The sequence below is a fragment of the Allobosea sp. Root381 genome (assembly GCF_001429395.1).
In the GTDB taxonomy this organism is placed as follows: domain Bacteria; phylum Pseudomonadota; class Alphaproteobacteria; order Rhizobiales; family Beijerinckiaceae; genus Allobosea.
Genome location: NZ_LMJT01000012.1, coordinates 336,811 through 392,336 on the forward strand (window position 1 = coordinate 336,811; position 55,526 = coordinate 392,336).

50 protein-coding genes and 1 tRNA gene (2 of these 51 only partly in view) are annotated in these 55,526 nt (G+C 67.1%); 24 read left to right on the plus strand and 27 right to left on the minus strand.

The window, feature by feature from the left end; all coding sequences use genetic code 11:
• Nucleotides 1-39 carry the 5' portion of an enoyl-CoA hydratase-related protein gene (locus ASE63_RS13045; protein ID WP_056801579.1) on the minus strand. The gene continues 705 nt to the left of window position 1, outside the view, so only the first 39 of its 744 coding nucleotides appear in the window; its start codon is at nt 37-39; the stop codon falls past the left edge of the window.
• A gap of 251 nt (nt 40-290) precedes the next feature.
• Between ASE63_RS13045 and ASE63_RS13050 the strand changes: the two genes are divergently transcribed.
• Complete coding sequence (locus ASE63_RS13050; RefSeq protein WP_056801789.1) at nt 291-2,372, plus strand: 3-hydroxyacyl-CoA dehydrogenase NAD-binding domain-containing protein; 2,082 nt, start codon at nt 291-293, stop codon at nt 2,370-2,372.
• A gap of 101 nt (nt 2,373-2,473) precedes the next feature.
• A complete protein-coding gene (locus ASE63_RS13055) occupies nt 2,474-3,433 on the plus strand; it encodes a DUF808 domain-containing protein (protein ID WP_056801581.1) in 960 nt (319 codons plus the stop codon).
• Nucleotides 3,434-3,607: 174 nt separating this feature from the next.
• Here the strand turns inward: ASE63_RS13055 and ASE63_RS13060 are convergent, their stop codons facing one another.
• Both ASE63_RS13060 and ASE63_RS13065 read right to left on the minus strand, forming a co-directional pair.
• Complete coding sequence (locus ASE63_RS13060) at nt 3,608-4,288, minus strand: nitroreductase (protein ID WP_056801588.1); 681 nt, start codon at nt 4,286-4,288, stop codon at nt 3,608-3,610.
• Nucleotides 4,289-4,376: 88 nt separating this feature from the next.
• A complete protein-coding gene (locus ASE63_RS13065; RefSeq protein WP_056801590.1) occupies nt 4,377-6,089 on the minus strand; it encodes a lysine--tRNA ligase in 1,713 nt (570 codons plus the stop codon).
• 291 nt (nt 6,090-6,380) lie between these two features.
• On the opposite strand from ASE63_RS13065, the gene ASE63_RS13070 reads away from it, so the two are divergent.
• Nucleotides 6,381-7,535, plus strand: coding sequence for an amidohydrolase (locus tag ASE63_RS13070; protein ID WP_156410326.1), 1,155 nt, complete (start codon nt 6,381-6,383; stop codon nt 7,533-7,535).
• A gap of 138 nt (nt 7,536-7,673) precedes the next feature.
• Here ASE63_RS13070 and ASE63_RS13075 read toward each other — a convergent pair whose 3' ends face one another.
• The 9 genes from ASE63_RS13075 to uxaC form a co-directional block, all read right to left on the minus strand.
• A complete protein-coding gene (locus tag ASE63_RS13075; protein ID WP_082609895.1) occupies nt 7,674-8,501 on the minus strand; it encodes a transporter substrate-binding domain-containing protein in 828 nt (275 codons plus the stop codon).
• Between the two features lie 190 nt (nt 8,502-8,691).
• Nucleotides 8,692-10,158 carry a mannitol dehydrogenase family protein gene (locus ASE63_RS13080; RefSeq protein WP_056801593.1) on the minus strand — a complete coding sequence of 489 codons (1,467 nt, stop codon included), beginning with the start codon at nt 10,156-10,158 and terminating at the stop codon, nt 8,692-8,694.
• Nucleotides 10,155-11,435 (minus strand): TRAP transporter large permease, encoded by a 1,281-nt coding sequence (locus ASE63_RS13085; protein WP_056801595.1) that lies wholly within the window; start codon nt 11,433-11,435, stop codon nt 10,155-10,157. The genes ASE63_RS13080 and ASE63_RS13085 overlap by 4 nt, the downstream gene beginning before the upstream one ends.
• A 3-nt stretch (nt 11,436-11,438) precedes the next feature.
• The gene (locus ASE63_RS13090; RefSeq protein ID WP_056801598.1) at nt 11,439-11,972 is read right to left on the minus strand and encodes a TRAP transporter small permease; all 534 of its coding nucleotides are present in this window, start codon (nt 11,970-11,972) and stop codon (nt 11,439-11,441) included.
• Between the two features lie 162 nt (nt 11,973-12,134).
• Nucleotides 12,135-13,070: a TRAP transporter substrate-binding protein gene (locus ASE63_RS13095; protein ID WP_244491397.1), complete on the minus strand. Its 936-nt coding sequence runs from the start codon at nt 13,068-13,070 to the stop codon at nt 12,135-12,137.
• 142 nt (nt 13,071-13,212) lie between these two features.
• On the minus strand, nt 13,213-13,554 hold the full coding sequence (locus tag ASE63_RS13100) for a cupin domain-containing protein (RefSeq protein WP_056801602.1): 342 nt from the start codon (nt 13,552-13,554) through the stop codon (nt 13,213-13,215).
• Entirely contained in the window at nt 13,551-14,315 is a 765-nt protein-coding gene (gene kduD / locus ASE63_RS13105; RefSeq protein ID WP_056801604.1) for a 2-dehydro-3-deoxy-D-gluconate 5-dehydrogenase KduD, read from the minus strand. Before kduD ends, ASE63_RS13100 begins: the two co-directional genes overlap by 4 nt.
• Entirely contained in the window at nt 14,315-15,157 is an 843-nt protein-coding gene (kduI, locus tag ASE63_RS13110; RefSeq protein WP_244491398.1) for a 5-dehydro-4-deoxy-D-glucuronate isomerase, read from the minus strand. The genes kduD and kduI overlap by 1 nt, the downstream gene beginning before the upstream one ends.
• A gap of 2 nt (nt 15,158-15,159) precedes the next feature.
• The gene (gene uxaC, locus ASE63_RS13115) at nt 15,160-16,563 is read right to left on the minus strand and encodes a glucuronate isomerase (RefSeq protein ID WP_056801606.1); all 1,404 of its coding nucleotides are present in this window, start codon (nt 16,561-16,563) and stop codon (nt 15,160-15,162) included.
• A gap of 181 nt (nt 16,564-16,744) precedes the next feature.
• Here uxaC and ASE63_RS13120 point away from each other — a divergent pair, with 181 nt between their 5' ends.
• Complete coding sequence (locus ASE63_RS13120) at nt 16,745-17,488, plus strand: GntR family transcriptional regulator (RefSeq protein ID WP_082609896.1); 744 nt, start codon at nt 16,745-16,747, stop codon at nt 17,486-17,488.
• A 156-nt stretch (nt 17,489-17,644) separates the two neighbouring features.
• Nucleotides 17,645-19,027, plus strand: a complete 1,383-nt coding sequence (locus ASE63_RS13125; RefSeq protein ID WP_056801797.1) for an amidase — start codon at nt 17,645-17,647, stop codon at nt 19,025-19,027.
• A gap of 7 nt (nt 19,028-19,034) precedes the next feature.
• Here ASE63_RS13125 and ASE63_RS13130 read toward each other — a convergent pair whose 3' ends face one another.
• The gene (locus ASE63_RS13130) at nt 19,035-19,961 is read right to left on the minus strand and encodes a tyrosine recombinase XerC (RefSeq protein WP_056801608.1); all 927 of its coding nucleotides are present in this window, start codon (nt 19,959-19,961) and stop codon (nt 19,035-19,037) included.
• Nucleotides 19,962-20,101: 140 nt separating this feature from the next.
• The gene (locus ASE63_RS13135) at nt 20,102-20,449 is read right to left on the minus strand and encodes a hypothetical protein (protein WP_056801610.1); all 348 of its coding nucleotides are present in this window, start codon (nt 20,447-20,449) and stop codon (nt 20,102-20,104) included.
• Between the two features lie 108 nt (nt 20,450-20,557).
• Between ASE63_RS13135 and ASE63_RS13140 the strand changes: the two genes are divergently transcribed.
• The 6 genes from ASE63_RS13140 to ASE63_RS13165 all read left to right on the plus strand — a co-directional run bounded on the left by ASE63_RS13140 (nt 20,558) and on the right by ASE63_RS13165 (nt 28,143).
• Nucleotides 20,558-22,741, plus strand: a complete 2,184-nt coding sequence (locus tag ASE63_RS13140; RefSeq protein WP_244491392.1) for a primosomal protein N' — start codon at nt 20,558-20,560, stop codon at nt 22,739-22,741.
• A gap of 230 nt (nt 22,742-22,971) precedes the next feature.
• Nucleotides 22,972-23,541, plus strand: a complete 570-nt coding sequence (locus ASE63_RS13145; RefSeq protein WP_056801612.1) for a F0F1 ATP synthase subunit delta — start codon at nt 22,972-22,974, stop codon at nt 23,539-23,541.
• Entirely contained in the window at nt 23,541-25,070 is a 1,530-nt protein-coding gene (atpA, locus tag ASE63_RS13150; protein ID WP_056801614.1) for a F0F1 ATP synthase subunit alpha, read from the plus strand. Before ASE63_RS13145 ends, atpA begins: the two co-directional genes overlap by 1 nt.
• A 129-nt stretch (nt 25,071-25,199) precedes the next feature.
• Nucleotides 25,200-26,069 carry a F0F1 ATP synthase subunit gamma gene (locus ASE63_RS13155; RefSeq protein WP_056801616.1) on the plus strand — a complete coding sequence of 290 codons (870 nt, stop codon included), beginning with the start codon at nt 25,200-25,202 and terminating at the stop codon, nt 26,067-26,069.
• Nucleotides 26,070-26,141: 72 nt separating this feature from the next.
• On the plus strand, nt 26,142-27,614 hold the full coding sequence (atpD, locus tag ASE63_RS13160; protein WP_056801618.1) for a F0F1 ATP synthase subunit beta: 1,473 nt from the start codon (nt 26,142-26,144) through the stop codon (nt 27,612-27,614).
• 115 nt (nt 27,615-27,729) lie between these two features.
• Nucleotides 27,730-28,143 (plus strand): F0F1 ATP synthase subunit epsilon, encoded by a 414-nt coding sequence (locus tag ASE63_RS13165; RefSeq protein WP_056801619.1) that lies wholly within the window; start codon nt 27,730-27,732, stop codon nt 28,141-28,143.
• Between the two features lie 253 nt (nt 28,144-28,396).
• Here ASE63_RS13165 and ASE63_RS13170 read toward each other — a convergent pair whose 3' ends face one another.
• Entirely contained in the window at nt 28,397-28,888 is a 492-nt protein-coding gene (locus ASE63_RS13170) for an RNA pyrophosphohydrolase (RefSeq protein ID WP_056801621.1), read from the minus strand.
• Nucleotides 28,889-28,988: 100 nt separating this feature from the next.
• Nucleotides 28,989-29,294 carry a metalloregulator ArsR/SmtB family transcription factor gene (locus tag ASE63_RS13175; RefSeq protein WP_056801623.1) on the minus strand — a complete coding sequence of 102 codons (306 nt, stop codon included), beginning with the start codon at nt 29,292-29,294 and terminating at the stop codon, nt 28,989-28,991.
• A gap of 91 nt (nt 29,295-29,385) precedes the next feature.
• Between ASE63_RS13175 and ASE63_RS13180 the strand changes: the two genes are divergently transcribed.
• Nucleotides 29,386-30,486 (plus strand): NADH:flavin oxidoreductase/NADH oxidase, encoded by a 1,101-nt coding sequence (locus tag ASE63_RS13180; protein ID WP_056801625.1) that lies wholly within the window; start codon nt 29,386-29,388, stop codon nt 30,484-30,486.
• A gap of 130 nt (nt 30,487-30,616) precedes the next feature.
• Here ASE63_RS13180 and putA read toward each other — a convergent pair whose 3' ends face one another.
• Nucleotides 30,617-33,718: a bifunctional proline dehydrogenase/L-glutamate gamma-semialdehyde dehydrogenase PutA gene (gene putA, locus ASE63_RS13185; protein WP_056801628.1), complete on the minus strand. Its 3,102-nt coding sequence runs from the start codon at nt 33,716-33,718 to the stop codon at nt 30,617-30,619.
• A 132-nt stretch (nt 33,719-33,850) separates the two neighbouring features.
• Between putA and ASE63_RS13190 the strand changes: the two genes are divergently transcribed.
• The 4 genes from ASE63_RS13190 (at nt 33,851) to ASE63_RS13205 (ending at nt 37,295) form a co-directional block, all read left to right on the plus strand.
• Entirely contained in the window at nt 33,851-34,306 is a 456-nt protein-coding gene (locus ASE63_RS13190; protein ID WP_056801630.1) for an Lrp/AsnC ligand binding domain-containing protein, read from the plus strand.
• A gap of 188 nt (nt 34,307-34,494) precedes the next feature.
• Nucleotides 34,495-35,553 carry an ABC transporter substrate-binding protein gene (locus ASE63_RS13195; protein ID WP_056801631.1) on the plus strand — a complete coding sequence of 353 codons (1,059 nt, stop codon included), beginning with the start codon at nt 34,495-34,497 and terminating at the stop codon, nt 35,551-35,553.
• Between the two features lie 189 nt (nt 35,554-35,742).
• Entirely contained in the window at nt 35,743-36,531 is a 789-nt protein-coding gene (locus ASE63_RS13200) for an ABC transporter ATP-binding protein (RefSeq protein ID WP_056801634.1), read from the plus strand.
• Nucleotides 36,528-37,295, plus strand: a complete 768-nt coding sequence (locus ASE63_RS13205; RefSeq protein WP_056801636.1) for an ABC transporter permease — start codon at nt 36,528-36,530, stop codon at nt 37,293-37,295. The genes ASE63_RS13200 and ASE63_RS13205 overlap by 4 nt, the downstream gene beginning before the upstream one ends.
• 34 nt (nt 37,296-37,329) lie before the next feature.
• Here ASE63_RS13205 and ASE63_RS13210 read toward each other — a convergent pair whose 3' ends face one another.
• Nucleotides 37,330-37,947 carry a DnaJ domain-containing protein gene (locus ASE63_RS13210; protein ID WP_056801637.1) on the minus strand — a complete coding sequence of 206 codons (618 nt, stop codon included), beginning with the start codon at nt 37,945-37,947 and terminating at the stop codon, nt 37,330-37,332.
• 128 nt (nt 37,948-38,075) lie between these two features.
• Here ASE63_RS13210 and ASE63_RS13215 point away from each other — a divergent pair, with 128 nt between their 5' ends.
• On the plus strand, nt 38,076-38,348 hold the full coding sequence (locus tag ASE63_RS13215) for a BolA family protein (RefSeq protein ID WP_082609918.1): 273 nt from the start codon (nt 38,076-38,078) through the stop codon (nt 38,346-38,348).
• Between the two features lie 39 nt (nt 38,349-38,387).
• Here ASE63_RS13215 and ASE63_RS13220 read toward each other — a convergent pair whose 3' ends face one another.
• The 3 genes from ASE63_RS13220 to ASE63_RS13230 form a co-directional block, all read right to left on the minus strand.
• Entirely contained in the window at nt 38,388-39,581 is a 1,194-nt protein-coding gene (locus ASE63_RS13220; protein ID WP_056801640.1) for an MFS transporter, read from the minus strand.
• A gap of 38 nt (nt 39,582-39,619) precedes the next feature.
• The gene (locus tag ASE63_RS13225) at nt 39,620-40,789 is read right to left on the minus strand and encodes an acetyl-CoA acetyltransferase (RefSeq protein WP_056801642.1); all 1,170 of its coding nucleotides are present in this window, start codon (nt 40,787-40,789) and stop codon (nt 39,620-39,622) included.
• 199 nt (nt 40,790-40,988) lie between these two features.
• Nucleotides 40,989-41,891, minus strand: a complete 903-nt coding sequence (locus tag ASE63_RS13230) for a DMT family transporter (RefSeq protein ID WP_056801644.1) — start codon at nt 41,889-41,891, stop codon at nt 40,989-40,991.
• A 193-nt stretch (nt 41,892-42,084) separates the two neighbouring features.
• On the opposite strand from ASE63_RS13230, the gene ASE63_RS13235 reads away from it, so the two are divergent.
• Genes ASE63_RS13235 through ASE63_RS13245 form a run of 3 tightly spaced genes read left to right on the plus strand, consistent with a single transcriptional unit; the run spans nt 42,085 to nt 45,720 of the window.
• Nucleotides 42,085-43,656, plus strand: a complete 1,572-nt coding sequence (locus ASE63_RS13235; protein ID WP_056801645.1) for a serine hydrolase — start codon at nt 42,085-42,087, stop codon at nt 43,654-43,656.
• 10 nt (nt 43,657-43,666) lie between these two features.
• Nucleotides 43,667-44,569: a DMT family transporter gene (locus ASE63_RS13240; protein ID WP_156410328.1), complete on the plus strand. Its 903-nt coding sequence runs from the start codon at nt 43,667-43,669 to the stop codon at nt 44,567-44,569.
• Between the two features lie 17 nt (nt 44,570-44,586).
• Nucleotides 44,587-45,720 (plus strand): GTP-binding protein, encoded by a 1,134-nt coding sequence (locus ASE63_RS13245; RefSeq protein WP_056801801.1) that lies wholly within the window; start codon nt 44,587-44,589, stop codon nt 45,718-45,720.
• Nucleotides 45,721-45,726: 6 nt separating this feature from the next.
• On the opposite strand, the gene ASE63_RS13250 is transcribed toward ASE63_RS13245, so the two are convergent.
• From ASE63_RS13250 to ASE63_RS13275, 6 genes are all read right to left on the minus strand, one after another.
• A complete protein-coding gene (locus ASE63_RS13250; protein WP_056801803.1) occupies nt 45,727-47,343 on the minus strand; it encodes an AMP-binding protein in 1,617 nt (538 codons plus the stop codon).
• 83 nt (nt 47,344-47,426) lie between these two features.
• Nucleotides 47,427-49,436: a protein meaA gene (locus ASE63_RS13255; RefSeq protein WP_056801649.1), complete on the minus strand. Its 2,010-nt coding sequence runs from the start codon at nt 49,434-49,436 to the stop codon at nt 47,427-47,429.
• 107 nt (nt 49,437-49,543) lie between these two features.
• Nucleotides 49,544-50,419, minus strand: a complete 876-nt coding sequence (locus ASE63_RS13260) for an aldose 1-epimerase family protein (RefSeq protein ID WP_056801651.1) — start codon at nt 50,417-50,419, stop codon at nt 49,544-49,546.
• 6 nt (nt 50,420-50,425) lie between these two features.
• On the minus strand, nt 50,426-50,932 hold the full coding sequence (locus ASE63_RS13265; RefSeq protein ID WP_056801653.1) for a DUF1178 family protein: 507 nt from the start codon (nt 50,930-50,932) through the stop codon (nt 50,426-50,428).
• Nucleotides 50,933-51,039: 107 nt separating this feature from the next.
• The gene (gene grxC, locus ASE63_RS13270; RefSeq protein WP_056801655.1) at nt 51,040-51,297 is read right to left on the minus strand and encodes a glutaredoxin 3; all 258 of its coding nucleotides are present in this window, start codon (nt 51,295-51,297) and stop codon (nt 51,040-51,042) included.
• A 42-nt stretch (nt 51,298-51,339) separates the two neighbouring features.
• Complete coding sequence (locus ASE63_RS13275) at nt 51,340-52,125, minus strand: ComF family protein (protein ID WP_082609898.1); 786 nt, start codon at nt 52,123-52,125, stop codon at nt 51,340-51,342.
• Between the two features lie 501 nt (nt 52,126-52,626).
• On the opposite strand from ASE63_RS13275, the gene ASE63_RS13280 reads away from it, so the two are divergent.
• The 4 genes from ASE63_RS13280 to ASE63_RS13290 form a co-directional block, all read left to right on the plus strand.
• Nucleotides 52,627-52,701, plus strand: a tRNA-Glu gene (locus tag ASE63_RS13280).
• Between the two features lie 183 nt (nt 52,702-52,884).
• Entirely contained in the window at nt 52,885-53,745 is an 861-nt protein-coding gene (locus ASE63_RS26560) for a DUF4747 family protein (protein ID WP_162261768.1), read from the plus strand.
• Between the two features lie 187 nt (nt 53,746-53,932).
• Nucleotides 53,933-54,238 carry a hypothetical protein gene (locus ASE63_RS27245; RefSeq protein WP_156410329.1) on the plus strand — a complete coding sequence of 102 codons (306 nt, stop codon included), beginning with the start codon at nt 53,933-53,935 and terminating at the stop codon, nt 54,236-54,238.
• 198 nt (nt 54,239-54,436) lie between these two features.
• On the plus strand, nt 54,437-55,526 hold the 5' portion of the coding sequence (locus ASE63_RS13290; protein ID WP_056801660.1) for a TIR domain-containing protein. The gene runs 35 nt beyond the window's last position; only the first 1,090 of its 1,125 coding nucleotides appear in the window; its start codon is at nt 54,437-54,439; its stop codon lies beyond the right edge, outside the window.

The following is a 55,526-nucleotide window of genomic DNA, read 5'->3' on the forward strand; positions in this document are numbered from 1 at the left end:
GCCGGGCGCGACGGCCTCGGTCAGAATGGCAGCGGTCATCGGCGTTTCCCTGTCCCTGCGGCCTTTGGTCGTCCGTTCGTCGCAGCCTTGCCGCGGCGCCGATCGGGGCTCGAGCCTGTCCTCTCCGCAGGCTTGGCATGGTGCTTCCGCGGGGGTCAAGCGGCAGCGGCGGCGCCCTGCGGGGCCGTTCCCGTCGTGGGCTCCGGCTTGACAAAGACTGGTCCGGGGCCTTCCTCCTTGGCCCGAAATCGACCGGGCCGATGGCGCCGGCAAAGCAGGGATATGCGCCGATGGAGACCGTGCGGCTCGCCCGTCATGGCGAGGTTGCGATCGCGACGATCGACAATCCTCCGGTCAATGCGCTCGGCCAGGCCCTGCGCACCGATCTCGCCCGGACCATTGCGGAGGCGGGCGCCGATCCGGCTGTTTCGGCCATCGTCATCGCCGCGACCGGGCGGGCCTTCATCGCCGGCGCCGACATCGGCGAATTCGGCAAGCCGCCGGTGCCGCCTCTCCTGCCGGACTTGATCGACGCCATCGAGTCGTGCCCGAAGCCGGTCGTCGCGGCGATCCAGGGCGCGGCGCTGGGCGGCGGGCTTGAGGTGGCGCTCGCCTGCCATGGCCGAGTGGCCTCCGCTGCGGCGGTGCTCGGCTTGCCCGAGATCAAGCTCGGCCTGATCCCCGGCGCCGGCGGCACGCAGCGCCTGCCGCGCCTGATCGGTGCCGCGAAGGCCTTTCCGATGATCCTCTCCGGCGAGCCGGTCGCGGCTGGCAAGGCGCTGGAACTCGGCATCGTCGACGAGGTGACGGCTGGCGATGTCGTGGCCGCGGCGGTCGCTTATGCACGAGCCCTGGCGGCGAAGGGGGCGCCGGCGCGCCTCCGCGACAGGACGGACCGCCTGACGGCGGCCGATCGCGAAGCGTTCGAGGTGTTGGCGGCTGACGCCACAAAAAAATCCGGCGACATGCCGAATGCGATGGCGCTGATCGAGGCGGTGCGCGCGGCCCACTCCCTGCCCTTCACTGAGGGGCTTGCGAAGGAGCGCGCCTTGTTCACCGCGCTGGTCGCCGATCCGCGTTCGAAGGCGCTCCGGCACGTCTTCTTCGCCGAGCGCGAGATCGCCCGCATTCCCGGCATCGGCAGCGAGGTGAAGCCGCGACTGGTCTCGCGCGCGGCCGTGATCGGCGCCGGCACGATGGGCGGCGGCATCGCGATGAGCTTCGCCAATGCCGGCATCCCGGTGACGCTGATCGAGCAGCAGCAGGCGCAGGTCGACAACGGCATGAACCGCATCGCGGCGATCTACGAGATGTCGGTGACGCGAGGCTCGCTGACGCCGCAGAAGCGCGACGAACGCCTGGCGCTGATCACGCCTGCGGTCGGGCTCGCCGCTGCTGCCGAGGCCGACATCGTGATCGAGGCTGCCTTCGAGGAGATGAGCGTCAAGCAGCAGATCTTCTCCGAACTCGACGCCGTCGCGAAGCCCGGTGCCATCCTGGCCAGCAACACCTCCTATCTCGACATCCCGACCATCGCCGCCGCCACGACGCGGCCGCAGGATGTGCTGGGCATGCATTTCTTCAGCCCGGCCAACGTCATGAAGCTGCTCGAGGTGGTGCGGCCGGACGGTGTCGCCGACGATGCCGTGGTCACGGCGGTGGCGCTCGGGCGCAGGCTCGGGAAGGTGCCGGTCGTGGTCGGCAACGGCTTCGGCTTCGTCGGCAACCGCATGCTGGAGGCGCGCACGCGGGCAACCGAGCGGCTGCTGGTCGCGGGCGCTCTGCCGCATGAGGTCGATACGGCGCTGACCGGCTTCGGCTTCAAGATGGGCCCCTGCGCGATGGCCGATCTTGCCGGCAACGACATCGGCTGGCGCTCGCGCAAATCACGCGGCAAGACCGCGGCCGTGGCCGATGCAATCTGCGAGGCCGGCTGGTTCGGCCAGAAGACCGGGCGCGGCTATTTCCTTTATCCCGAGGGTGCCCGCACCGGGCAGCGCGACCCGGAGGTCGAGGCGCTGATCGGCCGGATCTCGCAGGAGCAGGGCGTGACGCGGCGCAGCTTTACGACCGAGGAGATCCTGTCGCGGCTGCTCGATCCAATGGTCAACGAGGGCGCTCGCATCCTGGAGGAGGGGATCGCGGCCCGTCCGGGCGACATCGATGTGATCTGGCTCAATGGCTACAACTGGCCGGCCTGGCGCGGCGGGCCGATGCATTGGGCTGATACGGTCGGGCTCGATGTCATCGCCCGGCGGCTCGAAGCGCAGGCGGCGGAGACGGGCGACAGGTCGCTCGAACCGGCGCCTTTGCTCAGGAAGCTCGCGGCGGAGGGCAAGGGGTTCGCCGATCTGAAGGCGAAGGCCGCCTGAAGCTAGCCCGGCGTAGCCGTCCTCACCGGCGCCATTGTCACGTCGCTGCGACCCGGCATAGCTTCGCTGCAGCGCCGCAACGCGGCTTCGGAGAATCGGCCGTGGCCTCTGGATTGTTCGCGCTGCTCGACGATGTCGCCGGCATCGCCAAGGTCGCGGCCGCCTCGGTGGACGATGTCGTGGCGCAGGCCACCAAGGCCGGCACCAAGGCCGCCGGCATCGTCATCGACGACGCCGCGGTGACACCGCGCTATGCCGTCGGCTTTGCGGCGTCGCGCGAATTGCCGATCATCTGGCGCATCGCCGTCGGCTCGCTCCGCAACAAGCTGCTCTTCCTGCTGCCGGGTGCGCTGATCCTGGCCCTCTTCGCGCCCTGGCTGATCACGCCGCTGCTGATGGCTGGCGGTGTCTATCTCTGTTTCGAGGGCGCCGAGAAGATTCTCGAACTCGTTATGCCCCATGCCACCGCGACACCGGCGGAGGCCGGGCAGGCCGCGCTCGACCCGAAGCTGCTCGAGGAGCAGAAGATCGCCGGGGCAATCAAGACCGATTTCATCCTCTCGGCCGAGATCATGGCAATTACGCTCTCGACCGTGGCGGACGCGTCCTTCTGGATGCAGGCCGTGGTTCTGGCGGTGGTCGGCATCGGCATCACCGCGGTCGTCTATGGCGCGGTCGCACTGATCGTGAAGGCGGACGATGCCGGCGTGGCACTGGCGCGGCAGCGCTTCGCGCCCGTGCGCTTGCTTGGGCGCGGGCTCGTCATCGGCATGCCGCACTTCCTGACGGCGCTCGGCGCCGTCGGCACGGCGGCGATGCTCTGGGTCGGCGGCGGCATCATCATCCATGGGCTGGAGGTGTTCGGGCTTACCGCGATCGGCCATGCCAGTCATGCGATTGCCGCTGCCGCTGGCAACGCGCTGCCGACGCTGGGCGGAGCGATCGAATGGCTGACCGGAGCGGTCCTTTCGGCCGTTTTCGGGCTGGTTGTCGGCGGCATCGCTATCGTCGCGATGCATTATCTGGTCGAGCCGGTGCTGAAGAGCATGCACCGCCGCTGACTTTTCCGGATATCGTCCGGACACGCCGCGTCATCCCGGACAAGCCGCGCAGCGGCGCAGATCCGGGATCCATCGGAGGGCTTCGGAACCCTGCCATGGATACCGGCGCTCCGCTTCGCTACGGCCGGGATGACGGCGCGTTTCCGAGGATCAAGGGAACTCGCCGAAGCCTGTTCAGTCGAGCCAGGTGGTGAAGTTCTCCACCGGCTCGCGCTCGGGCACGAGCCCGTTCTGGGGCGCGTCGGGGTCGGCGCGGCCGATAGCGATGCCGCAGACCACCACCTCGTCTTCGGGAATAGCGAGCTCGCGCCGCACCACTGGATGGTAGCGCGCGAAGATCGCCTGCGGGCAGGATTGCAGGCCGTTGCCCTGCGCGGCCACCAGCAGACTCTGCACGAACATGCCGAGATCGAGCCAGGAGCCGATCTCCAGATCGCGGTCGACGGTGAGCATGAGCGCGACGGGAGCGCCGAAGAAGCGCAGGTTTGCGGCGGTCTGCCGCTTCATCCCTGCGGTGTCGCCTTTCGTCACGCCGAGCAGGCCGTAGAGATCCCAGCCGACCTTGCGGCGCCGCGACAGATAGGGCTCGCGGAAGGTCTGCGGGTAGTATCGGTATTCCTCCTCCGTCGGCAGCTCGGGCGAATCCAGCGCTGCGATCAAGGCATGCTCCAGCCGCTCGCGCGTCTGTGGGCCGATCACCCGGAGTTTCCAGGGCTGCATGTTGGTGCCGCTCGGAGCCTGGGCGGCGACCTCGATCAGCCGGCGGATGAGCGCCGGATCGACCGGATCCGGCAGAAAGGCGCGGATGGCGCGGCGGGATGTGATCGCGTGCTCGACGGCATGGGCGTTGGTCATTCGGCCTTTGTCCTGTCAACGCCATTCCGGTCGCAGCGAACCGGAGCGGCGCCGCTGCGCGGCGTCTCCGAAATGACGAGGGACGATGTCACCCCGCCTTGTTACGCGTGTCGAGAAACGCGGCGTGCTCCTCGACCAAACCGCCGGCCAAAGCCTTGGCGATCAGCGCGCGGGTGTTGGCGATGCCGTAGATCGCCGCGAAGGAACCGAAGCGCGGACCCTGGTCCTCGCCGAACATCACCTGGTAGATCGCCTTCCACCACTCGCCGGAGACGCCGGGCCGCTCGGGCGTCGCGTTCTTGGCGGTGAGGTTCTGGTAGCGCGGGATCGCGCGGGCGACGTCCAGCGCGGTGTCCTGCACCGTCTCGGCGCTGGCGTCGGCCGGAAGGGCGGCCAGCGCTGCGTCAAGCGCGGTGAAGGCCTGCGCTTCCGTCTCGTCGGCGAGGCGGTAGTTCTTCGCCGGCTTCACGAAGTCGCGGAAATAGGCGATTGCGTAGCCGACGAGCGCATCGAGCCGCGGATGGGTTTGCGGCGAGATGCCCGGCGCATAGCGCTGGAGGAAGCCCCAGAGCACGGCCTTGTCCTCGGAATTTGCGACCGCAACGAGGTTCATCAGCAGGCCGAAGGTGATCTGCGCGCGGGCCGCGTTCTCGCCCTCGCCGGTGGCGATGATCTCCGGAGCCGGCGGCTCGCCATGATGCAGGTGCCAGACCGGGTTGCCGAGGCGGTTCTTCCAGTCCTGCCGCTCATAGCCGCCGAGGAACTGCAGATACTCGTCGACCGCGCGCGGGATGACGTCGAAATGCAGCTTCTTGGCCTCGCGCGGGCGCTGGAACATGTAGAGCGCCAGGCTCTCCTGCGGGCCGTATTCGAGCCATTCCTCGATGGTCAGGCCGTTGCCCTTGGACTTCGAGATCTTCTGGCCTTGCTCGTCGAGAAAGAGCTCGTAGTTGAAGCCCTCCGGCGGCGCGGCATCGAGCGCGCGCGCGATCTGCGAGGAGACCTTGACCGAGTCGATCAGGTCCTTGCCGGCCATCTCGTAGTCGATGCCGAGCGCGACCCAGCGCATCGCCCAGTCGGGCTTCCACTGCAGCTTGACGTTGCCGCCGGTCACGGGCGTGACGAAGCGCTCGCCCGTCGCCGGGTCGGCCCAGGCGATGGTGCCGGCCTCGACGTCGCGCGCCTCGATCGGCACCTGCATGACGACGCGCGTCTTCGGGTGGATCGGCAGGAAGGGCGAATAGGTCGCGGCGCGCTCCTCGCGCAGCGTCGGCAACATGATCTTCATGATGGCGTCGTAGCGCGCCAGCATCTTGAGCAAGGTCGCGTCGAACTCGCCCGCACGGTAGCTGTCGGTCGAGGACTTGAACTCGTAGTCGAAGCCGAATTGGTCGAGGAAAGCGCGCAGCCGTGCATTGTTGTGCCGGCCGAACGAGTCATGCGTGCCGAAGGGGTCGGGCACCTCGGTCAGCGGCTTGCCGAGTGCGGCCGCCAGCAGCTCCTTGTTCGGGACGTTGTCGGGCACCTTGCGCAGGCCGTCGAGATCGTCCGAGAAGGCGATCAGCCGGGTGGGGACGGTGCCATCTGTCAGCACCTGAAAGGCGTGGCGGACCATCGAGGTGCGCGCGACCTCGCCGAAGGTGCCGATATGCGGCAGGCCCGACGGGCCGTAGCCGGTCTCGAAGACGACCTCTTTCTTGCCCGATTTTTCGATCCGCGCGACGAGCTTGCGAGCTTCCTCGAACGGCCAGGCGGCCGAACGCTGGGCGGCGTCCACAAGGGCGGGGTCGAAAACGGGCATTTGGGGTGGTGTCCTCTCCGGCATTGGGCGATTGGATCTTCAACAGAAAGTTGATCGGGGCGTTTCGCAGATTGCGAAGGGCTGCGTCAATGCAGCTCATGTCCCGTCCGTCATGCTCGGGCTCGGCCCGAGCATCTCCGTCCAGAGATTCTCGGGTCTGCGCTTCGCTTCGCCCGAGAATGACGGAAGGCAATGCTGCTCATCCGGAATGACGGCGTGCGATCTTCGTTTGCCGGAGCCTCTGCCGGGTATAGGTTGCCTTGGACCATGCCTTTAACAGGAATATCTGCCTTGGATCGCGACCTGCACGAAACCCTGACCGCCTGGCGCCGCCATCTCCACGCCTATCCCGAGCTCGGCCGGCACGAAAAGGCGACGAGCGCATTCGTGCAGGAAAAGCTGACCGAGCTCGGTGTTCCTTTCACCGCCGATGTAGGCGGCCATGGCGTCGTGGCGACGCTGAAGCGCGGCGGCTCGGAACGTTCCGTGGGCTTGCGCGCCGACATGGACGCGCTGCCGATCGCCGAAGTCAACGACCTGCCCTACAAGTCGGGCACTCCCAATGTGATGCATGCCTGCGGCCATGACGGCCACACGACCGCCCTGCTGGGGGCGGCGGCGCTGCTTGCCCGCGACGAGGGCTGGAGCGGGACGGTCCAGTTCGTCTTCCAGCCGGCCGAGGAAGGCGCCGGCGGCGCGCAGGCGATGCTGGCCGACGGGGTGCTGGAGCGCTTCCCGATGGAGCGCATCTTCGCCCTGCACAACTGGCCGGGGCTGGAAGCGGGCGCTGTCGCGGTGCATCGCGGGCCGGTGATGTCCGAGCCCGGCCGCTTCAAGATCACGCTCACCGGCACGGCCGGCCATGCGGCCCTGCCGGAGACGACCCGCGATCCGATCGTCGCGATGGGGCATCTCATCCTCGCCTTGCAGACGATCGTCTCGCGCAATGTCGATCCGATGGAGTCGGCGGTGGTCTCGATCGGGCAGGTGCATGGCGGGCTCGCCTCGAACCAGATCCCGACCAATGTCTTCATCGAGGGCACCTTCCGCACCTTCGTTCCGGCGGTGCGGGACCGGCTGCTGGCCCGACTCGACGCCATCGCGCAGAACATCGCCGCGACCTTCGAGATGACGGCCGAGGTCGAGACGATGCATGGCGCCGCGACCGTCAACACCCCCGCGGAGGAGGAGATGGCTGCCGCCGCGGGCGAGGCGGCGGGCCTGAGCGTCCGGCGCGATCTGAAGGCGAGCACGACGGGCGAGGATTTCGCGTATTTCCTCGAGCACCTGCCGGGCTGCTACATCTGGATCGGCAACGGGCCGGTGGTGAACGGCGGGGAACTCCACAACGACCGCTACGACTTCAACGACGCGATCCTGCCGGCGGCGTCAGGCTGGCTCGCGGCGGTGGCGAAACAGGCGCTGAGGGCCAACGCGCCAGCGTAAAGGGCTGGAGGGGGGCTCGCCGTCATGCTCGCCCTTGTGGCGAGCATCCACGTCTTGAACCACAGGTCTCGACTGGCGAAAACGTGGATGGTCGGGACAAGCCCTACCATGACGGAAGCGGCGGGATGATCGCCGATCTCAGAACGGGCTCACCGGGAAGAAGCGCAGATAGAGCCTGGCATAGGTGCCATCGTCCCAGAGCGACTGCAATGCATAGTCGAGGGCGCGCCTGAGGGGCGCCTCGTCCTTGCGCAGCAGGAAGCCGACACCCTCGCCGAAATAGCGGCTTTCGAGGAAGGGGCCGCCGGTGAAGGCGAGTTCGCTGCCGGCCGAGCCCGCCAGCAGCAGGGACAAAGCGTTGCCGTCGGCGAAGACGAACTCGGCCTCGCCGCTGCGCAGCGCCGTGATAGCGCCCGCGAGCGTACCGGTCTCGCGGCGCTGGACGAAGGGCAGGAGCCGTTCAAGAAACGCGTTATGCGCCGTGCCGCCGACGACGGCGACCCGCTTGCCCTGCAGGCTGCGCGTGTCGAGCTCGGCCTCGGCGTTGCCGCGGGTGGTGGCGAGGCGGGCGCTGCTGCGGAAATAGAGATGGCTCGCGGCGAAGCGCTGGCGGATCTGCGGCGTCAGGTTGATCCCCGCCGCGATCACGTCGCCACGGCCCTCGGCGAGCGAATCCAGCAGCGTGTCGAAGCGGCGGGCCTGAACCGTGCAGGTCCAGCCCAGCTTCTCGCAGGCGGCGCGGGCGAGCTCGACCGAGAAGCCGGTGAGGCTGCCATCCGCACCGGCGAAATGCAGCGGCGGATACTCGTCATCGGTGAGGAAGCGGATCACCCGCGGCGGGCCGGGCTCCGGCCGGTCGAGCCTGATCCGCGGATCCCAGAAATTGGGAACGGTCACGGGGGATTGGGCCTGGGCCGTGGAGGCCAGGCTCAGCAGGGCGAGCGCGAGGATGACGGCGCGGATCATGCGCGCATCTGGCGCGAGAGGACCGCTACGATCAAGGGGAGTTCGCGCGGGAACCCCTCTCCCGGTGAGGGCCGGACGGTAAACCAGCCGGGCGGTGTCGGCGCCGCGGTCAGGGCAAGGCTTGTCGAACTCTGGCCGACACTTCACCCCTGCCCCTCTCCTTACAGGAGAGGGGTTCCCCGCGCTTGCTTCAGACGGAAGCCGCCGTCGCTTTCGCGCCCTTGTCGAACAGCGCCGCCAGATGCCGCTCGAGCGGAGCGGTGAAACGCTCCGCGCGCGGCAGGTCGGTGCCGAAGATCGCCTCGATGCCGAGCAGCCCCTGGCTCAGCGCCTGGGCGTTGCGGCCGGCGGACTTGGCCCGCGTCGCGAACTCCGCTGCGAGTGGGTCGCGGACATCGATCGCCGCGCCCTTTTCGTCCGTGCCGGAGACATAGCGCATCCAGGCGGCGACGCCGAGCGCGAGATGGTCGATCGGAGCGCCTGCCTTCAAGCGGTCGCGGATGGTGCCGAGGAGGCGCTGCGGCAGCTTCTGCGAGCCGTCCATGGCGATCTGCCAGGTGCGGTGGCGGATCGCCGGGTTGCGGAAGCGGGCGAGCAGCGCGGCCGCATAGTCATCCAGTACGACGCCCTGCGGAGCGGGGACGGTCGGGATGATTTCGGCCCAGAGACCCTGCAGGAAGCGCGCGAGCACCGGATCGCCGCTCGCCTCGGCGACCGTCTCGTGGCCGGCGAGATAGCCGAGATAGGCAAGCGAGGAATGCGCGCCGTTCAGCATGCGCAGCTTCATGAACTCGAAGGGCGCGACCTCCGTCACCATCTGCGCGCCGACACGCTCCCAGGCCGGGCGGCCCGCGGCAAAGACGTCCTGGATCGCCCATTGCCGGAAGGGCTCGCCGATCACGGCCGCCGCGTCCGCGAGACCGATCAGGCCTTCGACCTCGGCGATGTCGGCGTCGGTGGTGGCCGGAACGATGCGGTCGACCATGGTCGCGGGGAAGGCGCCCTCGGCCTCGATCCAGCGCGCGAGCGTATCGTCGGAAAGGGCTGCGAAATCGCGCACCAGCCCGCGCAGCACGCCGCCATTATGCGGAAGGTTGTCGCAGCTCAGAGCGGTGAAGGGCCCAAGGCCCGCGGCGCGGCGGGCCTTCAGCCCGGCGACGAGGATGCCGATCGACGAGCGCGGTGCCAGCGGATGCGCGAGGTCATGGACGATGTCGGGATGGTCCGCCCGCAGCCGGCCGGTGGCGGGGTCGTGGCAATAGCCCTTCTCCGTCACGGTCAGCGAGACGATGCGGGTCTCGGGCGCGGCGAGGCGGGCGATCAGCGCGGCCGGGTCCTCGGGCGCGACGAGGACCTCCCCGACGCAGCCGATGATGCGTAGCTCCGGCCCGGCCGGGGCGCGTTTCAGGAGCGTGTAGAGGCCGTCCTGCGGCTTTAGCCGGTCGCGCTGGTCGGGGCGCTGCAGGCTGGCGCCGGTGATGCCCCAGGCGCCGAACTCCAGCTCCAGCGCATCCTCGGTGTACTCGCAGAGATGGCCGCGGGCGAAGGCGCCGAGCCCGAGATGGACGATGCCGGGGACGAGCCGCGAGCGGTCATAGGCGGGGCGGCGGACCGTGCCGGGCAGGGCGGCAAGGGTAGCGTTCGACAGGCGCGTCAATGGAACAGCCTCGGAAGCCAGAGGGAGATGCCGGGGATATACGTCACCAGCAGCAGGACCGCCACGCTTGCTCCGTAGAACGGCCAGATGGTGCGCATCGACTCGCCGATCGAGATGCGCCCGATGGCGCAGGCGACGAACTGGACCGACCCGACCGGCGGCGTGTTGAGCCCGATGCCGGCGTTGAGGATCAGGATGACGCCGAAATGGATCGGGTCGACGCCGAAGGCCTTGACCACCGGCAGGAAGATCGGCGTGCAGATGATAATCATCGGCGCCATGTCCATGAAGGTGCCGAGGACCAGCAGGATGACGTTGATCATCAGCAGAATGACGATCGGATTGTCCGAGACGGCCTTCATCATCGCGATCGTGGCCTGGGGCACCTGCAGGAAGGCCATGAGCCAGCCGAAGGAGCCCGCCGCGCCGATCACCAGCAGCACCATCGCCGTGGTGCGGACCGCGCCGAGTGTGGCCTCGACGAAGCCGGTCCAGGTGAGCTGCCGGTAGACGAAGATCGTGACGAGGATGGCGTAGACGACGGCGACGCAGGAGGATTCGGTCGCGGTGAAGACGCCTGAGCGGACCCCGCCGAAGATGATGCCGATCAGCAGGATGCCGGGAACCGCCAGCACGACGTAGCGGCCGACTGCGGCAAGGCCGGGAAAGGCCTCGCGCGGATAACCGCGCTTCACGGCCACCGCCCAGGCGGCGAACATCAGCGCGCCGCAGAGCATCAGGCCGGGCAGGATGCCGGCGGTGAAGAGATCCGCGATCGAGATGTTTCCGCCCGCCGACAGCGAATAGATGATCATGTTGTGCGAAGGAGGGATCAGCAGCGCGATGATCGCGGCGTTCGCCGTGACGTTGACGGCATAGTCGGCATCGTAGCCGCGCTTCTTCATCTGCGGGATCATCAGGCCGCCGACGGCGGAGGCGTCAGCCACGGCAGAGCCCGAGATGCCGCCGAAGAGCGTGCAGGTCACGACATTGACCTGGCCGAGACCGCCGCGCAGATGGCCGACGAGGCTCGCCGCCATCTGGATCAGCCGCTCGGCGATGCCGCCGCGGATCATCAGGTCGCCAGCATAGATGAAGAACGGGATCGCCATCATGGCGAAATGGTTCATGCCGGAGTTCATCTGCTGGAAGACGACGACCGGCGGGAGGCCCATATAGGCGACCGTCGCGACCGAGGCGATGCCGAGGCAGAAGGCGACCGGCACGCCGATCAGCAGGAGCAGCGCGAAGACGCCGAAGAGGATCCAGAGTTCCATGGCTCAGATTTCCTGTTCGGAGCCGAAATGGCCGAAGCCGAGCGGGGCCTGCTTCTCGCCGGTGACGAAGAGCAGCATCTTCTCGAGCGCGAAGAGGGCGATCAGCCCGCCGCCGGCGGCGATCGGCACATAGTCCCAGCCGCGCGAGATGCCGATGATCGGAATGCGGTCGCTCCAAGTGCCGGCGGCGAGCTGCGCGCCATAGGCCAGCATCGCAATGCCGAAGGCGCAGACCAGCCCCTCGCCGAGCAGCGTTAGCAATGCGCGCAGGCGCGGCGGCGACATCACCAGCCCCACCTCGAAGCCGAGATGGTCGCTCTCGCGCACGCCGACGGCAGCGCCCAGCAGGATGAACCAGGACATCAGGAACAGCGACCCGGCCTCGACCCAGATCGGCGTATCGTTGAGGACGTAGCGGCCGAACACGCCCCAGGCGACCATGACCGTCATCAGCACGAGGCCGATGCCGGCGGTGAAAAGGGCGAAAAGACTGAGCTTGGCGCCGAGGCGCGTGAGGGACGCGGTGAAAGCGTGCATGGGCGATGCCTCGGGTTGGAAAAGTCGCAGGTCATCCCGGGCGAAGCGAAGCGCAGACCCGGGATCCATGCCGGAACCGTTCAGGCATGGATCCCGGGTCGGCGCGGCTTCGCCGCTTGTCCGGGATGACGCCGGGAGGCATTCGCCTCCCGGCAGGGAGCCTCACTTCACCGCCTGGATGGCGGCGACCATTTCCTTGAGCTTCGCGTCGGTGACGAACCTGTCGTAGACCGGCTTCATCGCGTCGATGAAGGGCTGCTTCTCGACCTTGTTGATCTGCGCGCCGCCGGCCTTGACCTTGGCCTCCGAGTCCTTCTCGCGCGCATCCCAGAGCTCGCGCATCTTGGCGACCGACTCCTTCGCCGCGGCGCGGACCAGCTCCTTGTCGGCGGCGTTGAACTTGTCGAAGGAGCGCTTCGACATGACCAGAACCTCGGGCGAGAGCGAGTGCTCGGTCTGCGAATAGAACTTCGAGACCTCGAAATGCCGCGTGGATTCATAGGACGGCCAGTTGTTCTCCGCGCCGTCGATCACGCCGGTCTGGAGTGCCGAATAGACCTCGCCGAAGGGCATCGGCGTGGCATTGGCGCCGAGCGCCGAGACCAGTGCGACGAACATGTCCGACTGCTGGACGCGGATCTTCATGCCCTTCATGTCGGCCGGCGCGTTGATCGCGCGCTTGGAGTTGTAGAAGGAGCGCGAGCCGGAATCATAGAAGGCGAGGCCGATCAGGTCGTGCTTCTCGAATTCCTTCAGCAGGTTGTCGCCGATTGGGCCGTCCATCACCTTCCGCATGTGGTCGACCGAGCGGAAGATGAAGGGCAGCGAGGGCACGTTCGTCGCCGGGATCAGGTTGTTGAACGGCGCCATGTTGATGCGGTTCATGTCGATGACGCCGAAGCGAGTCTGGTCGATCGTGTCCTTCTCCTGGCCGAGCTGGGCCGAATGGAAGACGTTGATCTTGATACGGCCGTTGCTGCGCTGCTCGAGCAGCTGCCCCATGTATTTGACGGCCTCGATGGTCGGGTAGCCGTCCGGATGGATGTCGGTCGAGCGCAGGGTGACGTTCTGCGCGTGGGCGTGGCCTGCCGCCGCCATAGCCAACAGGGTGGCGCCGGCGAAGGCGCCGAGAAGGCGTCGCGTGATCATGTCCAAATCTCCTCCCGTTGCGATACGCCGGATTCCCGGTCGTTCTTGCCCGTGATGGGCGCCCCGCCGGATCTCCGGTCAGGGCGGTTTCTCAGAGAAACTCCTCCCGCATCGGCGTGAAGGAATCGACGAGTTGCCCGGCCTCGACCGCGGTGACGCCGTGAATGAGGTTGGCGGGCACGAAGAAGGTGTCTCCGGCCTTCAGGCGCTCTGTCCGGCCGTCGATGGTGACGTCGAAGATGCCGCTCTCGACATAGCAGGCCTGGCGGTGCGGGTGCTGGTGCGGCTTGCCGACCGCGCCGGTTTCGAAGGCGACGCGCACGACCATGAGGTCGCGACCATAGGCCATGATCTTGCGCCTGATGCCGGGCTCGGTCGGTTCCCAGGCGATCGCGGCCTCATGCTGGAAGAAGGAGTCGAGACGTCCGGTCATCGCGCGAGCCAGCCTCCGTCCACGGGGATGACGGCGCCGTGCATGTAGGCGGCTGCGTCGCTGGCGAGGAAGACAGCCGCGCCGCCGACGTCGGACGGCCTGCCCCAGCGCCCGGCCGGGATGCGGCCGAGGATGGCGGCGTTCCGCTCGGCATCGGCGCGGAGGGCTTCCGTATTGTTGCTCTCGATATAGCCGGGCGCGATGGCGTTGACGTTGATGCCCTTGGCCGCCCATTCGCAGGCGAGGAGCTTGGTCAGCCCTGCCAGCCCACTCTTGCTGGCGGTGTAGGAGGCGACGCGGATGCCGCCCTGGAAGGAGAGCAGCGAGGCGATGTTGACGATACGGGCGCCGCGCGCCTCGGCGAGGGCGGCTTTCGCGAAGGCCTGGCACAGGAAGAACGTCGCCTTGAGGTTGACGTTCATCACCTCGTCCCAGTCGCTCTCGCTGAAGTCGAGCGCATTGGCGCGGCGGATGATGCCTGCGTTGTTGACGAGGATGTCGAGAGGCCCGGCCAGCTCCGAGGCGTCAGTGATCACACGCGATGCGATGCCCTCCTGCTGGAGATCGGCCTTGAGGGCGTAGGCGGTGCCTCCGGCCGCGGCGACGAGCGAAAGCGTCTCGCCCATGTCGGAGCGGCCGGCCGCCACCACCGTGGCGCCGGCTTTAGCCAGCGCCAGCGCGATGCCCTGGCCGATGCCGGTATTGGCGCCGGTCACCAGCGCCGTGCGGCCGGCGAGGTCGAAGGGGGAAGTCCCGCCCATCAGCGCAACGTCTCCACGGGGGCTGCGTCCATGTCGGTGAACTCGACATTGTCGCCGGCCATGGCCCAGACGAAGGCGTAGTTGGAGGTGCCGCAGCCGCAATGGATCGACCAGTTCGGCGAGATCACCGCCTGCTCGTTGGCGACGAGGATGTGGCGGGTCTGCGTCGGCTCGCCCATGAAGTGGAAGACGCGATGGGCGGGGTCGAGGTTGAAGTAGAGATAGGCCTCCATCCGCCGCGTATGGGTGTGGCAGGGCATCGAGTTCCAGACCGAGCCGGGCTCGAGTGCCGTCATGCCCATGACGAGCTGGTTGGTGCCGGTGCTGTTCGGCATGACATATTGCCGGATGGTGCGCTTGTTGGAGGTCTCGGCCGCGCCGAGATGCAGCGTGTTGGCGTCCTCCTTGCGGATCAACTGGTGCGGCGCCTCGCGATGGGCCGGCGCGCTCGTCAGGTAGAACTTGGCCGGGTTGGCCGCATCCGCGCTGGTAAAGGACACGTCCTTGGCGCCGAGGCCGACATAGAGCGCGTCCAAACTCGGCAGCTCGAAGACCTTGCCGTCGACGGTGACCCTGCCCGCGCCGCCGATATTGATGACGCCGAGCTCGCGGCGCGCCAGGAAGAAGGGCGTTCCGGTCGGCGGATAGGGGGCGAGCGTCAGGGGGGCGCCAGTCGGGGTCGCGCCGCCGACGATCATGCGGTCGTAATGGCTGTAGGTCAGGGTGATCTCGCCCGGCACGAAGACGCGCTCGATCAGGAAATCGTTGCGCAGCCCTTGCGTGTCATAGCCCTTCACGTCGCGCGGATGGGCGGCCTGGCGCTCGTCGATGGTCCCGGGCAAAGTCACAGCTTGTAGGCCTCCTTGGCCAGTCGGTAGGCGAGGTCATGGGCGACCTCGGCGGCCTCGTCCTCGTCGAGCCGGTGCTCGGCGACGAGCTTGGCGAGATAGGCGCAGTCGCAGCGGCGGGCGACGTCGTGGCGCGCGGGAATCGAGAGATAGGCTCGGGTGTCGTCGTTGAAGCCGACAGTGTTGTAGAAGCCGGCCGTCTCGGTGGTCAGCTCGCGGAAGCGCAGCATCGCCTCGGGCGCGTCGAGGAACCACCAGCCCGGTCCGAGCTTGAGCGCAGGATAGTGGCCGGCGAGCGGCGCGAGCTCGCGCGAATAGCTGGTCTCATCGAGGGTGAAGGCGATGACGGTCAGGTTCGGCTCGTTGCCGACGGCGTCGAGCAGCGGCTTCAGCGCGGTCACGTAGTCCGTCTGGCTCGGGATGTCGGCGCCCATGTCGCGCCCGAAGGTCTCGAACAGCCAGGGGTTGTGATTGCGCGAGGAGCCGGGATGGATCTGCACGACGAGCCCGTCTTCGAGGCTCATCTTCGCCATCTCGGTCAGCATCTGGCCGCGGAACAGGTCGGCATCGTTCGCCGAGAACTTGCCCTTCAGGATCTTGGCGAAGAGCTTCTCGCTTTCGGCCGTGGAGAGATTGGCCGTGCGGGCGGTGGCGTGGCCATGGTCCGAAGAAGTTGCACCGCGCTCGATGAAATAGGCGCGGCGCTGGCGATGCGCGGCGAGATAGCCCGTCCAGCTCGTGACGTCCTCGCCGGTCAGGGTGCCGAACTGATCGAGATTATCCGCAAAACCCTCGAACTCGGGGTCGACGACGCTGTCGGGGCGATAGGCGGTGACGACCTTGCCGCCCCAGCCCGAGTCCCTGATCATGTCGTGCCACTTCAGATCGTCGAGCGCGCCCTCCGTCGTCGAGATCGCCTCGATCCTGAAGCGCTCGAACAGGGCGCGCGGGCGCAACTCGGGCTCAGCGAGTTTGGCAGCAATCTTGTCGTAGATGCGGTCGGCGCTCTCGGGCGAGAGGCGCTCGTTGATGCCGAAGACCGAGGACAGCGCGTGCTCGAACCAGAGCCGGGTCGGCGTGCCGCGGAACAGGTACCAGTGCTTGGCGAAGAGGTCCCAGATCTTGCGCGGATCGGTCTCGACCTCGCCGCCATCCTTGCGGGCGATGCCGAGCTGCTCAAGCCGCACGCCCTGCGAATAGAGCATCCGGAAAATGTAGTGATCCGGCTTGACCAGCAGCGTCGCGGGATCGGGGAAGGGCAGATTCTCGGCGAACCAGCGCGGATCGGTGTGGCCATGCGGCGAGACGATCGGCAGGTCCCGGACCGTCGCATAGAGACGGCGGGCTATGCCGCGCGTCACCGGATCGGCGGGAAACAGGCGATCATCGTGAAGCAGCATCGAATGGGTACCCTTTGGTCAGTATCCGGCGGACAATAGGAGCGGCCGGGGTGCAGGGTCAATATACTAATATACTAGTATGTCAAAAACGCGCGTGCTATCCGCCTTTGGAAGCAAGCGTCATGATCCGGACGCGACCGCACATGCCGCGGGGAGACGCGGGCGAAAACAAGGCGAGGCGATGTCGGACACCACCATTCCGCAGGACGCGAATGCGGAGAGCCCGCGCCGGGAGCGCCGCCGCCAGCCGCTGGGCGGCATTCCGGCCGGCCGTTCGACGGCCGCCTCGATGGTGCAGGACGAGTTGCGGCGGGCGATTCTGGCGATGGAGATCGTGCCCGGCGCGGCGCTGGTGGAGAAGGAGCTGACCGCCCGGTTCGGCACCAGCCGCACGCCGGTGCGCGAGGCGCTGATCCGGCTCAAGGAAGAGGGCTTCGTCGAGATCTTCCCGCAGGCCGGAACCTTCGTCGCGCGGATTCCGGCGGAGGCAATCCCCGAGGCCGTTTTCATCCGGCAGGCGCTGGAATGCGCCACGGTCGAGCTGGTGGCACGGATCGGAACGCCGGAGGCCGTCGCGATCCTGGACGACACCATCGCCCGCCAGCGCGCCGCGCTGGAACGGGGCGACCAGGAAGACTTCCACCTCGCGGACGAGGCCTTCCACGAGGCGCTGGCCGGTCTCGCCGGCTATCCCGGCATCTGGAAGATCGCCCAGGCGGCCAAGAGCCAGATCGACCGATGCCGGCGCATGACGCTGCCGGTGCCCGGCCGCATGGCCATGGTGATCCGCGAGCATTCCTCGATCGTCGATGCGATCCGCCGGCATGATGGGCCTGCCGCCGAGGTCGCGATGCGCCAGCATCTCGGCACCCTGCTGCCGGACCTCGTGGTGCTGCAGGACAGGCACCCGGACTATTTCATCTGAGAGCGACGCTGGCTGTGCCGCGGCGACAGCCTGGCGCGGCGATTGCCTGCTGTCGTGCCGATGCGGCGGAAGCCGGGGTGCCCCGCCATGTGGCCGCTTGCCGATGGCGCGCGGCGTTGCTCAGATGCCGTGCCCACGCCGACGAGGACCATGCCGATGCCCGATCCCGCCGATCTCAGCGCCGTCGAGTTGTTGGAGGCCTATCGTTCGAAAGCGCTTTCGCCGGTCGAGGTCACGCAGGCGGTGATCGCCCGGATCGAGGCCCGGGAGCCGAAGATCAAGGCGCTCTACGCCTATCGGCCGGAAGCGGCGCTCGAAGCCGCAAAGGCCTCGGAGACGCGCTGGCTGAAAGGCGAGGCGCTGGCGCTCGACGGCGTGCCCGGCACGATCAAGGAGAACATCGCGACCAAGGGCACGCCGATGCCGGTCGGCACCGCGGCGCGCGACCTGGTGCCGATGCCCGACGATGCGCCGGTCTCGGCGCGGCTGAAGGAGGCCGGCTTCGTCCTCCTCGCGAAGACGACGATGCCCGATTACGGCATGGCCTCGTCGGGGCTTTCGAGCTTCCACGAACTGGCGCGCAACCCCTGGGACCTGTCGAAGAATCCCGGCGGCTCGTCGGCGGGGGCCGGCGCGGCGGGCGCCGCCGGTTACGGTCCGCTGCATATCGGCACGGATATCGGCGGCTCGATCCGCCTGCCGGCCGGATGGTGCGGGCTCGTCGGCCTGAAGCCCAGCTTCGGCCGCGTGCCGATCGATCCGAGCTATTACGGCCGCGTCGCCGGGCCGATGACCCGCACGGTCGCGGACGCGGCCCTGACGATGCGCGAGATTTCCAAACCCGATGCCCGCGACGGCATGAGCCTGCCGCCGCAGGAGATCGACTGGACGTCGCTCGACATCGACCTGACGGGGCTCAGGATCGGCCTGCAGTTCGATCCGGGCATCGGCATTCCCGTCGAGCCGCAGACGCGAGCCGCGGTGGAGACGGCGGCCCGGGCCTTCGCGGCGGCGGGCGCGGTGGTGGAGGAGGCGCCGGCCTTCCTGACGCGGGAAATGCTCGACGGGCTCGACGATTTCTGGAGCCAGCGGGCCTGGGCCGATATCGGCTCGTTGACGCCTGAGAAGCAGTCCGCGGTGCTGCCCTATATCTTTGCCTGGGCGAAGCGCGGCGAAGCCCTGTCGGGCGACCGCGTCTATCGCGGCATGAGCCAGATGCTGGCGATCAAGGACGCCGCGCTGAAGCAGAGCGCGCCCTTCGACTTCGTGCTCTCGCCGGTTGCGCCGGTGCCGAGCTACGCGGCGGAACTGGCTTCGCCGATCCATGATCCGGACAGACCGTTCGAGCACATCGTCTTCACGCTGCCTGCCAACATGTCCGAGCAGCCCTCGATTTCGGTGCATGCCGGCCTGACGGCCGCGGGGCTGCCGATCGGCCTGCAGATCACCGGCCGTCGCTTCGACGATCTCGGCGTGCTGCGGATGGCGCGGGCCTGGGAAATGTTGCGCGGCGCCGCGCCGGCCTGGCCGGTTCTGTAGCGCGTCATCAGCCGCGTGCCCGCGGATGGGCGGCGTCATAGGCCGCCATCAGCCTCGCCGAATCGATGCGGGTGTATATCTGCGTGGTCGAGAGCGAGGCGTGGCCGAGCAGTTCCTGGATTGCCCGCAGATCGCCGCCGCGGCCGAGTAGATGCGTGGCGAAAGAATGCCGCAGCGAATGCGGCGTCGTCGATGAGGGCAGGCCGAGCGCGCCGCGCAAGGACTCGACCGCGAGCTGGATGATGCGCGGCGAGAGCGGGCCGCCCTTGGCGCCGAGGAAAAGCGGGCCGTCCGGTGGCAGCCGCCAGGGGCAGAGCGAGAGGTATTCCGCGATCGCGGTGACGACGACGGGCAGGACAGGCACCATCCGCGTCTTGCTGCCCTTGCCGATGACGGTCAGCGTGTCGCCGGCGCTCGTCGGGGCCTGGGCGCGGGTGAGCGAGAGCGCTTCCGAGATGCGCAGGCCGCAGCCATAAAGGAGTGAGAGCACGGCGGCGTCGCGGGCGAGGATCCACTGCTCACGCTCTTCGCCGGCGCGGGTGTCGGCCTGGGTCACGGCCTTGGCGGCGCGGGCTTCGAGCGGGCGCGGCAGGGATTTGCCGATGCGCGGGCCGCGCGTCGCGGCGAAGGCGGCTGCGGTCAGCTTACCGCTGCGCTCGCCGAAGCGCGCGAGCGAGCGCAGCGCGGCGAGCTGGCGCATCAGCGTCCGGTTGCCGACGCCGTCGCGCCGGCGCCGGCCGAGGAAGGCGCGCAGGTCAGCCGGCTTCAGCGCGGCGATGTCGGCGAGGGAAGGTGCGCCGCCGAAATGTTCGGTCAGGAAGGTCGTGAACTGGCGGAGATCACGACCATAGGCTTCGAGCGTCTTGGGCGAGAGCCGCCGCTCATGGGCGAGATGGCCGAGCCAGTCGCGGGTCACGGTGTCGAGATCGGTCATTCTTCGCCGCTTCCGTCATGGTTGGGCCTGTCCCGACCATCCACGTCTTCGCTGGTCGAGACCTGTGTTCAAGACGTGGGTGCTCGCCACGAGGGCGAGCATGACGACGCGACCTTAACGCCTTCCGAATCGATGGTTCCTTACGTCTTCCGGCAGGCGAAGGGCATGAAGGTGCTGGCCATGCCCTCGTTCATGCCCATGATCACCATGACATTGGCGAGGTTGAGCTCTTCGGTGCTGCGCGGGCAGACCTCGCCCTTGATGCTGCAGCCAGAGGTTAGGAAGGCCTCGTGGGCGTCGAGGAAGGGCTGGCCGAGCCCCTTGCGCCCGAGCTTGGCCAGCGCTGTGGCATAGGCCTTGGTGTAGCGCTCGCATTTGACCGCGGGCCATTTCTCGGGCGCGACCGGCTGTGCGTGAACGGCCCCGGTTTCGCCTGTGACGATGCCGAGGGCGATAGCTGGTGCGAGCAGGCGGAGGGGCAGCTTCATGGTTTCGCTCGTCGGTGGCGAGGGTGTCGCGGCGGTAGTGATCAGGCGATCGCGGCAATGCCAAGGCGGCAGTTGTCGCCTCGGGCGCGACCCGCTACCCAACGGCTCATGAGCGATGCGGAGCAGATGGCGGGAGGCGGCACGGTCGAGGTGCTGATCCCGCTCGCGCTGGACCAGGCCTATAGCTACGCCGTGCCGCCCGGGCTCGCCCTCGTCCCGGGCGACGTGGTGCAGGTGCCGCTCGGGCCGCGCGAGACCGTCGGCGTCGTCTGGGAGACGGGCTCCGGCCGTGGCGGCAATCTCAAGCAGGTCACGGGCAAGCTCGACATGCCGCCGCTCGATTCGGCGTTGATGAAGCTGGTCGACTGGGTTTCCTGGTACACGCTGGCGCCGAAGGGCTCGGTGCTGGCGCTGGCTTTGCGCCGTCCGCCGGACGACAAGCCCGAGCGGCCGAAGCTGGGCGTCCGGCTCGTCGGCGCGCCGCCCGCCCGGATGACGCCGGCCCGGGCGCGCGCCATCGCCGCCGCCGAGGGCGGGCTGCTGACGGCGAAGAGCGCGCTCGCCGAGGCTGCCTCGGTCAGTTCGGCCGTGATCGATTCGCTCGTCGATGCCGGCACCTTCGCGGTCGAGCCGATGCCGCGTGAGGCGATCGCCGCCATACCCGATCCCGACCATGCCCGGCCGGCTCTCTCGGAAGGGCAGGCGGCGGCCGCCGAGGCGCTGGTCGCCACGGTCAGGGCCGCGTCCTATGGGGTGACATTGCTCGAGGGCGTCACCGGTTCGGGCAAGACGGAGGTCTATTTCGAGGCTGTCGCCGAGGCGATCCGGCTCGGTCGGCAGAGCCTGATCCTGATGCCGGAAATCGCGCTCACCGCACAGTTCATCGACCGTTTCGAGGCCCGCTTCGGGGTCAGGCCGGGGCTCTGGCATTCGGGGGTGGGCGGGCGCAGGCGGGAGCGCCTGCAGGCGGCGATCGCCAGCGGCGAGGCCAGGGTCGTGGCCGGGGCGCGTTCGGCACTCTTCCTGCCCTATCGCGATCTCGGCCTGATCGTCGTCGATGAGGAGCATGAGGCGGCCTACAAGCAGGAGGACGGCGTCGCCTATCATGCGCGCGACATGGCTGTTGTGCGCGGGCGGATCGAGAACGCTCCGGTCATCCTCACTTCGGCGACGCCCTCGCTGGAGACGCGCGTCAATGCCGAGCGTGGGCGCTATGTCCATCTCAAGCTGGCCGAGCGCTTCGGCGGCCGCAGCCTGCCGACGCTCGGCCTCGTCGATCTGCGCCAGGACAAGCCGCCGCGCGGGCGCTGGGTCTCCGAGACGCTGGCCAAGGCGATCGCCGCCAATCTGGAGGCGAAGGAGCAGTCGCTGCTGTTCCTGAACCGGCGCGGCTATGCGCCGCTGACGCTCTGCCGCGACTGCGGGCATCGCTTCCAGTGCCCGAACTGCTCGGCCTGGCTGGTCGACCATCGCTTCCGCCGCGCGCTCGTCTGCCATCATTGCGGCCATGTCGAGCGGCGGCCGCATGAATGCCCGCAATGCCATGCGCAGGAGAGCCTGACCGCTTGCGGCCCCGGCGTCGAGCGTCTGGCCGAAGAGGTCGCGACCCTGTTTCCGGAGGCGCGCGGCATCGTGCTGTCGAGCGACTTTCCCGGCGGCACCGAGCGGCTGAAGACCGAACTGATGGCGGTGGCGGCGGGCGAGTTCGACATCGTCATCGGCACGCAGCTCGTCGCCAAGGGGCACAATTTCCCCGGCATGACTCTGGTCGGGGTGATCGATGCCGATCTCGGCCTGACCTCCGGCGATCCGCGCGCGGCCGAGCGGACCTTCCAGGTGCTGCGGCAGGTGACGGGGCGGGCCGGGCGCGGCGAGAAGCCGGGCCGAGCCCTGCTGCAGACGCATGATCCGGCGCATCCGGTGCTCAAGGCGCTGATCTCGGGAGACCCGGAGCGGTTTTATGCCGCAGAGGCCGCCGCGCGCGAGGCCGCGGGCCTGCCGCCCTTCGGCCGGCTCGCGGGGCTGATCGTCTCCGCCAACAGCCAGGCGGAGGCCGAGAGCCATGCCAGGGCGCTGGCGCGCTGCGCCGAGGCGCCGGACGGGGTGAGCGTGCTGGGCCCTGCGGAAGCGCCGCTTGCCGTGCTGCGCGGGCGCCATCGCATGCGTCTGATCGTGAAAACCGCCCGCGAGGTCAATCTCCAGGACTATCTTCGGATCTGGCTGAAACGCACCGGCAAGCCCAAGGGCTCGGTGCGTGTCGCGGTCGATGTCGACCCGCAGAGCTTTCTTTGAACGAAGCTCCCCCTTTCTTCGAAGCATTGAAAGGATGGGCAAAACTGCGCGCTGGATCGGCATCAACGGATTGCGCCCCCCGGAAGCGCATGCTAGTGCACCGCCACATTTAGGTCGCGAAGCCGTCTTGCCGGCTTCCTGCCCGTGATACATCGCAGCGCCAGGACCTCGCACTCCGCCCTCGCAAGAGGGTCGCCGGGAGCAGGCCTATGAAACGAGAGACGTGAAGCGTGGCTGAGGGCGGATCGCAAGGATCACTGGTTTCGGGCGTGGCCGGTCGCTACGCCACGGCACTCTTCGAACTGGCCGGCGAGTCCGACGCCATCGACTCCGTCGCGGCCGATCTCGATACCTTTTCCGCGATGCTCGCCGAGAGCGAGGACCTTCGCCGCCTCGTCGGCAGCCCGGCCTTCTCGGCCGAGGAGCAGACGGCCGCGATCAAGGCCGTGCTCGCGAAGGCCGGCCTCTCCGGCATCGCCGCCAACTTCATCGGCCTCGTCGCCAGCAAGCGCCGCCTGTTCGCGCTGCCCGGCATGATCGCCGCCTACAAGGCACTCGTCGCCGAGGCCCGCGGCATCGTCAGTGCCGAGGTCACGCTCGCCGAGGCGCCCGCGCCTGTTCGCGTCGAGGAAATCCGTGCCGCGCTCGCCGCCGTCGCGGGCAAGGCCGTCGATGTCTCGATCAAGGTCGATCCGGCGCTGATCGGCGGGCTCATCGTCAAGATGGGCTCCCGCATGGTCGATGCCTCGCTGAAAACCAAGCTCAATTCAATTCGTCTTGCCATGAAAGAGGTCGGCTGATGGAAATCCGCCCCGCTGAAATCTCCGCGATCCTGAAGGCCCAGATCTCGAATTTCGGGTCTGAAGCCTCCGTCACCGAGGTCGGTCAGGTTCTCTCCGTCGGCGACGGTATCGCCCGAGTCTACGGCCTCGACAAGGTCCAGGCCGGTGAGATGGTCGAGTTCGAGTCCGGCGTGCGCGGCATGGCGCTCAACCTCGAGAGCGACAATGTCGGCGTCGTGATCTTCGGCTCCGACCGCGAGATCAAGGAAGGCCAGACCGTCAAGCGCACCGGCGCCATCGTCGACGTGCCGGTCGGCAAGGAGCTTCTCGGCCGCGTCGTCGACGCGCTCGGCAACCCGATCGACGGCAAGGGCCCGATCAAGACGGCCCAGCGCTCGCGCGTCGACGTCAAGGCTCCCGGCATCATTCCGCGCAAGTCGGTGCACGAGCCGATGGCGACCGGCCTCAAGGCGATCGACGCCCTGATCCCGATCGGTCGCGGCCAGCGTGAGCTGATCATCGGCGACCGCCAGACCGGCAAGACCGCCGTCGCGCTCGACACGATCCTCAACCAGAAGGCGCTGAACGAGGGCACGGACGAGAGCCAGAAGCTCTACTGCGTCTATGTCGCCATCGGCCAGAAGCGCTCCACCGTCGCCCAGTTCGTGAAGGTGCTGGAAGAGCGCGGCGCGCTCGAGTACTCGATCGTCGTCGCGGCCACCGCCTCCGACGCCGCTCCGATGCAGTTCCTGGCCCCCTTCGCCGGTTGCGCCATGGGCGAGTATTTCCGCGACAACGGCATGCATGCCGTCATCATCTATGACGACCTGTCCAAGCAGGCCGTCGCCTATCGCCAGATGTCGCTGCTCCTGCGCCGCCCGCCCGGCCGCGAGGCCTATCCCGGCGACGTTTTCTATCTGCACTCCCGCCTGCTCGAGCGCGCCGCCAAGATGGGCGACGAGGCCGGCAACGGCTCGCTGACCGCGCTGCCGGTCATCGAGACGCAGGCGAACGACGTCTCGGCCTACATCCCGACCAACGTGATCTCGATCACCGACGGCCAGATCTTCCTCGAGACCGACCTGTTCTACCAAGGTATCCGCCCGGCGGTGAACGTCGGTCTCTCGGTCTCGCGCGTCGGCTCGGCGGCGCAGACCAAGGCGACCAAGAAGGTCGCCGGCAAGATCAAGGGCGAACTCGCCCAGTATCGCGAGATGGCCGCCTTCGCCCAGTTCGGCTCCGACCTCGACGCGGTGACGCAGCGCCTGCTCAACCGTGGCGCGCGCCTGACCGAGCTTCTCAAGCAGGCGCAGTTCTCGCCGCTGAAGATGGAAGAGCAGACGGTCGTGATCTATGCCGGCGTGAACGGCTATCTCGACCCGCTGCCGGTCAACAGGGTCCGCGCCTTCGAGGACGGGCTGCTCGCCCTGGTTCGCGGCAAGCACGCCGACCTCCTGGCCGAGATCGGCAAGACCAAGGATCTTTCGGACGCGAACGCCGCAAAGCTGAAGGATATCGTCACCGCCTACGCCAAGTCGTTCTCGTAAGGCTCCCGTCATGGTCGGCCCGGTGCCGACCATCCAGGCCTTGCCTTTGGGCAAGGCTCGGTGGGATCGAAGTGGGTGAAGACGTGGATGCTCGGGACAAGCCGAGCATGACGGGGTGAGAAAAAACCTATGCCTTCATTGAAGGACCTCAGGAACCGCATCGCCTCCGTGAAGGCGACGCAGAAGATCACCAAGGCCATGCAGATGGTCGCGGCCGCGAAGCTGCGCCGGGCGCAGGCGGCGGCCGAAGCCGCGCGTCCCTATGCCGAGCGCATGGAGACGGTGCTGGCCAGCCTCGCCTCCGGCGTCACCGGTTCGAGCGCGCCGCGCCTGATCGGCGGCACCGGCTCGGACAAGGTCCATCTGCTCGTGGTCTGCACTGCCGAGCGCGGGCTCTGCGGCGCCTTCAACTCCTCGATCGCGCGGCTCGCCCGTGAAAAGGCGCTGGCGCTCAGAGCCGAGGGCAAGACGGTCAAGTTCATCTGCGTCGGCAAGAAGGGCTACGACATCCTGCGCCGGCAGTTCGAGAAGGACATCCTCGAGCTGATCGACCTGCGCGAATTCAAGCAGATCGGCTACGTCAATGCCGAGGTGGTCGCCCAGAACATCCTGACGCGCTTCGCCGCCGGCGAGTTCGACGTCGCGACGCTGTTCTTCTCCAAGTTCAAGTCGGTGATCTCGCAGATCCCGACCGCCCAGCGCATCATTCCGGCCGAGATCCCGGAAGGCACGAAGACGACCGACGCGGTCTACGACTACGAGCCCGACGAGAACGAGATCCTGGAGACGCTGCTGCCGCGCAACCTCACGGTTCAGGTGCTGCGGGGGCTCCTGGAAAACGCCGCCTCCGAGCAGGGCGCGCGCATGTCGGCGATGGATTCCGCCACGCGCAACGCCGGCGAGATGATCAAGAAGCAGACGCAGCTCTACAACCGCTCGCGCCAGGCGATGATCACCAAGGAACTGATCGAGATCATCTCCGGCGCGGAAGCGCTCTAACCGCCTAAAAGCGGCCGGCGGCGTCACGCTCGCTGGTCTTTCGACAAGCTGAACGCGCATCGAGGTTCCACCATGGCCAAAGCCGCAACCAAGACCACCAAGACCAAGACCGCCGAGAAGCCCGCCAACACCGGCACCGGCCGCGTCGCGCAGGTCATCGGCGCCGTCGTCGACGTGCAGTTCGACGGTGCGCTGCCGGAGATCCTGAACGCGCTGGAGACCGACAACCTCGGCAACCGCCTTGTCCTCGAGGTCGCCCAGCATCTCGGCGAGAACACGGTCCGCACCATCGCGATGGACTCGACCGAAGGCCTGGTGCGTGGCCAGTCCGTCACCGACACCGGCGCACCGATCTCGGTGCCGGTCGGCGACGAGTGCCTCGGCCGCATCATGAACGTCATCGGCGAGCCGGTCGACGAGGCCGGCCCGATCCTGACCAGCAACACCCGCGGCATCCACCAGCCGGCCCCGTCCTATGCCGAGCAGGCAACCGACGCGCAGATCCTCGTCACCGGCATCAAGGTCGTCGACCTGCTGGCGCCCTACGCCAAGGGCGGCAAGATCGGCCTGTTCGGCGGCGCCGGCGTCGGCAAGACCGTGCTGATCATGGAACTGATCAACAACGTCGCGAAGGCCCATGGCGGCTATTCGGTGTTCGCCGGCGTCGGCGAGCGCACCCGCGAGGGCAACGACCTCTATCACGAGATGATCGAGTCGGGCGTGAACAAGAAGGGCGGCGGCGAGGGTTCCAAGTGCGCCCTGGTCTACGGCCAGATGAACGAGCCCCCGGGCGCCCGCATGCGCGTCGCTCTGTCGGGCCTGACCGTTGCCGAGGATTTCCGCGACCGCGGCCAGGACGTGCTGTTCTTCGTCGACAACATCTTCCGCTTCACGCAGGCGGGCTCGGAAGTGTCGGCGCTGCTCGGCCGCATTCCTTCGGCGGTGGGCTACCAGCCGACGCTGGCGACCGACATGGGCAACCTGCAGGAGCGCATCACCACCACGACCAAGGGCTCGATCACCTCGGTGCAGGCGATCTACGTCCCCGCCGACGACCTGACCGACCCGGCGCCCGCGACCTCCTTCGCCCATCTTGACGCCACGACTGTGCTGTCACGTTCGATCGCGGAAAAGGGCATCTACCCGGCGGTGGATCCGCTCGACTCGACCTCGCGCATGCTTTCGGCCGATATCGTCGGCGAGGAGCACTACAACATCGCCCGTCAGGTTCAGCAGATCCTCCAGCGCTACAAGGCGCTGCAGGACATCATCGCGATCCTCGGCATGGACGAGCTTTCGGAAGAAGATAAGCTCTCGGTGGCCCGCGCCCGCAAGATCGAGCGCTTCCTGTCCCAGCCCTTCTTCGTCGCGGAAGTCTTCACCGGCTCGCCGGGCAAGCTCGTCGCGCTCGAGGACACGATCAAGGGCTTCAAGGGCCTGGTCGAGGGCAAGTACGACCACCTGCCGGAAGCGGCCTTCTACATGGTCGGCTCGATCGACGAAGCGGTCGAGAAGGCGCAGCGCCTCGCCGCCGAAGCGGCCTGAGGCCTTCCGAACGCGTCATTCTCGGGCTTGTCCCGAGAATCTCATGACCAGAGGAAACTGGTTTCCGAGATGGCCGGGTCAAGCCCGGCCATGACGAACCGGGGAGAGTAAAACGATGGCCACCTTCAAGTTCGAACTCGTCTCGCCCGAGCGCATCCTGTTCTCGGGAGACGTCATCAGCGTGATCGTTCCGTCCGTCGAGGGCGAGCTGACCGTGCTCGCCGGGCACGCGCCGCTGGTCGCGACGCTGAAGGCGGGTATCGTCTTCATCCAGACGACCGACAGCAACGGCAAGGAATTCTTCGTCAATGGCGGCCTCGTCGAGGTTAATGCCGCCGCGACGACGATCCTGGCTGAGCAGGGTCGCTTCATCGAGGACGTCGATGTCGCCGTTCTCGACCAGGAGATCCTGACCGCCGAGACCAAGCTTGCCGGCTCGCATGACGAGGAAGAGCAGAAGCGCCTCCGGGAGGCGTTGATCCAGCTCGAGGAATTCAAGCACGTCTTCCAGCAGCGCAAGGCGGCGTGATCGCGCCAGGTCGCGTGCCGCTGCACCGGTGACGGGATGAGGGTCGCAGTCAGCGGCCCTTTTTCTTTGGCGGGTTTGGGTGACAAGAAGCTCGCTCATCGCGGAAGCACGCCGACGTCATCCCGGGCGGAGCGTAGCGCCGATCCGGGATCCATGCCTGACCCGTTCCGGAATGAGTCCGGGTCGGCGGTGCGGCTTCTCCGCTTGTCGGGGATGAACCCGGGAGGGGACCGGCCTCAGCTCCTGACGCCCGCTACCTCGCGAACGGTGCGAAGGCGGCGGCGACCTTCTCGTAGACGCCGCGCTTGAAGGGCACGATCAGCGCGGGCATCTGCGCGAGGCGCAGCCAGTTCCAGGAGGCGAATTCCGGCGGCTCGTCGCCGTTCGGGCGGCTGATGTCGATCTCGCTCTCCGCGCCGGTGAAGCGGAAGGCCACCCAGCGCTGGCGCTGTCCGCGGAAGGCGCAGAGCTTGTGCGGTGGGCCGTCATAGGGCGGGAAGTCGTACTCCCACCATTCCTGCGTGACCGCGAGCAACTCGGCGCTGGTGACGCCGGTTTCCTCAGCCAGTTCACGGCGCGCGGCGGCGACGATATCCTCGTTCTCGTCGATGCCGCCCTGCGGCATCTGCCAGTCATGGCCCGGGAGAACGATCTCGGGGCCGGCGCTGTGAGAATTGCCGGCAAAGACGAGGCCGTTCTCATTGAACAGCGCGATGCCGACATTGGGGCGGTAGGGGAGACTCATCGGCTGAGCATAGGGCGCCCTCTCATGCTGGGAAACCGTCCGCTGGCCGCTGGCCAGACATGCGCTGCCCGCGGATCTATGCAGCGGGCCGTGCGAGGGCTTATTCCGGGCGCTTCGAGAGAACGCAGGAGAGAAGGCCGGGAAAGCGCTCCTCGATCTCGTCGCGACGCAACGCGTTCATGTGGGTCGCGCCCTCGTTGCGAGTCCGGATAAGGCCGGCGGCGCGCAGGACACGGAAGTGATGCGAGACGCTCGACTTTGGCCGGTCGCCTTCCAGAGCCTGGCAACTCGCCTCGCCCTCCATCGCGAGCCGCCTCACCACTTGCAGCCGGAAGGGATCGCTGAGTGCGTGAAAGACGTCCTCCAGTACAATCTCTTCCGGCGCGGGCAGGCGGGCGTGTCGCATGGGGGGATCTTATCACAGCGTTTCGGTATTGCCAAAGTTCGAAAAATATCGAACTATCGAATAATCAAAATTTCCGATACGGAGTTTGCCCATGCCCGGCTTGTTCGATCCCTTCAGCCTGAAGAACCTCACCCTGCGAAACCGCATCGTCGCCTCGCCCATGTGCCAGTACTCGGCTGAGGACGGGGTCGCGAACGAGTGGCATCGCGCACATCTTGCCGGGCTGGCGCGGGGCGGCGCCGGTCTCGTCGTGATCGAGGCGACCGGCGTCTCGCCGGAAGGGCGGATCACGCCCGCCTGTCTCGGCCTCTGGAATGACGGGCAGGCCGAGGCGCTGGCGCCGATGGTGGCCGAGATGCGCAAGGCCGGCTCCGCCACCGGTATCCAGATCGGCCATGCCGGCCGCAAGGCCAGCGCCAACCGTCCCTGGGAGGGCGACGATCACATCCCCGCAGGCGATCCGCGTGGCTGGGAGACGATCGCCCCCTCGGCGATCGCCCAGGGTGGCGGCCTGAGCAAGGTGCCGCTGGCGATGACGAAGGCCGATATCGCGCGCGTCACCGGTGATTTCGTCGCAGCGGCGGAGCGGGCCCGCGACATCGGCATCGAATGGCTGAAGCTGCACTTCGCCCATGGCTATCTGGCGCAGAGCTTCCTCTCGCGCCATGCCAACCGCCGCGAGGACGAGTATGGCGGCAGCTTCGAGAACCGCAGCCGCTTCCTGATCGAGACGCTGGCCGCGGTCCGCAAGGTCTGGCCGGAGGAGCGCCCGTTGTCCGCCCGCCTCGGCGTGATCGAGTATGACGGCCGGGACGAGGAGACGCTCACCGATGCGATCGATCTGGTGAAGCGCCTCAAGGCCGAGGGACTGGACTTCATTGACGTCAGCGTCGGCTTCTCGACCAACGAGGCGAAGATTCCGTGGGGCCCGGCCTTCCTGGCGCCGGTCGCCGAGCGGGTTCGCCGCGAGACCGGGCTGCCGGCCTCGACGAGCTGGTACATCAGCGGTCCCGAGCAGGCCGATGCGCTGGTGCGCGAGGGCAAGGTCGATCTGGTCACGCTTGGCCGGCCGCTGCTGGCCGATCCGCACTGGCCCTATGCCGCGGCAAAGGCGCTCGGCGTCGAGAACCCGGCCTGGAAGACCCTGCCGGCGCCCTACGCCCACTGGCTTGCGCGCTACCGCACGGCGTGAGCGGAGGATCTCCGCGTTTCTTCGAAGCGCGGAGATCCTCCGGATTCTTGTTTTATCGCATTTTCTTCACGCGAACCGGTGCTCACTGCGCTCGAAAATGCTTGAGCAAGGGGTCGAAAGGCCCCTCGCTTCACTCCCCCATCGCGATCAGGCTGGCATTGCCGCCGGCCGCCGCGGTATTGATCGTCACCGTCTGCTCGGTGGCGAAGCGGGCGAGGTAGTTCGGCCCGCCGGCCTTGGGGCCGGTGCCGGAGAGGCCGTGGCCGCCGAAGGGCTGAACGCCGACGACCGCGCCGATGATGTTGCGGTTGACGTAGATATTGCCGGTCGAGAGCCCCTGGGTGACCTGCTCGACCGTGGTCTCGATCCGCGAATGGACACCGAGCGTCAGGCCGTAGCCGGTCGCCTCGATGTCGTGGATGACCTTGTCGAGTTCGCCGGCCTTCCAGCGCACGACATGCAGGATCGGCCCGAAATGCTCCTGCTTGAGGTCGGCGATGCGGTCGAGCGAGACGACATGGGGCGCGACGAAGGTGCCGCCCAGCGCCGGCGCCTCGCCGGCCCAGGCGAGGCGGCCTTCCCGGCGCATGGCCTCGACATGGCCGTCCAGCCGCTGCTTGGCGGCGGCGTCGATGACCGGGCCGATATGGGTGTCGATGGCGCGGGGATCGCCGAGCTTGAGCTCGCGGGTTGCGCCGGTGATCATCTCGACCATCTTGTCGGCGACATCCTCCTGCACGACGAGCAGGCGCAGCGCCGAGCAGCGCTGGCCGGCCGAGCGGAAGGCCGACATCACGACATCGTCCGCGACCTGCTCCGCCAGCGCCGTCGCATCGACGATCATGGCATTGAGGCCGCCCGTCTCGGCGATGAGCGGGACGATCGGGCCGTCCTTGGCGGCGAGCGCGCGGTTGATCGCGCGGGCGGTCGCGGTCGAGCCGGTGAAGGCGACGCCGGCGACATCCGGATGCGCCACGAGGGCTGAGCCCAGGGCGCCGTCGCCAGGCACGAGCTGCAGCGCCGAGGCGGGTATGCCGGCCTCATGCAGCAGCCGCACGGCCTCGGCCGCGATCAGCGGCGTCTGCGGGGCAGGCTTGGCGACGACGCTGTTGCCGGCCACCAGCGCAGCGGCGATCTGCCCGGCGAAGATGGCGAGCGGGAAGTTCCACGGCGCGATGCAGAGGAAGGGACCGCGGCCGCGCAGGACGAGGCGGTTCTCCTCGCCGGTGGGGCCGGGCAGGGCTGTCGGCGTCGCGAACTTCGCCTCGGCCTCGGCGGCGTAGTAACGGCAGAAATCGACGGCCTCGCGCACCTCGGAGATGGCGTCGTCCAGCGTCTTGCCGGCTTCCGCCTGGAGCAAAGCGAGCAGCAGGCCGCGACGCGCTTCCATCAGATCGGCGGCCTTGCGAAGCGCTGCGGCGCGGTCGCGCGCCGGCGTTGCGTTCCAGCGCGGGAAGCCGGCCTTGGCCGCCAGCATGGCGCGTTCGGCCAAGGCGGCATCGCCCTCGCGGACGCGGCCGATCACCTTGTTGTCGATCGGCGAGCGGACGTCGCGGGCGGTGCCGCCGGCCGCCTTGCCGTCGATGAGGGGCGCGGCCTCGGGGAACGGCCTGGCGCTTGCGGCCTTGATCTCCGCCAGCAGCGCGTCGAGGCTCTCGGCGTGGCCGAGCTCGACGCCGGCCGAGTTCTTGCGCGAGGGGCCGAAGAGATCGGCCGGCAGCGGGATGCGGCGATGGCGGGCCGCGCCGGCATTGCCGATGATATCGGCGGGCGGCACCAGCAGTTCGGCCACGGGCACGTCGGGGTCGCCGGAGACGCTGACGAAGGAGGAGTTGGCGCCGTTCTCGAGCAGGCGCCGAACGAGATAGGCGAGCAGGTCCTGATGGCTGCCGACGGGCGCATAGGTACGGCAGGCGAAGCCCTCGGAACCGGCGAGCAGCTTCTCGTAGAGCGCCTCGCCCATGCCATGCAGGCGCTGGAACTCGAAACCTTCGGCCCCGCCGGCCATCTCCGCGACGGTCGCGACGGTCTGGGCGTTATGGGTGGCGAATTGCGGGATGATGCGCGGACGCAAGGCGAGGAGTTGCGCGGCGCAGGCTTCGTAGTTGAGGTCGGTCATCGCCTTGCGGGTAAAAACGGGGTAGTCGGCGAGGCCACGCTCCTGGGCACGCTTCAGCTCGGTGTCCCAATAGGCGCCCTTGACGAGCCGGACCATCATCCGCCGGTCATGCGCTTCCGCGAGTACGCCGATATGGGCGATCACGGCCGAGGCACGCTTCTGATAGGCCTGGATGGCGAGGCCGAAACCGTCCCAGCCCGCCAGCGAGGGATCGGCCACCACCGCATCGATGAGGTCGAGGGAAAGCTCCAGTCGGTCGGCCTCCTCGGCATCGATGGTGAAGTTGAGGTCGTAGGACTTGGCCTGCTGCGCCAGCTTGACGACCTTGGGCGTCAGCTCCGCCAGCACGCGCTCGTGGTTGGTCGCGTCGTAGCGCGGATGCAGCGCCGAGAGCTTGACCGAGATGCCCGGCCGGTTCGGCAGCGGCTCGTTGCCGGCCGGACGGCCGATGGCGTCGATCGCGGCGGCATATGAGGCGAAATAGCGGTCGGCGTCTCCTTGCGTGCGGGCCCCCTCGCCCAGCATGTCGAAGGAGTAGCGGTAGAGCTTGCCGCTCTTCGATCCTGCGCGCTTCAGCGCCTCCTCGATGGTTTGGCCGAGCACGAAATGGTTGCCCATGATGCGCATGGCCTGCCGGGTCGCGGTGCGCACCGTCGGCACGCCGAGCCGCTTGGCGAGGCCGCCGATGATGCTGGTCGGGGTCTCGCCGGGCTGGATCACCCGCGCCGTGATGCCGAGCGCCCAGGCCGAGGCCGAGACGAGGAAGGCATCCGATTTCGCTTCGTGATGGGCGAAGTCGCCCTGGCCGAGCTTGTCCTCGATAAGCCGGTCGGCGGTCGCGGAGTCGGGCACGCGCAGCAGCGCCTCGGCCAGCACCATCAGCGCAAGACCCTCGCGGGTCGAGAGCGAATATTCCCGCAGGAGCTCCTCGATGCCGCCGAGGCCGACCTTGCGGGTGCGGATGGCTTCAATCAGCCCGGTCGCGCGCGCATCGATGCGCGCCTTCGCCGCCGGCTCGCGCCGCGCCCCCGAAAGCAGCCTCGTCGCGATGGCGCCGTCATCCTCGGCGAAGGGGGCGCGGAAGGCGGGCGGGGTCGGGCGAGGCGCGGCCATGAAAACATTCCGGGATAAGGCGGGCGGGATGATCTGAAGAATCATGTCTTCATCGCCGCATATCAATTGGCGATTTCGTGAGAATTGCCGTATATTTCTGCGTCAAATCGCCCCTCGCTAGAGATCTATCCCGTGCTCGACCGGACCGACCGTCGTCTCCTGTCCCTGCTGCAGTCCGATGGCCGGATCGCGGGCGTCGAACTGGCCGAGAAGGTCGGGCTGTCGCCGACCGCGACCGGCGAGCGGCTGAAGCGGCTCGCGCGCGAGGGCTACATCACGGGATACCGCGCGACGCTGGACCCGGTTAAGCTTGGCCTGCATCTCCTGGTCTTCGTCGAGGTCTACCTCGACAAGACCACGCCCGACGCCTTCGAGCGTTTCGCCGCCGCCGTGAAGCACGCCCCCGAGGTGCTCGAGTGCCATATGGTCGCGGGAGGCTTCGACTATCTGGTGAAGACGCGGGTCGCCGACATGAACGCCTATCGCCGCTTCCTGGGTGACGTGCTGCTGGCGCTGCCGGCGGTGCGCGAGACCCGTACCTATGCGGTGATGGAAGAGGTCAAGACCGATGGAGCACTGCCGCTCTAGGCCATTCGGGGCGAGACAGGGCGCGGTGCCCAGCTTTTGTGCAGATGCCGCATTTCTGTGGCGCTTTCGGCTTGACCTGCCGTGGGGTTCCGCCAGTCTGAAGCTGCACGCGCCCGGCATGTGGATTGCTGGGCGCGTAGTGATCGCCCGAGTCCATGTCCCCTCCAGCCCTGTGTCCGGAGCCTGAAATGTCCAGCGTGTTGCCTGCCCTTGCCGCGTCCTTCTCCCGGCGCGCCGTCCTGAGCGTCGCCGCCGCGACAGCGTTGGGTGCGGCTTGCCTCGCGGGCGCGCCGGCCCAGGCGCAGACGCCGGTGCGCTTCACGCTCGACTGGCGTTTCGAGGGACCGGCGGCACTATTCCTGATGGGGATCGAGAAGGGCTACTTCAAAGCCGAAGGCCTGGACGTCACCATCGACACCGGCAACGGCTCGCGCGAGGCGATCCCGCGCGTCGCGTCAGGCACCTATGATGTCGGCTTCGGCGACGTGAACTCGCTGATCCGCTTCCGCGACGAGAACCCGACGGTCGACCTCAAGGCCGTGATGATGGTCTATGACAAGCCGCCCTTCGCGATCGTCGGCCGCAAGAGCCGCGGCATCACCGCAGACGCGAAGAGCCTGGAAGGCAAGAAGCTCGGCGCGCCGGCAGCGGACGCCGCCTTCGCGCAATGGCCGATCTTCAAGACGGTCAACAAGCTCGACGACGCCAAGATCCGGCTGGAGAATGTCGGCTTCCCGGTGCGCGAGCCGATGCTCGCCTCGGGCGAGGTCGATGCCGTCTTCGGCTTCGCCAACTCGTCCTACATCAACCTGAAGTCGCGCGGCGTACCCGTAGACGACATCGTGACCATGCTGATGTCCGACTACGGGGTCGAGCTCTACGGCAATGTGGTGATGGTCTCGCCGAAATTCGCGGCCGAGAAGCCGGAAGCCGTGCGCGGCCTGCTGCGCGCCATCACCAAGAGCGTCAAGGACACCGTCGCCAATCCCGAGCTCGGCGCGCAGCTGGTGATCAAGCGCAACGACGTCGCGAAGCTCGAGGTCGAGCTAGAGCGGCTGAAGATGACGCTCGAGCAGAACGTGATGACGCCCTGGGTCAAGGCCAACGGCTTCGGCGGCATCGACAAGGAGCGTTGGGAGAAGGCGCTCGACCAGATCGCGCTGACCTTCACATTCAAGGACAAGGCGAAGGCGGGTGACGCCTTTACCGACGCCTTCCTTCCGGCCCAGGCCGAGCGGGTGTTCTGAGTTCGCCATTTCACGTATGAGCGGCGCCATTCGGGGCGCAGCCCTGGGGGCGGTCTTTGGCGGTCCCCAGGGCTGGCTCTGCGGAGGCCCGGAATCCATCTTAGAGCGGTGGGCCTTCCGATGGGTTCCAAATCGGGGCTCCTCACGCGGCTTGTCCGGAATGACTGTGCGTTTCCTGAAAGGGCCCATTTGACCGCCTTCGTCGAACTCCAGGATGTCACCCATGTCTATGGCGGCGGCGAGGGGCCGCCGGCGGTCGAGGCGCTGTCGCTGAAGGTGCGCGAGGGCGAGTTCGCCGCCATCGTCGGCCCTTCGGGCTGCGGCAAGTCGACGATGATGAAGCTCGCGACCGGCCTGCAGCGGCCGAAGGCCGGCAGCGTGATCGTCGATGGGCGCAAGGTCGCGGAGCCGATTAAGATCACCGGCATGGCTTTCCAGAACCCGGTGATGCTGCCCTGGCGGACGACCCTGCAGAACCTGCTGCTGCCGCTCGAGATCGTCCAGCCGCATCGCTCGCGCCTGCGCTCGCACAAGGCGGAATATGTCGCACGCGCCGAGATGCTGCTGGAGACGGTCGGGCTGAAAGGCATGGGCTCGAAGTTTCCATGGCAGCTTTCGGGCGGCATGCAGCAGCGTGCCTCGCTCTGCCGCTCGCTGATCCACGAGCCCAAGCTGCTGATGCTCGACGAGCCCTTCGGCGCGCTCGACGCCTTCACCCGCGAGGAACTTTGGTGCGTGATCCGCGACCTGCATGCGCAGCGCGGCATCACGGTGATCCTGGTCACGCATGACCTGCGCGAGGCGGTGTTTCTGGCCGACCGGGTGTTCTGCATGTCGGCGCGGCCCGGCCGAATCATCGCCGAGCGCGAGATCGGCCTCGCCCGGCCACGCGATCTCGAGGTCACCTACACGCCGGAATTCGCGGAACTCGTGCATGAGCTGCGCGGCCATATCCGCGAGGCGAGGGCAGTTGCATGAAACGCTCGCTGTCGCTGCGGCTCGCGCCCTATCTGTTTACCATCGCCTTCTTCGTTCTGTGGGAAATCGCCTGCCGCGTCTTTTCGATCTCGGCCTTCATCCTGCCGCCCCCCTCGGCGATCTGGGGCGCGCTGGTGCAGTACCAAAGGCCGCTCGCGATCAACGCCTTCCACACGCTCTGGATGACCTCGGCGGGCTTTGCCCTGTCGATCGTGTTCGGGCTGCTGCTTGGCCTGCTCGTCGGATCGTCGAAGCTGATCCATGCCGGCCTCAACCCGCTGCTGGTCGGCTTCAACTCGATCCCCAAGGTCGCAGTGGTGCCGATCTTGGTGATCTGGTTCGGCGTGGGCTCGCTGCCGCCGGTGCTGACAGCCTTCGTGATTTCGTTCTTCCCGATCGTCGTGAACGTCGCGACCGGGCTGGTGACGATCGAGCCCGAGACCGAAGACGTGCTCAAGGCGCTCGGCGCCAGCCGCCTGGACATCATGACCAAGGTCGGCATTCCGCGCTCGCTGCCCTATCTTTTCGGGGCGCTGAAGGTGTCGATCACGCTGGCCTATGTCGGCTCCGTGATCGGCGAGCAGAACGCGTCCAACCAGGGGGTGGGCAATCTGATCACCCGTGCGTCCGCGGATTTCAACGTGCCGCTGATCTTCGCTGCGCTGATCGTGCTGGCAGTCCTCGGCGTCTTCCTGGTCGCAATCGTGGATGTCGTCGAGAACCGGATGACCGGCTGGGCCAAGCGCTCGCAGCTCGGCAACTGATCAAAGAAGATCGCGTCCGAGCCGCCGCTGCGGGTCAGACCATGCCGGTACTCTTGAGCTGCTGATAGGCCTTGAGGATTTCCTGCAGCGTGCCTTCGCGCGAGCGGTCGCCGCCATTGGCGTCGGGGTGAAAACGCTTCACCAGCTCCTTGTAGCGGGCCTTGATCGCCGTGGAATCGGCGTTCTCGTCGAGGCCCAGTGTTTCAAGCGCCTTGCGGGCGATGATGCCGACGCGCGGCTCCGGCTGCGCCGCCGTTTGCGCCCGCCTCGCGCCGAAGATGTTGAAGGCGTCCTGAAATTCGGGCGCATCGGCTCCGACAGCGCCCCGCCGGCGCTGCGACATCCGCGCGGTGCTCGCGTTGACCCCGAGCTTCCAGGTCGGCCGATGGCCGATTTCTTCCTGCTTCTGATAAGCGGCGAGCGCCTCGTCATTCATGCCGGCAAAGTAGTTGTAGGTCGCGTTGTAGGCCTTCACATGCTCGAGGCAGAACAGGAAGAACTTGCCTTCGCGGCCGCGGCCCTGCGGCGCGCGAAATTCGCCGTGCCGCGTGCAGCCGGCGTGGTCGCAACGCGGCGCATCGGTCTCCACGGCCCCGACCGTCTCGGAGGGGCCGATCCTGATGCTGTCGAACAGACGCGAGTTGAAGTTCATGGTCTAATGGTTATGAAACGCGGGATCGGAACCGGCAAGTGCGATGCAGCATGCACGCATCTGCGCGGCGGGTAGGGACCGCCCGATTGAGGGCCCCGGAACGGATGATTCAAAACGGTGTCGCGATCATGACCGGAATGGCTGAACGGATTACCAGCAAGCTGGAAGAGGCGCTTTCGCCACAGCGGCTGAACGTGATCGACGAATCGCACCAGCATCACGGCCATAGCGGCTGGCGCGAGGGCGGCGAGACCCATTTCAGGGTCGATATCGTATCGGAGGCCTTCGTCGGCAAGAGCCGCCTGGACCGTCACCGTCTCGTCAATGCCGCGCTGTCGCAGGAACTGGCCGACCGGGTGCATGCGCTGGCGATCGTTGCACGGGCGCCGGGCGAAGGGTGAGGCCAGTCGGCAGGCGTTGGGCCTACCGAGGCAGCGTCCTCAGGCCTTCGGGCGCTCCGGCGTGAGAGCATAGATCACGGCGGAGGCGAGCAGCAAGGCCGCGAAGATCCAATGCAGATGGGCGAAGGTCGTTGCGGCGTCGAGCCCGGCAGCCCGCTGGCCCGCGATGAACCAGCCGGAGCCGGATTGCGCTACCGCGGCGCCGGCGATGAACAGGAAGTTCACCGCCGTCATGCCGCGGCCGATCAGATGCACCGGGAAGAACAGCCGCGCATGCGCCATCAGGATGGCGTAGGTGAAGCCGACCGCACCGATCGTTGCGAACAGGAGCGTCGCTGCGAGACCGGATGTTGCCCCCGGGCCGGCCAGCAGGGCGAAGAGCAGCCCGGTGCCGACCGTGCCCCACAGCACCAGCGGCTTCGGCTTGCCGACCACCTTCTCCAGCCCGCCATAGATGAAGGCGCCGGCGACCATGGTCAGCGCCATCGCGGTCGCCGCATTGCCGGCGGCCACCGCGTCGAAGCCGTGGACATCCGCCATGAAGGGCGCGACCCAGAGCCCGCGCGCGGTCGCCAGGATGGCGTAGCTGGTCAGCGTGATCGGCGCGAGCAGCCAGAGCGGACGCAGCTTCATGATGCTGGCGAGGCCATCGATCAGCCCCTCGGCTTGGCCGCTGGCGCTTTCGGCGCGCGGCGGATCGCGGATCAGCAGCCCGGCAAGGATGGTCGCGAGCAGGAAGCCGCCCGCCATGACCAGCATCGAGGGGCGCCAGCCGTAATGCGCGGCGGCGACGGCCAGGGGTGCCGCGCCGACCAGATTGCCGAGCGAGCCGAGGCCGATGAAGACCGAGGTCAGGAAGGCAAAGCGCGCCGGCGCCGCGGTGCGGGCGAAGAGGAACAGGCTCGCCATGAAGATCGGCGAGCAGCCGATCCCGATGAGCGCCATGCCCAGCGCGCCGGTATAGGCACCCGTCGCGGTGGCGAACAGGAAGGCGCCCGCCGTGCCAATCGTCATCGCCGCCGTCACCGTGCGGCGCGGGCCAAGGCGGTCCAGCGCCCAGCCGATCGGGAACTGCGACAGCGCGAAGGCCGTGAACCAGGCGGCGCCCAGCAGCCCGAATTCACGTGGCCCGATCTCCAGATCCGTCATCACCGGCGTGGCGATGACGCTTAGGAAGGAGCGATAGAAGATCGACAGGAAGTAGGCGGGCAGCAGGGCGAGAAAGATGATCACGGCGTCTCAGTCGATTGTCGGCCCGGCTACCGGGCGGATCACTTGATCCGCTCGAGCACGGAAACGTAATTCGCGACCGCGGCGCCGCCCATGTTGAAGATGCCGCCAAGGCGGGCATCCTGGAGCTGCATACCTTCCGGCGCCTCGCCGACGAGCTGCATGGCGCTGAGCACATGCATCGAGACGCCGGTCGCGCCGATCGGATGGCCCTTTGCCTTGAGGCCGCCCGAGACGTTGACCGGCAGCTTGCCGTCCTTCTGCGTCCAGCCTTCCTTGATGGCGCGGGCGCCGTCGCCTTCCTTGGTCAGGCCCATCGCCTCGTATTCGATCAGCTCTGCGATGGTGAAGCAGTCATGCGTCTCGACGAAGGAGAGATCCTCCAGCGCGACGCCCGCCGCGGCCAGCGCGTCGCGCCAGGCCTTGGCGCCGCCGTCGAACTTCAGGATGTCGCGCTTCGACATCGGCAGGAAATCCTGCACATGCGACATGCCACGGAAGCCGACGGCGCGGCGCATGGTCAGCGCTGTCTCCGCATCGGCCAGCACAAGGGCCGCGGCACCGTCCGAGACGAGCGAGCAATCGGTGCGCTTCAGCGGGCCTGCGACATAAGGATTCTTCTCGCTCTCCTCGCGGCAGAAAGCGAAGCCCAGATCCTTGCGCATCTGCGCATAGGGATTCTCGACGCCGTTCTTGTGGTTCTTGGCGGCGATCATGGCGAGCGCATCGGACTGGTCGCCATGGCGCTGGAAATAGGCGGCGGCGATGCCGCCGAAGACGCCGGCGAAGCCGCCCTGAACCGCGCTGTCTTCGGGTAGATAGGAGGCCTTGAGCAGGTTCTTGCCGATCTCGGGGCCGGGCGTCGTGGTCATCTGCTCGACGCCGACGACGAGCACGATGCGGGCGTCCCCCGCCTTGATCGCGCGCACGCCCTGCTGGACCGCGGCCGAGCCGGTGGCGCAGGCGTTCTCGACCCGCGTCGCGGGCTTGAAGCGCAGCGCCGGATCGGCCTGGAGCACGAGCGAGGCGGTGAAGTCCTGGGCCGAGAAGCCGGCGTTGAAATGGCCGAGCACGATCTCGTCGACCTGGTCGGCGGTGATGCCGGCATCGACCAGTGCTTCGGTCGTGACCTTGACGATCAGGCTTTCGATGGTCTCGGCTTCCTGCTTGCCGAACGGCGTATGGGCCCAACCGACGATCGCAGCGCTCATGGCATTTCTCCCGGATACGGCTTCGATGGCATTTCGCCTTGGCATCTAATTGCGCCTGCGGACGCTGCCCCGCAAGCGGGCAGGGATGCAATCCCTCCGTGCGCGTAAGGAGGGACCATGATGCGGACCTTCTCCGCTTGATCGATCGTTTAGCGGCAGATTTACTGATCAGGCAGCTTCAACCTGTCCAGATTCGGCTCTATAGGGCCGTCATCAGCAACAGGCCGACACCGCCGACGATCAGCGCCATGCCCAGCATCTCGCGCCAGGAGCTGTTCTCCGAGAAGATCCGGCGCGAGGCGATCTGCGCCAGCGGCACCTCGATCAGCGCCAGCGTGCGGACATTGGCGGCGCTGGTCAGCGAGAAGCCGATGAACCAGCACTGCGAGGCCGCCGCGCCGAGGAAGCCAGCCGAGAGCGAGCGGCGCCAGTTGCGCAGGCTGGAGATCAGGGCCGAGCGGTTGGCGGCCAGCATGTAGAGCGTCAGCACCAGCGTCTGCAGGAAGAGGCCGAGTGCCAGGATCGTGCTGGCGCGAATGAAGAAGCCGCCTTCGGGCAGGGCCTGGATAGCGCCGCGATAGCCGATTGCCGAAAGGGCGAAGAAGGCGCCGGCCGCCACGCCGAGCACGGCGGGGCGCAGGCCCGCGCGGCTGAGCTTCTCGCCCGGCTTCCAGGAGACCAGCACGACGCCCGCGGTCGCGACGAAGATCGCCGCGAACTTGGCCGGCGTGAGCGCGTCGCCCAGCAGCAGCGCGCCGAAGATCGCGACCTGGACCGGCTCGGTCTTGGTGTAAGCGGTGGTGACTGCAAAGGAGCGCTCGCGCATCGCCGCCAGCATCAGCGCCGTCGCCGCGATCTGGGTGAGGGCGCCTGCGACCGTGTAGCCATAGGACCAAGCGCCGATCGCGGGCGGCTCCCGGCCCGCGACCAGGCAGACGATGGCGAGGAAGAGCAGCGCGAAGGGCAGGCCGAAGAGGAAGCGCACCTGCGTCGCCCCGACGACGCCGATGATGTCGGTCAGCGAGCGCTGGGTGAGATTTCGCGCCGTCTGCAGCAGAGAGGCAGCGATGGTGGCGGGGATCCAGAGAAGGGCGAGGCTCACGCGGCAGATCCGGTCGGTCGAGGGGCTGTTCGGGCTTGTGAACGCTCGGCTGCGACTAGGCAAATCGCTCCGCTGAGGGTAGGTATGCATACGTGGGCGGGCCGCTTGCTGCCGGCCGTCTCGAAAATGCCGCACGCATCGCGTTGAACCCCTGCGCCTTCAACCCTCGTAAGACAGGTTCAAGACCCGCCCGATGATTGCTCCCCGCTTCACCGCTGCCCTCGCCTGTGGGCTCGCCCTCGCCGGTCCGGCCTCGGCCGGCACCAGCCTCGTGATCGACGCCGCCAGCGGCGCGGTGCTGTCCAGCGAAAACGCCGCCCAGCCCTGGCACCCGGCCTCGACCACAAAGATGATGACCGCCTATCTCGCGCTCAAGGCGGTGCGGGAAGGCCGGATCGGCCTGGAGACCGCGATCCCGGCCTCGAAGCTGGCCGCCAGCCAGCCCCGGGTCAAAGTCTACATCAAGGCCGGGCAGGAGGTGACGCTCGACAACGCGCTGCGCATCATGATGGTGAAGTCGGCCAACGACATCTCCTATGTCATCGCGGAAGGCGTCGGCGGCAATGTCGAGAATTTCGTTGCCATGATGAATGCCGAGGCGGCCAGGCTCGGCATGCGCGACAGCCATTTCACCAACCCCAATGGCTGGCACGACCCCGACCAGCAGGTCAGCGCCCGCGACCTCGCCATCCTCGCCATGGCCCTGATGCGCGAATTTCCCGACTATTCGGATTACTGGAACACGGGTGCCGTCCAGCTCGGCAAGCAGCTCCTGCTGAACACCAACGGGCTCGTCGGCCGCTATCCGGGCGTTGGCGGCATGAAGACCGGCTTCGTCTGCGCCTCCGGCTTCAACGTGGTGGCGACCGCGACGCGGAACGGCCGCACCCTGATCGCGGTCGTGCTCGGCGCGCTCTCCGGCACGGAGCGGACCGTCAAGGCGGCGCAGTTGCTCGACGACGGTTTCTCGAAATGGGGCGGCGGCTACACGCTCGCCTCGCTGCCCTCGCAGGGTGGACGGGCGCAGAGCATCTGCGGCGATGTCCGGCGCAAGGGCGGCGGCGTTGCTCTGGCCGACGATGCTGACTCGTCAGGGCCGATCGCTGCCCAGGCGCAGGACATCGGTGGCAACGCCTCTGATGGCGGGCGCTTCGCCACTGCTGCGGCGCCGACCCAATTCAGCTCCTCGGTGCTGACGCGCCTGCCCTCGGGCAAGATTTCGCTCGGTCCGCGCGCCGAGATGACGCCGGTTCCGGTCGCCTTCGGCCGCACGCCGGGTTCCGCCTCCGCGCCGCTGGCGGCGAATGTCACGGGCGAGGCCGATAGCCGCGTCGCACGCGGCAATGCGCCCGTCATTGCCCCGTCCGCACCCGTCGCTGCCGGGCTGTTCGGCACGCAGACCGGCGGTCTCTACGCCGATCGGGGGCGGACAGCCTCCGGCAACGGTGCCATTCCGGGCTCGACCACGGCCTTCGCTCCGGCTGATTCCGCGAGCACGCAGCCCGGCGAGTCGAGCGGGCCGATGCGCCTGCAGGGCGCCGTCCGCTCGGGTGCTGCCGCGCCAGCAAGCCTTCGTGCCGGTGCGGCGGCCGGGATCAAGCCCATGCCGCGGCCGGCGGCCAGGCCCCTGCTGGTGAAGCCCTCGCCCAAGGCCGAGCCGGCCAAGGCTGGCGCCGCCTCGCGCAAGCCCGCCCAGGCTGCGGCGAAGCCCCAGGCGGCCAAGCCGCAGGCTAGGCCGAAGACCAAGCCGGACGACGACGCCTGAGCCACCTTTCTTGAACGGCGCCCCCGACCAGACCGCCAGGCGGCAGGGCATGCTGCTGGCGCTGGCTGCGGCCGGCGCCTACGGGACGAACATCGTCAGCGCCCAGATCGCCGGCCAGGCAGGGCTCAGCGGGCCGCTGCTCGTCTTCTACCGCGTCTTCGTCATGCTCGCGCTGGTTGCCGGCGCGGTCCTGATCTGGCGGAGCTCGCTGGCGGTGCCGCGCCGCGAGAGACGGACGCTGGTGGTGTTCGGCATCAGCAGCGCGCTGGTGGGAATGGCGTATCTCTCCTCGGTCGCCTTCGTGCCGGTCACGGTGGCCGCGGTGGTGTTCTTCACCTATCCGGTGCTGATCGTCCTGGCCGAACCCTTCGTCACCGGCATTCCTTTCCGGCCCGAGCGGCTGGCCGCGGCGTGCGTCGCTTTCCTCGGCGTTGCGATGGTGGTGGGGCCGGATTGGCACGGGCTCGATCCGCGCGGGCTCCTGCTCGCGCTCGTCGCGAGCTTCGCTGCCGCGACGCAGTTCTTTTCCGCCGCCGCCTTGCCGGGCACGCCGCTCTCGGCCCGGCTGTTCTGGTCGCATCTGCTGATCCTGCCCGTGGCGGCGGCCATCCTCGCCATCACCGGCGGCTTCCTGCCGCCGAGCGCCTTCGCGCTAGCGCCGATCGCGGCTGCGGTCACGATCGGGGGCTATCTTCTCGGCTTCCTGTGCCAACTGCTCGCCTCAACGCGGATTTCTCCGGGAGCGGCTGGCCTCGCCTTCTGCGCCGAGCCTGTCTGCGCCGTGCTGATCGCCGCGGTGGTGCTGGGAGAACGTCTCGGGCCGCTGCAATATGCCGGCTGCGCCCTTGTCGCCGCGGTGCTGGTGATTAATGTAACAGTAGAACAAATGAGGCGCGCGCCCGCGCCTGCGTGAAGCAAAGCGTGACTGCGATGACTGCCGAGCCCGTGCGCCCCGAGCCTCTCCGCCCCGAGCCCTTGCCGCTGACCCTGCTGACCGGCTTTCTCGGCGCCGGCAAGACGACGCTGCTCAACCGCCTGCTGAAGGACCCTTCGCTTGCCCGGACGGTGGTGATCGTCAACGAGTTCGGCGAGGTCGGGCTCGATCATCTGCTGATCGAGAGCAGCGAGGAGGGCATGATCCTGCTCGACTCAGGCTGCCTGTGCTGCACGATCCGCGAGGATCTGCTGGTCACGCTGGAGGATCTGCTGCGCCGGCGCGACAATGGCCGGATCGCGCCGTTCGACCGCGTTGTCATCGAGACGACCGGGCTCGCCGATCCGGCGCCGATCCTCAATCTGCTGATCAACCACCCCTATCTCTCGCTGCGCTTCCGGCTCGACGGCGTGGTGACGCTGGTCGATGCGGTCAACGCCATGGCGACGCTCGATGCGCATGAGGAGGCGCGCCGGCAGGTCGTCGCGGCGGATCGCCTCGTCCTGACCAAGACGGACCTCGCCGGAAACCTCGCCGAGCTCGCGCCGCTGCGGCTGCGGCTGGTGCATCTCAACCCGGGCGTCGCGGTGTTGGGCGGCGAGGCGGCGGCCAACTCGCTGTTCGGCGCCGGGCTCTACGACCTCGCGCGGCGTCCGGCCGAGATCGGCCAATGGCTGGCCCGCGAAACGCTGCCGGGCGGTGGGCATGACCATGAGCCGCATCACCACCACGGCCATGGCCATGACGGCCATCACCACCATGGCGATCACCATCATCACGACGTGAACCGTCATGATGCGAGCATCCGGGCTTTCGCGCTGACCGCAGATGCGCCTATCCAGCGCGCTACGGTCGAGCTGTTCTGGACGATGCTGCGCTCGGTCCATGGGCCGCGGCTGTTGCGCCTCAAGGGGCTGGTCCAAATCGCCGAGCATCCCGAGCGGCCGCTGCTGCTTCACGCTGTGCAGCAGATCCTGCACCCGCCGATCGAACTCGACGCCTGGCCCGATGCCGACCGGCGCTCGCGGCTCGTGCTGATCGTGAAGGATATCGACGAGGCAGTCGTACAGCGGCTGTGGGCCGCCTTTCTCGGTCAGGCACGCGCCGAGCGCGGCGTCGCGACCGGCTGAGACGGCTCAGGCTTCCGCGCGCAGAAGCCGCCGGATAATCTTGCCCGTCGTGGTCATCGGCAATTCCTCACGGAAGGCGATCTCGCGCGGATATTCGTGCGCGGAGAGGCGCTTGCGCACGAAGTCCTGAAGCTCGGCCGCGAGCGCGGGCGTCGCGGCGTATCCGGGCATCGGCACGACGAAGGCCTTGACGATCTCGGTGCGCAGAGCATCCGGCTTGCCGACGACGGCGGCGAGCGCAACCGCCTCGTGCTTCAACAGGCAATCCTCGATCTCACCGGGGCCGATGCGGTAGCCCGAGGAGGTGATGACGTCGTCGTCGCGGCCGACGAAGCGGACATAGCCGTCATCGTCCTGCACCGCCTGGTCGCCCGTTTTCATCCAATCGCCGACGAATTTCGCGGCCGTCGCGCGCGGGTTGTTCCAGTAGCCGAGGAACATCACCGGGTCGGGGCGGCGGACCGCGATCTGGCCCTCCTCGCCGGGCTCGCAGATCGAGCCGTCCGGCCGGATCACCGCGACCTCATGGCCCGGCACCGCCTTGCCGATGCTGCCCGGCCGGCTGATCCCGATTTCGGCGCAGGAGGCGAGCACGAGGTTGCACTCGGTCTGGCCATAGGCCTCGTTGATGGTGACGCCCAGCGCCTCGCGGCCCCAGGCCAGCGTCTCGGCGCCGAGCGCCTCGCCCGCAGCGGCGACCGTGCGCAGATCGAGGGCGAAGCGCTCGCGCGGCCTGTCGACGCTGCGCAGCATCCTGAGCGCCGTCGGCGGCACGAAGGCGTTGCGGATCTTCAGCTCCGCCATCAGGCGGAAGGCTTCCTCCGGCACGAAGCGCGTCACCGGTCGGGCCACCACCACGACGCCGAAATGCAGCGCCGGCAGCAGCATGTTGAGCAGCCCGCCGGCCCAGGCCCAGTCCGCCGGCGTCCAGGCGAGATCGCCGGGTCTCGGCATGAATTCATGCGGCATCTGGACGCCGGGGAGGTGGCCGGGGAGGACCCGGTGCCCGTGCAGCGCGCCCTTCGGGTTTCCGGTGGTGCCGGAGGTGTAGATCATCAGCGCCGGGTCGTCCGGCCCGGTTTCGACAGTGCTGAAATCGGCGCTGGCTCCGGCCAGCAGCTCGTCCCAGCCGAGCGCAGCGCCCTCAGTGCCGCCGGTCGAGATCAGCAGCGAAAGCTCGGGCAGCGACTCCGCGATCTGCCGGACCTTGGCAAGGCCCGCGTCATCCGTCACCAGCGCCCTCGCGCCGGAATCGGCGAGGCGATAGGCCAGCGCATCGACCCCGAAGAGGGCCGCCAGAGGCACGGCGATCGCGCCGAGCTTGTAGGCGGCGAGATGGGCGGCGAGCACGGCGCGGCCCTGCGGTAGCAGGATCGCGACCCGGTCGCCGCGCGCGACGCCACGGGCGCGCAGCGCCTGGGCGAGGCGGTTCGAATCCGCGCGCAATTCGCCGAAGCTGACCGGCGTGACGCGCCAGTCGCGCGACACCTCGATGATCGCGGTGCGTTGCGGATCGATGGCCGCCCAGCGGTCGCAGACATCGGTGGCGATGTTGTAGCGCTGCGGTATCTGCCAGCGGAAGGCGTCGCGCAACGCGCCGTAGTCACGTAAATCGGGAAGGATCAATCGAAGTATTCCAGGAGGGAGGCGGCAAAGTAAATGCTGCGGCCGCGGCTGTCACCGTGACGCTAGGCGAGGCGAATACCTCAAGCCCGGTCCTTCGCAGCCAGCTCTGCGACATCGGTGACGATCCCGTCGAGCTCGAAGTTCTTCGGGGTGTAGACCGCCGCGACGCCCATGTTGCGCAAAGCGTTCTCGTCGTCGGGCGGGATGATGCCGCCGACCACGACGGGTACGTCCATCCCTGCGACGCGCAGGCGCGCGGTGACGTCGCGCACCAGCGGCAGATGCGAGCCGGAGAGGATCGACAGCCCGATGATGTCGGCCTTCGTCTCCTGCGCCTGCGTCACGATCTCCTCGGGCGTCTGGCGGATGCCGCCATAGCTCACCGACATGCCGGCATCGCGGGCGCGCACCGCGATCTGCTCGGCGCCGTTGGAATGGCCGTCGAGGCCGGGCTTGCCGACGAGGAAGCGCGGCGGCCGGCCGAGCTTTTCGGTGGCGCGGGCGACCGCCTGCTTGACCGTGGCGAGGCCGGCATTGTCGCCGAGCCTGGCCGTATCGACGCCGGTCGGCGCGCGGTACTCGCCGAAGATCTCGCGCAGCGCCTGCGCCCATTCGCCGGTGGTGACGCCGGCCTTGGCGCAGTCGATCGAGGCCGGCATGACGTTGCGGCCCTCCTTCGCGACGGCGGCAAGCTCCGCGAGCGCGGCTTCGGCGGCCTTCGCGTCGCGGGCGGAGCGCCAGGCCTTGAGCCGGCCGATCGCCTCCAGCTCGACCGAATCCGGCACGGTGACGACGTTGCCTTCGCCGGCCGAAAGCGGGGAAGGTTCGCTGCTGGTGAACTTGTTCACGCCGATGACGACCTGCTCGCCGCGCTCGATCGCCTCGATGCGGCGCGCGCCGTTCTCGACCAGTGCCTGCTTCATGTAGCCGGTCTCGATGGCTGCCAGCGCCCCGCCCATATCGTCTATCTTCGCCAACTCCTCGAGGGCTGCGGCCTTCAGATCGGCGACCTTGGCGTCGACCACGGTGGAGCCGTCGAAGATGTCGCCGAATTCGAGCAGGTCCGTCTCATAGGCCAGCACCTGCTGCATGCGCAGCGACCATTGCTGATCGAAGGGGCGCGGCAGGCCGAGCGCCTCGTTCCAGGCGGGCAGCTGGACGGCGCGGGCGCGGGCCTTCTTCGAGAGCGTCACCGCCAGCATCTCGATCAAGATGCGGTAGACATTGTTCTCGGGCTGCGGCTCGGTGAGGCCCAGCGAGTTGACCTGAACGCCGTAGCGGAAGCGCCGCATCGCCTCATCCGCGACGCCATACCGGCCCAATGTGATCTCGTCCCAGAGCTCGACGAATGCGCGCATCTTGCAGAGCTCGGTGACGAAGCGCATCCCGGCATTGACGAAGAAGGAGATGCGCCCGACGACGCCGGGGAACTCCTCCGCCGAAACCTCCGGCCGGGCCCTGATCGAATCGAGCAGGGCGATCGCGGTCGCCAGCGCGAAGGAGAGCTCCTGCACCGGCGAGGCGCCCGCTTCCTGCAGATGATAGGAGCAGACATTGGTCGGGTTCCATTTCGGCAATTCGCGGGCCGTGAACACGACGATGTCGGTGGTCAGCTGCATCGAGGGGCGCGGCGGGAAGACATAGGTCCCGCGCGAGAGGTACTCCTTGACGAGGTCGTTCTGCGTCGTGCCCTGCAGCAGGTGCCGGGGCGCGCCCTGCTCGTCCGCCACCGCGATGTAGAGCGAAAGCAGCCAGGCCGCCGTCGCGTTGATCGTCATCGAGGTGTTCATCTGCGCCAGCGGGATCTGGTCGAACAGCGCCCGCATGTCGCCGAGATGGGAAATCGGAACGCCGACCTTGCCGACCTCGCCTCGGGCCAGAACATGGTCGGGGTCGTAGCCGGTCTGCGTCGGCAGGTCGAAGGCGACGGAAAGGCCGGTCTGCCCCTTGGCGAGGTTGCCGCGGTAGAGCCGGTTCGATTCCGACGCGTCGGAATGGCCGGCATAGGTCCGGAAGATCCAGGGCTTGTCGCGGGACGGGGCGCCTTCGCGATCTGCGGGTCTGCTGCCGGCGCGGTCGCTCGCGGTCATGCCGTTTCGCCCTCTTCGTCAGTGCGCTTGCGAATGTTGCACTGCGGCGAGGATAACGCCAGAGGCCCGGCGAAGTCGCTTTCGACCTTCGGATGAGCGTTTGGCCGTCAGCCGCGCCAGAGGGCGCCGAAGATGAGTGTGATGCCGAGGTCGTGGTGCCGGCCGGGTTCCAGCAGGATCACGCCGGTGCGGCGCTCGAGCGGTTCGTCCGGATCTGCGGGCGAGGTCAGGCCGTGCCAGGGCTCGATGCAGATGAAGGGGCCGTTCGGCTTGGTCCAGATGCCGAGATGCGGCATGTCGGGGTAGTCGACCGCGATGCCGGGCTTTCCGCCGGCGCCGAACCAGGCCTGGCTGCCGGCACCGGCCGCGAAGATCAGCGCGTCCTCGTCGAACAGCGCATGGTCGAGCGTCAGCACGCCGTCGCGGAAGACGGAAGGATGGCTCGGCGGCGCCAGCTGGCCGTCGGCGCCGAGGCGCAGATGCGCGGGGCTCGCGCCGTTGCCCAGCCTGATGCGGTGGGGCAGGCCGTCCGCGCCCGGCAGCGGCCAGCGGAAGGCCGGGTGGTAGCCGAAGCAGAAGGGCATGGTCGCTTCGCCAGTATTGGCAATGCGGGCGGTCATGGCGAGCGATGCGCCGTCGAGGCGATAGGTCATGTCGAGCGCGAAGGCGAAGGGATACGCCTCACGCGTCTCGGCATTGTCGGTCAGCCGGAAAGTGCAGGATGTGTCGTCCTGCGCCACCGGCTCGAACAGGCTGGTACGGGCGACGCCGTGGCTCTTGATCGGATAGCGTCGGTCGCCGATCAAAACCTCGCCGCCGGGGTGCTTGCCGATGACCGGGAAGAGCAGGGGAGACCGCCCGGCCCAGATCGCCGGATCGCCGTTCCAGAGCCAGTCGCGGCCCTGCGCATCGGTGACGGATTGCAGCTCCGCGCCGCGCGCTGCGATGGTTACGGTCAGCCGGTCATTGGCGAGCGCGATCATCGGCGGTCAGTTCCGCGCGCCCGGCAGGCGCGGCAGCGGCATGAACTCGACGCCTTCCTCATGCAGCATGCGGGCATCCTCCGAGGTCGCCTCGCCATAGATAGGGCGGCTGTCGCTTTCGCCGTGATGGATCTTCAGCGCCTCGTCGGCGAAGCGCTCGCCGACATTCTCGGCGTTGTCTGCGACGTGCTGGTGCAGCGCCGCTAGCATCTGCCGGAAGGCGATCTCCTTTTCGCCCATCAGCGCGACGGGGGCCTGGGTAGGGGGCTGGGCGGCACCTGTGGGTGCGGCATCCGCCGCTTGTGCCTGCGGCTCGATCGGTTGCGTGCGAGGCGTCCCGCCACGATCGGTGCGCGCGACGTTCGGCGCCATGATCGCGCGCTCGACCTTGCTGCTGTTGCAGCTGGGACAGGAGACGAAGCCGCGCTTCGCCTGGGCCTCGAAGCTGGCCGAAGTCGGAAACCAGCTTTCGAATTCGTGTCCAGTGTCGCAGATGAGAGCGTATCGGATCATGTCATGCCAACCGGCCGGGCCTCCAGGGCGCAGAACCGGGACATAGCCTCATATCCGGGCGGTGCAAGACCTGCCGCAGTCCCGTGCCCGCGTTCCCTGGCCACGCCTCAGGCGGCCAGCAGCTTGTCGAGCTCGCCGCGGGCGTCGAGCGCATGGACGTCGTCGGAGCCTCCGACATGCCGGTCCCCGATGAAAATCTGCGGCACCGAAGTCCGCCCGCCGGCGCGCGCCGTCATGGCCTGACGCAGCTCCGGCTTACCGTCGACGTCGATCTCCTCGAAGGCGACGTTCTTCTTGGTCAGCAGGGCCTTGGCCGAACGGCAATAGGGGCACCAGGAGGTGGTGTAGATCGTGACGGGGGGCATGGTGTGTCCAGGCTGTTGCGCAGCACTCAATGTAGTGTGTCGTCAGCCATCCGTCACGACCCGGGCGAAGGTGAGCACGTCGACCGCCTTCGCGCCGGCCCGCAGCAGGGCGCGCGCGGCGGCGTTGGCGGTCGCGCCCGTGGTCAGCACGTCGTCGACGAGCAGGATGCGGCGGCCTTCGATCTGCGGCTTCGCTGCGGGCTCGACGCGAAAGGCGCCCTGCAGGTTGTCGGCGCGCTGGGCCCGCGTCAGCCCGACCTGCTGGCGCGTGCGCTTGACGCGGGCGAGCGCGAGCGGTGCGTGCGGGATGCCGGCCTGCCGGTGGAGAATCTGTGCCAGCGCGGCCGCCTGGTTGAAGCGCCGGCTCCAGAGCCGCATCCGGTGCAGCGGCACCGGCACGATCAGTTCGGCATCCGGCAGGAGCTCGCGCCCGGCCTGCGCCATCATCCGCCCGAGCGTCACGGCGAGATCGGTGCGATCGCCGTATTTGAGGCGGTGGACGAGTTCGCGCGCCGTGCCGTCGAAGCGGCAGACGGCCCGGGCCCTGGCGAAGACCGGCGGATCGGCGATCGCTTTGGGAGAGACGAGCCCGTCGCCTAGATCGAGTGCGAAGGGGATTCCGAGCCGCTCGCAATAGGGGCGCTCGATGAAGCCGATGTCGCCCCAGCAGGTGGGGCAGAGCGCCTGCGCCTCGCCGGTCGCTGCCTGGCAGGCGACGCAGCTCGGTGGATAGACGATACTGATGGCGCCCCGCAGCCCGAGGCGGAGAAGGTCGCCGCCCTGGCGGAAGGACGAGGCGAGGGCGCGGACGGTAAGACGCCGGCGCATGCCCGCAAATCCCGAAAGGGCATCCACCTCCGCAGGAGCCCTTTCGGGCGGCAATCCGTCCCGGTCGGCAGGGCTGGCCTCGACGTCATACTGATCGTGCATGGCGGCACCGACCCCGGAGCCTGGGCGGGCGGCGTATGGCGCTGCTTCGCCGAACATGTCGCCTTGTGCTGCCAAGGACACCTCACGAATCCGCCGGACCGTGCCGCTTCGGCCGTTTCACCCCGGGGGGCGTCCCCGCAGGGAGCCGTACGCTGACCTGCACAGCCACCAAGCGGCATGATGCCGCCAATCTGCCGAATGTCGAGCGGCCTCGCGGATGTGCCGATCTGGATCTGTTCTGTGAGGATGGTCCCGGCTTATCGCGCCCATTCGGATGTACGCAGGAAGCCGGAAGCGGGAACGCCGCTGCCCCCCTTTTCCGAATTTTCGTCGCCGGGGCGGAAAAAGCAGTTGCGGGCGGGCGAAAGCCCGATTAAACAGCAGCCCTCGACCAGCGCTGCTCCCATCGTCTAGCGGTCAGGACGTCGCCCTCTCACGGCGAAAACTGGGGTTCGATTCCCCATGGGAGCGCCATTCTTTTCAATGGCTTAGCTGGTTTCCGTTTTTCGACATCAAATATCCGTCAAATAAGCGCCTGTGGACGCTGATGGATAGCCGTGGATTGCGGCGCTCATCACTATGGGTAATGCGATCAGGGATTGATGCCACGGGCCTAGCTTGCGACTATTCCTCCCTCAAAAAATATGGGGGGGTAACGTGCCGCGTGAGAAGACAATCCACATTTGCTCGTTGAATTTTGCCGCTAATCCGCATCCAGATGGAATTTATATTACGCTTCTGAGGAGGGCGTCAAAATTTCTTGTGAAGGCTAGGGCGAATGACTACGCAAAGATAACTGAACCTCGCAAGTCGGAGACGGCTCCTTATTATATTGGTCGCATTCTTCTATGGACTGAAATCGATGTTGACGGGCCGTGGCTTGATTTAGAGCGTGAAGAGACTCTTCATACTTCCTTGAAAGAGCAGCTTAACATTCCCAAAACGGCAAAGCCAAATTATCGCGTATTCTCCTATGTATTCGATTCCTCAAAGCATCAATTTTATTTTGAGGCCAAGAATGAATTTGGAGAAAATCTCGGTCCGACTACGGCAAGGCGAATTTTTGCACGCCTCTTTTCCCAGGAACTTTTAGGATTAGATAGTCCTGAGGTAGAGGTTACCGTCACCCCGGAGGAGGGGGCGGTCGAGCGCATCCTGACACTGCCCGGACTGCGCTCGCTGCATATGAGGGTAACTTTGCCGAATCCTGACCTATCGTCCCCCGAGGCGAGGCGACGGGTTTTCAAGCGACTGAACGATGCAAAAGCACGGCAGATGGACGAGCATTTCGTGAAGGCAGCGGACGCTCCGGCGCTCGTAGCTACTGCTGAAATCCGCGAGACTGCTGAGGTCGCAGCCGATAACGGCTTTGTTCGCGGCGAGGGACGCACGGAAGATGGGAAGAAACTTGCTGTCGCGACTGACGACTTCCCTCAGCGGTTTTATGTCGGCCTCGACCAAGGCCGCAACTTCCTGGCTCGACTCTTATCGGCATTTAGGCGCGCTCGACGAGCATAGCGCGGTCCGAGAAGAGTTAAGAGGTTACGCCGCCGGCTATGGTGGGTTTAGGGCTTTCGCGCGTTCACCTGTCCTTTGGATCGCCGTCGTCATAGCAGCGCTGCTGACACCGCTTTGGAACGATCGAGCGTGGCCTCAGGTCACGTTCGATATCGTCCCTGGCCTCCTAGGTTTCTCGCTAGGGGCGATGGCGATAGTGCTCGCATTCCCATCGCGTACTATTCTAAGGATTTTATCTGATGAAGGCCGGCCGGATTCCTACTATATGGAGTTGTCGGCTAAGTTCTTGCATTTCATTTTTGCGCAAATTGTTTCTTTGTTGCTCGCATTGTTTGGTAAAGCGTATGATTTATTTTTAATAAATATTATCGGAGGTGTGGCGTTGATTTATGTGGTTCTAACGGGCGGGGCGGCTGCTCTCGCCCTTTTCGGTGTGGCTCAAATCTACAACCATCCTGCTGTATCGCGCGATCGGTCGGAAGATCAAAAGTAGATGTTGATCTGTCGGCCCATAATCGTTTTGCCGACGCTCAGACTGAATATGCGCTAATGAGCGCAATGGCGGCGAGCGCGCAATGGCCCTGTGCCTTGCCGTTCACTCCTGTGGAATTTGCTAGACGCTTGCTGGCGATCTTCGATGCGCCGACTACTCTCGCATATTGAGCGAATCGGGGAGAGGCTGCGCGTGGCAATGGAGAATTTTCAGGACCTTCTCGACTTTGCAGACAAACTAGATGCATGCATCACTCTGACGGAGAGTCCCGCGTTCCGCCAGCCAATCAACGCGTTGATGGATGCCGTAGAGCAGGCTGAACGCGCGTGGTCCGGCTCTTGGCTGGGTTATCACGCCAACGTTTACTACAGCGGCTTGGCCCCCGCCCCTCCCGGTGCACATTTTAGCCAGGAGTGGGGCTTACAAGAACTCTTTAGCGGGATGGGATCGAAAGGCCATTGGGTAGAGGTATCTCCCGACGCGGTCGAGCGCTGGATAATTGGCCGCTCTAACGATGCCAATATGGATGTCCCAAAAGATATAATCTCAAGATTGCAGAGGTTGCTGAAGGACGCTAAATCAGAATCGCAAGTAATAATCGAATCGTTCTTGAGAGATAATCAAGATAAATTTGCGGAACGACTCCGTGATGAGTTGGACAATGTAAATGTAGTCGATTCAGATAGGATTATTTCAATAATGCGCCCTAAGGGGCAAATAATTACTAGAGATGCGCTTGCGGTAGGGCAAGGTTATTGGGTTCCGCCTCACATTCGTTTTAGTGCCCCAATCGTTGCGATGAGGCATACAATTGACCAGTGTAAGGTTGCTGCTGAAGCGCTAAGAAAGATTGGTTCATATCTACAGAGACGACAGATGCAGGCTCGAAGGGCTGACCGAACTGGTACAAACGTTTTTATCGGCCATGGGCGGTCTAGCGCTTGGCGTGAACTGAAAGATTTCGTGAAAGATCGATTATCATTACCCTATGATGAGTTTAACCGAGTTCCTGTTGCCGGTTTCACCAACATTGCGCGTTTATCAGAGATGCTCGATGCAGCTGCAATCGCCTTTTTGATTATGACGGCCGAAGACGAGATGGCTGACGGCGCTATGCAGGCCAGAATGAACGTCATACATGAAGTTGGACTATTCCAAGGACGTCTCGGGTTCAGTCGAGCCATTCTACTCCTGGAAGAGGGGTGTTCCGAGTTCAGTAACGTTCAAGGCCTAGGCCAGATTCGCTTCCCCAGAGGAAATATATCCGCCGCATTCGAGGCCGTCCGCC

What these genes read in the sequence shown, in the direction of transcription:
- ASE63_RS13050 (WP_056801789.1), top strand. Translation starts at nt 291, where the DNA reads ATGGAGACCGTGCGGCTCGCCCGTCATGGCGAGGTTGCGATCGCGACG.
- ASE63_RS13060 (WP_056801588.1), bottom strand. Translation starts at nt 4,288, where the DNA reads ATGACCAACGCCCATGCCGTCGAGCACGCGATCACATCCCGCCGCGCC.
- ASE63_RS13065 (WP_056801590.1), bottom strand. Translation starts at nt 6,089, where the DNA reads ATGCCCGTTTTCGACCCCGCCCTTGTGGACGCCGCCCAGCGTTCGGCC.
- ASE63_RS13075 (WP_082609895.1), bottom strand. Translation starts at nt 8,501, where the DNA reads ATGATCCGCGCCGTCATCCTCGCGCTCGCCCTGCTGAGCCTGGCCTCC.
- ASE63_RS13085 (WP_056801595.1), bottom strand. Translation starts at nt 11,435, where the DNA reads ATGGAACTCTGGATCCTCTTCGGCGTCTTCGCGCTGCTCCTGCTGATC.
- ASE63_RS13090 (WP_056801598.1), bottom strand. Translation starts at nt 11,972, where the DNA reads ATGCACGCTTTCACCGCGTCCCTCACGCGCCTCGGCGCCAAGCTCAGT.
- ASE63_RS13095 (WP_244491397.1), bottom strand. Translation starts at nt 13,070, where the DNA reads ATGGCGGCGGCAGGCCACGCCCACGCGCAGAACGTCACCCTGCGCTCG.
- ASE63_RS13100 (WP_056801602.1), bottom strand. Translation starts at nt 13,554, where the DNA reads ATGACCGGACGTCTCGACTCCTTCTTCCAGCATGAGGCCGCGATCGCC.
- kduD (WP_056801604.1), bottom strand. Translation starts at nt 14,315, where the DNA reads ATGGGCGGGACTTCCCCCTTCGACCTCGCCGGCCGCACGGCGCTGGTG.
- uxaC (WP_056801606.1), bottom strand. Translation starts at nt 16,563, where the DNA reads ATGCTGCTTCACGATGATCGCCTGTTTCCCGCCGATCCGGTGACGCGC.
- ASE63_RS13120 (WP_082609896.1), top strand. Translation starts at nt 16,745, where the DNA reads ATGTCGGACACCACCATTCCGCAGGACGCGAATGCGGAGAGCCCGCGC.
- ASE63_RS13125 (WP_056801797.1), top strand. Translation starts at nt 17,645, where the DNA reads ATGCCCGATCCCGCCGATCTCAGCGCCGTCGAGTTGTTGGAGGCCTAT.
- ASE63_RS13130 (WP_056801608.1), bottom strand. Translation starts at nt 19,961, where the DNA reads ATGACCGATCTCGACACCGTGACCCGCGACTGGCTCGGCCATCTCGCC.
- ASE63_RS13135 (WP_056801610.1), bottom strand. Translation starts at nt 20,449, where the DNA reads ATGAAGCTGCCCCTCCGCCTGCTCGCACCAGCTATCGCCCTCGGCATC.
- ASE63_RS13140 (WP_244491392.1), top strand. Translation starts at nt 20,558, where the DNA reads ATGAGCGATGCGGAGCAGATGGCGGGAGGCGGCACGGTCGAGGTGCTG.
- atpA (WP_056801614.1), top strand. Translation starts at nt 23,541, where the DNA reads ATGGAAATCCGCCCCGCTGAAATCTCCGCGATCCTGAAGGCCCAGATC.
- ASE63_RS13155 (WP_056801616.1), top strand. Translation starts at nt 25,200, where the DNA reads ATGCCTTCATTGAAGGACCTCAGGAACCGCATCGCCTCCGTGAAGGCG.
- atpD (WP_056801618.1), top strand. Translation starts at nt 26,142, where the DNA reads ATGGCCAAAGCCGCAACCAAGACCACCAAGACCAAGACCGCCGAGAAG.
- ASE63_RS13165 (WP_056801619.1), top strand. Translation starts at nt 27,730, where the DNA reads ATGGCCACCTTCAAGTTCGAACTCGTCTCGCCCGAGCGCATCCTGTTC.
- ASE63_RS13170 (WP_056801621.1), bottom strand. Translation starts at nt 28,888, where the DNA reads ATGAGTCTCCCCTACCGCCCCAATGTCGGCATCGCGCTGTTCAATGAG.
- ASE63_RS13175 (WP_056801623.1), bottom strand. Translation starts at nt 29,294, where the DNA reads ATGCGACACGCCCGCCTGCCCGCGCCGGAAGAGATTGTACTGGAGGAC.
- ASE63_RS13180 (WP_056801625.1), top strand. Translation starts at nt 29,386, where the DNA reads ATGCCCGGCTTGTTCGATCCCTTCAGCCTGAAGAACCTCACCCTGCGA.
- putA (WP_056801628.1), bottom strand. Translation starts at nt 33,718, where the DNA reads ATGGCCGCGCCTCGCCCGACCCCGCCCGCCTTCCGCGCCCCCTTCGCC.
- ASE63_RS13195 (WP_056801631.1), top strand. Translation starts at nt 34,495, where the DNA reads ATGTCCAGCGTGTTGCCTGCCCTTGCCGCGTCCTTCTCCCGGCGCGCC.
- ASE63_RS13205 (WP_056801636.1), top strand. Translation starts at nt 36,528, where the DNA reads ATGAAACGCTCGCTGTCGCTGCGGCTCGCGCCCTATCTGTTTACCATC.
- ASE63_RS13210 (WP_056801637.1), bottom strand. Translation starts at nt 37,947, where the DNA reads ATGAACTTCAACTCGCGTCTGTTCGACAGCATCAGGATCGGCCCCTCC.
- ASE63_RS13215 (WP_082609918.1), top strand. Translation starts at nt 38,076, where the DNA reads ATGACCGGAATGGCTGAACGGATTACCAGCAAGCTGGAAGAGGCGCTT.
- ASE63_RS13225 (WP_056801642.1), bottom strand. Translation starts at nt 40,789, where the DNA reads ATGAGCGCTGCGATCGTCGGTTGGGCCCATACGCCGTTCGGCAAGCAG.
- ASE63_RS13235 (WP_056801645.1), top strand. Translation starts at nt 42,085, where the DNA reads ATGATTGCTCCCCGCTTCACCGCTGCCCTCGCCTGTGGGCTCGCCCTC.
- ASE63_RS13245 (WP_056801801.1), top strand. Translation starts at nt 44,587, where the DNA reads ATGACTGCCGAGCCCGTGCGCCCCGAGCCTCTCCGCCCCGAGCCCTTG.
- ASE63_RS13255 (WP_056801649.1), bottom strand. Translation starts at nt 49,436, where the DNA reads ATGACCGCGAGCGACCGCGCCGGCAGCAGACCCGCAGATCGCGAAGGC.
- ASE63_RS13260 (WP_056801651.1), bottom strand. Translation starts at nt 50,419, where the DNA reads ATGATCGCGCTCGCCAATGACCGGCTGACCGTAACCATCGCAGCGCGC.
- ASE63_RS13265 (WP_056801653.1), bottom strand. Translation starts at nt 50,932, where the DNA reads ATGATCCGATACGCTCTCATCTGCGACACTGGACACGAATTCGAAAGC.
- grxC (WP_056801655.1), bottom strand. Translation starts at nt 51,297, where the DNA reads ATGCCCCCCGTCACGATCTACACCACCTCCTGGTGCCCCTATTGCCGT.
- ASE63_RS13275 (WP_082609898.1), bottom strand. Translation starts at nt 52,125, where the DNA reads ATGCGCCGGCGTCTTACCGTCCGCGCCCTCGCCTCGTCCTTCCGCCAG.
- ASE63_RS27245 (WP_156410329.1), top strand. Translation starts at nt 53,933, where the DNA reads ATGGCGATAGTGCTCGCATTCCCATCGCGTACTATTCTAAGGATTTTA.